Below are 55,738 nucleotides of genomic sequence, written 5' to 3' on the forward strand. Positions count from 1 at the left end.
TCGAGGACGTTCCGAAGAACCTGCGGAAGCTGAAGAAGTCCTATGACTTGGCCGGGGACGCTTTGGCGGCGTACTGGCCGGAGTTGGAGAAGGCGCAGGACGATTCGAAGCGGGCGCTGGAGAAGGGGCGGGAGGCGCGGCGGGATCTGTCGACGGCCAATACGCGTCTGGAGTCGGCGAACGACTGGGTGGACCGGGCGGGGAAGAAGGCCGAGGAGTTCGAGGACTCGGGCAAGAAGAAGGATGTTCCGCCGCCGGATGAGAAGGAGGTCCGGGCGGCCACCCGTAACCACACGCAGGCCCAGGAGTCCCAGCGCGACGCGCAGACGGCTGTCGACAACGCCCAGTCGGCGCTGGACGCGGCGAAGAAGATGGCCGCGGATGCCAAGAAGTTGCGTGAGGACGCGGCGACGAAGGCGGAGAAGAAGCTGGAAGAGGCCTCCGACGCGGGGACTGAGAACCGTAGTTGGTGGGAGGAGGCGGTCGACTGGGTCTCGGACAACTGGGACACCATTGTCGCGGTCTGCAAGGTCGTCGTCGCGATCGTCGGCATCATCGCCATGATCATCGGCGGCCCGATCCTGGCAGCCATTGTGGTCGTCGCTGCCCTGGTCGTTCTCGCCGATACGATCAACAAGTACCTCAAAGGCCAGGCCACGCTGCTGGATGTGGCTTTTGCCGCCTTGGACTGTATCCCCGGGATGAAAGGGATCACGTCTCTCGCAAAGCTGAACGAACTGCGGAAAGCAGGCGGGATGCTGAAAATTGGCTCACACGCACTTACGTCCCTTCGGTCAGGGATGGCCAACATGGCGTCCCTGGTGCGGGCCGGCGGCCGGGGAACCCGCACGATCCTGCAAACCGGCGGGGAGTTGCGTCGAGTGCGGGGCGACGCTGATTTCTTCAGCGATTGGGCAGATGAAGCCTACGATATGATTCGTGCGTCTGATGATGTGGACTCGGTTGCTGCGACTGCCGCCGAACACGGATTCTCGCGTACGGACATATCTCAAATCAAGAGTCACCTCTTCGAAGAGGAACACTTGCTGGATAGTTACGGAGAGGCTTACCGGGGTAGATTTGATGCCAACCCGCGAATAGCGGAAGCTTGGATGAGGCTTAGGGACGGAAACCCGCATTCCGCGGATATCGATCTGCTCCGTCATGAACTTCATGAATCGAACCACATGAGGAGTACCGGAAACCCAAGCTACCGGGAAGCCCACCAGGCGACTAACGACGCTGGACGCACATGGGATCCAGAAGCTGCCGCTCGCGATGGATTCGGCCGAAGGATCTGACAGGGAGCATTCGATGGCACTTTCGTTTCACGCATCACTGATCGGTAGCTCGCGGGGGGTGCATCTGTACCGCGTCGTTCTGGACGGGGGAAGGGTCTCACACCTAATCCTTCGGGAGGTCGGCCAGGAGATACTCTCGGCAAGCGCTTCTGGGGAGCCCAACGGGGGAATGAGGATGACCCTCCAGGATGGCAACGTGGAGTCCCCGGCCGAAGAAGAGGGGCGAGAGGAATTCGCGCTCGTCTCCACTCATATTCGGTCCCAATGGCTTAAGACGGGTACGCCTCCCACGGAGGTCAGGAAGTTCTTCGGCTGAGCTGTCGGCTTGAGGAAATGCAGCTCGCACCCCGCTTGTCGCCATCTCGCTGTGGCTGACGAGCAGTTTCGAGCCGCTAGCGGAGCATCGCCCGGATCGGTCAGGTGCCCCGTGCAGTCTGGCCCCGTTGCCAGCGGCGGCCACCTGCCCCAACGGCGTCACCTCCGGCAGCTGGAAACACGGCAAGTCCCGGCAAGGACTGCCCGTGATCCGTATCGCCTTCCGCAAGAGCGACTACGAGGCCTGTCCAGCGCTGCGGGAATGTGTCAGTTCTGCCACTGGGGTCCGCCGGGAGCTGACCGTCCGTCACCGTGAGGACCACGAAGCCGTCCGCCGGGAACGGACCAGGCAGCAGACCCACGAATGGAAAGAGCGCTACATGATCCGCGCGGGGATCGAGGGCACGGTCTCCCAGGCCGTCCACTCCCACGGCCTGCGCAGATCCCGCTACCGCGGCTTCCCCAAGACCAGCCTCCAGGCCAGCTCACCGGCGCCGCGATCAACCTCACCCGCATCGATGCCTGGCTCACCGACACTCCCCGAGCCCGCACCCGAACCAGCCGCCTCGAAGCACTTCGCCCCGCCTGAAGGCAGACGGGGCGAAGCAACAGGACCCCAATCAACCAACAACATCGCGCAATACAGGCGGGCCCATCCGTGTGATCTGTGCCGCCGCCGTCTCAGATAGTAGGAAGTCCGAGTAATTGTGCAGACAGCCACGCCCGGCTGTCCTAACTTTGTAGGAGCCGAACGTCTCGCTCGATCCAGCGATCGGCGGGTGAGGGCCGGTGCTCCTTCGCAGGTGATCCCTGTTGCGCCCTGGCTCCCCGCCTCTCCGGCCACCTCCCACGCACTCTCGGGGATCTTCTTCGCTCTGGTTATTGGAGACGTGCACCCATGAACGAGACCACCCGCAAGCTCCGCCACCGCGCAGCCCTCCCCCATGGCCTTAGGGGCATGGGCGTTACCCCCATCGCCGACAGCGTCGCCCGCAAGAACGCCGCCGCCGCCCTCCAGCGGGCGCTTGACCGGCGGGACAACGGCGGCGCCACCGGGCACTGACCCCGGCCGCGGCCGAGGTGTCAGCGTCCGCGTTACGACGTACCGCGGACGATCTCGAACGCGTCGATGCGCTCGCCGCTCTCCGCCAGCGCCGTGACCTTCAGCTTCGGTTGCGCCCCCGGCTCCGCCTCCACCGCGAGGAACGAGAACCCGGTGTAGCGGACTCGCGACCACTCCACCGTGTCCGGGTCCGGCAGGCGCGGCTTCGTCCAGTGGAAGGTCAGGATGTGGTCATGGTCGTGGACATGGCCCTCGTAGCTGTCCTTCACGCCCACACCGAAGCTGTAGAGCTCCTTGCCCGCGCCGCCCGCCGTCACGTAGACGATGCCGTCGCGCTTCGGGTCCGTCGTCGCGCCGATCGGCACGGGCTTGCCGACCTCGCCGCCCTTGATCGCGTCGGTGCGCTCGTAGACGTGGTTGTGGCCGTTGATCACCAGGTCGACCTGGTGCTTCTCGAAGAGACCGACCCAGGCGTCCCGCACGCCGCCGTCCGAGGCGTGCGTGCTCGTCGAGTACGCGCAGTGGTGGAAGAAGACCACGATGAAGTCGATCCCCGGGTCGGCCCGCAGCGCGCGCAGGCGCTTGTCGAGCCACGCCGTCTGCTTGCCGTTCGTGTAGCCCTGGTTCGCCGGGATCTCGTACGAGACGTCGTTGGCGTCGAGCGCGACCACGCCCACGTTCCCGTACGTGAAGGAGTAGACGCCCGGGGCCTGCGCGGCGTCCGGGCCGTTCTCCGGGAGGGACCAGCGGGCGGACTGGCCGCCGTAGCCGTTGGGGGAGTACCACGCCTCCATGTCGTGGTTGCCGGTGGTCACCATCCACGGCACGCTCGCCGCCACCGACTCCGTCTGCGCCAGGAACTGGTCCCACACACGGGCGTCGTAGGTGTCCGACTCCTCGCCGTGGCCGGAGGAGTCCGCGTAGCAGATGTCCCCCGCATGCAGGTGGAAGGACGGGTTCTGACCCAGGATCAACTGATCGTTGCCGAGCGCGTCGTAGCTCACGCCCTGATCGCCGAAGGCCGTGAAGACGAACTTCTCCGCGCCCGCCGGGGCCGTGCGGAAGGAGCCGATCGTGGACAGCCGGCTCGCCTCGGCCGGGTCGAAGCCGTCGTGCCCGACGCCGTAGTAGTACGTCGTCCCCGGGCGCAGGCCGTCCAGCGCGGCGTGCAGGTAGTACTGGTCCACGGCCGGGAGCTTCTTCGACAGCGAAGGCGTGTGCAGATCGCGCACCTCCGCCTCGACCTTCCGGCTGAGCTCCCAGGGCTTCAGCCCCACGCGCACGTACGGCCGCCTGACCGCGAACGGCACCTGCCAGGAGATCCGCATCTGGGTCTTCGGGTCGGCGCCGAAGGCCAGATGACGGCCGAAGGGGGCGACCAGCGAGCCGTCGACCTCGGCGGTCGCGGGGGCGGTGACCAGCGTGGGCGCGCCCGCGCTCGCGGTGCTCGCCGAGCCTGCCAGCACGCCGATGCCGCCGGCCGCGCCCGCCGTCGCGACTCCCCCGATCAGCGCGCTGCGGCGGGACACCTTGCGGTGCGACACCTTCGTGCGCAGGTACTCGTGCTGCTCCGGCATGCTCATCCGGCGCTGCAGGTGCTCCGGAATCCCGACGCGTGGGGTATCAGTCATGCCGAATAACTTGCCAGTAACTTCCAACTCCCCGCCATACAGCGGGTGAACTGGAGTCGACCGGAGCGTCACCTGTCCGGATGGCGGACATAACGTGTCGATCAATGGGACGAAGAGTAGGGTGCGACCATGTCTCGCAGCATCGATCTCGCAGTGATCCCCGGTGACGGCATCGGCCAGGAAGTCGTGGCCCAGGGCCTCAAGGTCCTCTCCGCCGTCCTCCCGCAGGATGTGAAGCTGGAGACCAGGAAGTACGACCTGGGCGCCCGGCGCTGGCACGCGACCGGCGAGACCCTTCCGGACGCGGAGCTGGAGTCCCTCAAGCAGCACGACGCCATCCTGCTGGGCGCGATCGGCGACCCGTCCGTGCCGTCCGGCGTGCTCGAGCGCGGGCTGCTGCTCAAACTCCGGTTCGCCTTCGACCACTTCATCAACCTGCGCCCGTCGAAGTTGTTCCCCAGCACGGCGACGCCGCTGGCCGGCCGCCCCGACATCGACTTCGTCGTCGTCCGCGAGGGCACCGAGGGCCCGTACGTGGGCAATGGCGGCTCGCTGCGCACCGGCACGACCGCCGAGGTGGCCACCGAGGTCAGCCTCAACACCGCGTACGGCGTGGAGCGGGTGGTCCGGGACGCGTACGAGCGGGCGAAGGCGCGGCCGCGCAAGAAGCTGACGCTCGTGCACAAGAACAACGTCCTCGTGCACGCGGGCCACCTCTGGAAGCGGATCTTCGACAAGGTCGGCGAGGAGTACCCCGAGGTCACCACCGACTATCTGCACGTGGACGCGGCGACGATCTTCTTCGTCACACAGCCCGAGCGGTTCGATGTGATCGTCACCGACAACCTCTTCGGCGACATCCTCACCGACCTCGCCGCGGCCGTCACCGGCGGCATCGGCCTCGCGGCCTCGGGCAACATCAACCCCACCCGCGCCTTCCCGTCGATGTTCGAGCCGGTCCACGGCTCCGCGCCGGACATCGCGGGCCAGGGCAAGGCCGACCCGACGGCGACGATCCTCTCCGTCGCGCTGCTGCTCGAGCACCTCGGGTACGCGGACGAGGCCGCCCGTATCGAGGCCGCAGTCGCCGCGGACCTCGCCGATCGGGACTCCGCGAAGCCGCGCACCACCGACGAGATCGGCGACGCGCTCGCCGCCCGAGTATCCGGCTGATCAGCCGGGAGCCCGCCGCTCACCGGCCCTCGTCCCTCTCCAGGGACGGGGGCCGCTGTGCGGTCTCGTACACGCGCCAGCCCACCCGGCCGGTCAGTGACCCATCTCGCACATACCTCGCGGCTGACGGCCCGGCCCGCTGACAACGGCGGTGCCGGGTGCCACCATCGACCCAGGGCCGCGCTGCCGAGCCCGCCGAGGCCCCTGTTTTCCCCTGCGGCACGATTCGCGATAATCGGACGAGGGCCGCACCTCGGGGGGAAGCTCGGACGTCCTAGCATCGCCGGAGGCGAATCGCTACGGCGGAGGCGACGCGAGCGGTCCGCCACGATCTCACGGTGAAGGACACGCAGACATGACGACCCCCTCGATCGAGCTCAAGCCATCCTCGCACCCGCTCTCCAGTGACGAGCGGGAAGCGATCCTGGCCAACCCCGGTTTCGGCCGCCACTTCACCGACAACATGGTGACGATCAAGTGGACGGAGGGGCGCGGCTGGCACGACGCCCAGCTCGTGCCGTACGCCCCGATCTCGATCGACCCGGCCAACATGACGCTGCACTACGCGCAGACGATCTTCGAGGGGCTCAAGGCGTACCGCCAGCCCGACGGCAGCGTCGCCACTTTCCGGCCCGAGGAGAACGCCAAGCGCTTCCAGACGTCGGCCCGCCGTCTCGCCATGCCCGAGCTGCCCGTCGAGACCTTCATCGCCGCCTGCGACGCGCTGGTCACGCAGGACAGGGCGTGGGTGCCGAGCGAGGGCGAGCAGTCGCTCTACCTGCGGCCGTTCCTGTTCGCCACCGAGGTCGGGCTCGGCGTCCGGCCCTCCAACGAGTACCTCTTCATGGTCATCGCCTCGCCCGCCGGCGCGTACTTCCCCGGCGGCGTGAAGCCGGTCTCCGTCTGGCTGTCCGAGGAGTATGTGCGGGCCGCGCCCGGCGGCACCGGAGCGGCGAAGGCGGGCGGCAACTACGCGGCCTCCCTGGTCGCCCAGGCCCAGGCCGCCGAGCACGGCTGCGACCAGGTGGTCTGGCTGGACGCGATCGAGCGCCGCTGGATCGAGGAAATGGGCGGCATGAACCTGTACTTCGTGTACGGGGAGGAGGACGGCAGGCAGCGGATCGTCACGCCTGAGCTGTCCGGCTCGCTGCTGCCCGGCATCACCCGCGCCTCGCTGCTGCAGATCGCCGCCGATCTGGGCTACGAGGTCTCCGAGGGCCGGATCTCGGTGGAGGAGTGGCGGGAGGGCAACGCGGACGGTTCGCTGACCGAGGTGTTCGCATGCGGTACGGCGGCCGTGATCACCCCGGTCGGCTCGGTGAAGTCGACCCGCGCGAACTGGACGGTGGGCGACGGGCAGCCGGGCGAGGTCACGATGAGGCTTCGCAAGGCGCTGCTGGACATCCAGATGGGCCTGGCTCCGGACACCCACGGCTGGATGCACCCCCTGGGCGGTTGACCGGGTCGTTGACGCTCCGCTGAGGAAAGCGGGTTGAAGGGCGCACCCGACGATCGTCGGGTGCGCCCTTCTGCGTACGTCACACCGTACGGACCGGATCGCGGAAGGGGCCGCCGAGCTGTCCGCTTCGAGCGCAGAGACCGGGCGGGGGTGCCCGCCGTCAGGGCGGTGTACGCGACACGGTCGGCGAGGCGCCCCGCCGGGCGATTGAGCAGGCGCCCGGGTGCTCGGCCCCGAGGACGTGCTGCCTGGTGTCGCGGACGTGGTCACCGAGGTGCATGTGGACACCGTCTGCCAGGGAAATGGCGCTGCACCGCGGAGCCGCCTGCGGCTACCTGGGCGTGCCGGGGTGCACCTGGCGCACGTGGCGTCCGGCCAGGAGGCGTAGAGGCGAAGGGAGTTCACCCTGTGGGCGTTCAAGCGGAGGAGGAGACGGAGTGACCGTCATCGATCCACGCGACTACGCCGCGGTGCACGGGCCGCGCCCGCGGTATGACCGCGGGAGCCACCGGGGGGAATGAGGAAGTGGTGTTCGGTCCCGCTCGCCCCCCCGCAAGCGCCGGCCCCCGTCGCCGCTGATTTCCGGCGCCGCGCCCACATCGTGAGACCTTGCCCCGCTCGCAGCCGTTCCGTGCAAGACTGCCCCCGTGCTCTCGTTCGCCATGATTATTGGCAGGGCGCGCCGGTCCGCAGTGACCGCCCCGTAGTACCAGCTTCGGAGCGGGCACCGTGTCCCAAGACCCGCGCGCAGACCTCTCGCACCCGCGAGGGGTTTTTTCGTTTCCCGGCCCACTCACGCCGGACGCGGAGCGCAGGGGGACCATTGAGGGACGGTGGAGCCGGATTCCCCCGGCGTTCGGCTTGGGGAACCCCAGGTAGACCGAGATCCAACAGGAGTCAGATCAGCATGACGGACGCAACCGGTCCCTCTTCCCCCGGGGACGACTTCCACGTCTTCGACACCACGCTGCGCGACGGCGCGCAGCGTGAGGGCATCAACCTCACCGTCGCGGACAAGCTGACCATCGCCCGGCACCTGGACGACTTCGGCGTCGGTTTCATCGAGGGCGGCTGGCCCGGCGCGAACCCCCGGGACACCGAGTTCTTCACCCGCGCCCAGGCAGAGATCGACTTCAAACACGCCCAGCTGGTCGCCTTCGGCTCGACGAGGCGGGCAGGCGTGGTGGCCGCCGACGACCCGCAGGTGCAGGCGCTGCTCGACTCCGGCGCCCCGGTGATCACGCTGGTCGCCAAGTCGCACGACCGCCATGTGGAGCTGGCCCTGCGGACCACGCTCGAGGAGAACCTCGCGATGGTGCGGGACACCGTCTCCTACCTCCGCTCCCAGGGCCGCCGCGTCTTCATCGACTGCGAGCACTTCTTCGACGGCTACCGGGCGAATCCGGGGTACGCCAAGGAGGTCGTGCGCACCGCATCCGAGGCCGGGGCGGACGTGGTGGTGCTGTGCGACACCAACGGCGGCATGCTGCCCGCCCAGGTCCAGGCCGTCGTCGGGACCGTACTGGCCGACACCGGCGCCCGGATCGGCATCCACGCCCAGGACGACACCGGCTGCGCCGTCGCCAACACGCTTGCGGCCGTCGACGCCGGCGCCACGCACGTCCAGTGCACGGCCAACGGCTACGGCGAGCGGGTGGGCAACGCCAACCTCTTCCCGGTCGTCGCCGCGCTCCAGCTGAAGTACGGGCGCCAGGTGCTGCCCGCGGGCGCGCTGGAGGAGATGACCCGGATCTCACACGCCATCGCCGAGGTCGTCAACCTGACCCCGTCCACGCACCAGCCGTACGTCGGGGTCTCCGCCTTCGCCCACAAGGCCGGTCTGCACGCCTCCGCCATCAAGGTCGACCCGGACCTGTACCAGCACATCGACCCCGAACTGGTCGGCAACACCATGCGGATGCTGGTCTCGGACATGGCCGGCCGCGCCTCCGTCGAGCTCAAGGGCAAGGAGCTCGGCATCGATCTGGGCGGGGACCGGGAGCTGGTCGGACGGGTCGTCGAGCGGGTCAAGGAGCGCGAGCTCGCGGGCTACACGTACGAGGCCGCCGACGCCTCCTTCGAACTTCTGCTCCGCGAGGAGGTCGAGGGCCGGGCCCGGCGCTACTTCCGGATCGAGTCCTGGCGGGGGATCGTCGAGACCCGCCCGGACGGCACGCACGCCAACGAGGCCACGGTGAAGCTGTGGGCGAAGGGCGAGCGGATCGTCGCCACCGCGGAGGGCAACGGCCCGGTGAACGCCCTCGACCGGGCGCTGCGGGTGGGGCTGGAGCGGATCTATCCGCAGCTGGCCAAGATGGAGCTGGTGGACTACAAGGTCCGCATCCTCGAGGGCACGCACGGCACGGAGTCCACCACCCGCGTGCTGGTCTCCACGAGCGACGGCGCCGGCGAGTGGTCGACGGTCGGTGTGGCGGCCAACGTCATCGCCGCGTCCTGGCAGGCGCTGGAGGACGCGTACACCTACGGGCTGCTCCGCGCGGGAGTCGAGCCGCAGGAGTAGGTCGTACGAGGAGGTCTCAAGGCCGCCACGCGGCCTTGGGACCTAAGGACTTCGGGCTGGCGGCCCGCGTTCACGCAGCCTGCGGCGCGGACTTGATCGCGGAGATGTCGAAGGCGAGCTTGACCTTGTCGCTGACCATGACGCCACCGGTCTCCAGGGCGGCGTTCCAGGTCAGGCCCCAGTCGGAGCGGAGGATCTCGGCGCGGCCCTCGAAGCCGACGCGCTCGTTGCCGTAGACGTCGGTGGCGGAGCCGTTGAACTCCAGGTCGATGGTGACCGGGCGGGTCACGTCCTTGATCGTCAGGTCGCCGGTGATCCGGTAGTCGTCGCCGCCCGCGTGCTCCGCGGCGGTCGAGCGGAAGGTCATCAGCGGGAACTTCTCGGCGTCGAAGAAGTCGCCGCTCCGCAGGTGGCCGTCGCGGTCCTCGATGCCGGTGTCGACGCTGGCGATGCGCACGTCGATGGAGGCGCCGGAGCGGGACGGGTCGCTGCCGTCGAGCCGGAGCGTGCCGTCGTAGTCGCCGAAGGCGCCACGGACGTTGGTGACCATGGCGTGGCGCACCGTGAAGCCGATGCTGCTGTGGGCCGGGTCGATGGTGTAGTCGCCGGTCAGGGCGGCGAGGGCGGACTCCGCGTCGCCTGCGGCTGGGGTGGCGGCGGGGGCGTCATCGCGCTTGCGGTTGAACAGAGCCATGAGATTCTCCAGGGGGCCGGTTCTTTAATCTTCAACGACAGGCCCACTTTAGGGGCATGTTGTTCAATATTCAACATCGAGCAAAGCCCGGATATTCCTTGGCCGCCGGAGGTGCGAACCGGACCCCCGGGGTCCGTGTTCCACACGCATGGCTGTACGGTCTCCATCACATGAACGCGGGGGACATGGCGGACCACATTTGTGGAGGGTCAACAGCGCCAAGCCGCTCCAGTAGTGGCGACTGGGTCTAAAGGTGGTGGTTCTGTCCAAGGGTTCCAGGAAAACCGCTGGGAGACTGTGAGAAGTCGACGGACCCTTTTCGGGGTCCCTTTTCGTAGGGTCAGTACATGACCCTTCTCGACGAGTCGCCCACCGAGGCGAGCGATGCCCGTGGGCGAGTGGCCGAGCTTCACGCGATCCGTGAGCAGGCCCGCCGCGGTCCCAGTGACCGGGCCACCGAGGCTCAGAAGGCCAAGGGCAAGCTGACCGTCCGCGAGCGTATCGACCTCCTCCTCGACGAGGGGTCGTTTCATGAGGTGGAGCCGCTGCGCCGGCACCGCGCGACCGGCTTCGGCCTCGAGGCCAAGAAGCCGTACACCGACGGTGTGGTCACCGGCTGGGGCACGGTCGAGGGCCGCACGGTCTTCGTCTACGCACACGACTTCCGGATCTTCGGCGGCGCGCTGGGCGAGGCCCACGCCACGAAGATCCACAAGATCATGGACATGGCCATCTCGGCCGGAGCCCCGCTGGTCTCCCTCAACGACGGCGCCGGGGCCCGTATCCAGGAAGGTGTCTCCGCGCTGGCCGGCTACGGTGGCATCTTCCAGCGCAACACCCGCGCCTCCGGCGTCATCCCGCAGATCAGCGTGATGCTCGGCCCGTGCGCGGGCGGCGCCGCCTACTCCCCGGCCCTGACCGACTTCGTCTTCATGGTCCGCGAGACCTCGCAGATGTTCATCACCGGGCCGGACGTGGTCAAGGCCGTCACCGGTGAGGAGATCAGCCAGAACGGGCTGGGCGGCGCCGATGTGCACGCCGAGACCTCCGGGGTGTGCCACTTCGCGTACGACGACGAGGAGACGTGCCTGGCCGAGGTGCGCTACCTGCTGGCGATGCTCCCGTCCAACAACCGGGAGAACCCCCCGGCGGTGTCCTCCGAGGACCCCGCCGACCGCCGTTCCGACGAGCTGCTGGACCTGGTCCCGGCCGACGGCAACCGCCCGTACGACATGCGCAAGGTCATCGAGGAGCTCGTCGACGACGGCGACTACCTCGAGGTCCACGAGCGCTGGGCCCGCAACATCATCTGCGCCCTGACCCGGCTCGACGGCCAGGTGGTGGGCATCATCGCCAACCAGCCGCAGACCCTCGCCGGCGTCCTGGACATCGAGGCGAGCGAGAAGGCCGCACGCTTTGTCCAGATGTGCGACGCCTTCAACATCCCCATCGTCACCCTGCTCGACGTCCCCGGCTTCCTGCCCGGCGTCGACCAGGAACACGGCGGCATCATCCGGCACGGCGCCAAGCTCCTCTACGCCTACTGCAACGCCACCGTCCCCCGCATCTCGCTGATCCTGCGCAAGGCCTACGGCGGCGCCTACATCGTCATGGACTCCCAGTCCATCGGCGCCGACCTGACCTACGCCTGGCCCACCAACGAGATCGCCGTGATGGGCGCAGAAGGCGCGGCCAACGTCATCTTCCGCAAGCAGATCGCCGAGGCCGACGACCCCGAAGCGATGCGGCAGAAAATGGTCAAGGAGTACAAGGCCGAGCTGATGCACCCCTACTACGCGGCCGAGCGCGGCCTGGTCGACGACGTCATCGACCCCACCGAGACCCGCGCCGTCCTCATCCACTCCCTGGCCATGCTGCGCACCAAGCACGCCGACCTGCCTGCCCGCAAGCACGGCAACCCCCCGCAGTAACGCGCCGACGAAAGGCACGAGACCCACCATGAGTTCCGAGAACTTCCTGCGCGTCGAGAAGGGTCACGCGGAGCCCGAGGAGCTGGCCGCGCTCACCGCGGTCCTGCTCGCCCGCGCCGCCGGCAGCGGCCACCACCGCGCCCCGGCCCGCCCGCACCGCTCGGCCGCCCGCTGGCGCCGGCTGGAGCGCCAGTCCGGCTTCCGCGCGCCGCACAGCTGGCAGCGCTGAGCCACCACCGGCGCGCCACGGCTCGGCGCTCCACGTTCGACGCGAAGGGCCACGTTCGACGCGAAGGGCCCCGCAACTCCGAGGAGTTGCGGGGCCCTTCGCAGGTTCGCGGGGGGTTACCGCAGCCGCGCCATCAGCGCGTGCTCGACGAGCGTGATCAGGGCGCTCTTGGCCTCGCTGCGGTGCCGGGCGTCCGTGGTGATGATCGGGGCGTCCGGGCCGATCTGCAGCGCCTCGCGGACCTCTTCCGGCGTGTACGGCTGGTGCCCGTCGAAGCCGTTGAGGGCGATGACGAAGGGCAGACCGCTGTTCTCGAAGTAGTCGACCGCGGGGAAGCAGTCGGCGAGACGGCGGGTGTCGACCAGCACGACCGCGCCGATGGCGCCGCGGACCAGGTCGTCCCACATGAACCAGAAGCGGTCCTGTCCCGGCGTACCGAAGAGGTACAGGATCAGGTCCTGGTCCAGGGTGATACGGCCGAAGTCCATCGCCACGGTCGTCGTGGTCTTGTCCGGCGCGTGTGTGAGGTCGTCGATGCCCGCGGAGGCGGAGGTCATCACGGCTTCGGTGCGCAGCGGGTTGATCTCCGAGACCGCGCCGACGAACGTGGTCTTGCCCACGCCGAAGCCGCCCGCCACCACGATCTTCGCGGAGGTGGTGGAGCGGGCTGCACCGCTAGAGCTTCCGAAGTCCACTGAGCACCCTTTCGAGCAGTGTCACGTCTGGCTGACCACCGGCGGCCGCGTCGCCGCCGGGCTGATGGATGGCTACGAGCCCGGCCTCGGCCAAGTCGGCGACGAGGATTCGGGCGACGCCGAGGGGGATGGTGAGCAGGGCGGAGATCTCGGCGACGGACTTGATCTCCCGGCAGAGGTGGCAGATGCGCTGGTGCTCCGGCAGCTGCCCCTGCAGCTGGTTGGGCGCCGCCGTCGTGTGCACCAGCGCCTCAATCGCGAGCTGGTAGCGCGGCCGGGTCCGGCCGCCCGTCATCGCGTACGGCCGGACCAGGGGATTCGAGCTGCCGCCCGCCGGGGACGGCTGCGCGGCGGGGCGCTGCGGCTGCACCGGCTGGATGCGCGGTACCGGCGGGTCGTACGGCTCGTAGTGCTCGGGCTGCTGGCGCTGGTGGCGACGCGGCGGCGGCGTCGGACGGCTCGGCGTGGAGGGGAAGTTGAAGCGGTTCGGCTGCTCACCACCCTGCGGATGAGGCTGCTGACCACCGCCATACGGGTAGCCGCTCGGGGGTGTTGCCACGTTTCTCCTCCTCCAACTGCCTGTCTGCCGGTCCCTGCTGAGGGTCCGCGCCACCGCACCTTATGGCGCGGTGGCGCGAAACGCACTGCCTATCTGCTAGTTGAGAAGGCTTCCTTGCAGTTCGGCGCGCAGATCCGGGGTCAGGACGCTGCCCGCGCGGTCGACAAGGAGCGCCATCTCGTAACCCACGAGACCGATGTCGCACTCGGGGTGGGCGAGAACGGCCAGCGAGGAACCGTCGGAGACGGACATGATGAAGAGGAAGCCGCGCTCCATCTCCACGACGGTCTGGTTGACCGAGCCGCCTTCGAAGATGCGGGAGGCGCCGGCCGTCAGCGAAGTCAGGCCGGAGGCCACGGCCGCAAGCTGGTCGGCGCGGTCGCGCGGGAACCCTTCGGACATCGCGAGAAGGAGTCCGTCGGCGGAGACCACCACGGTGTGGGACACACCTGGGGTGTTGTCCACGAAGTTGGTGATCAACCAGTTCAGGTTCTGCGCCGCCTGGCTCATCGGGCTCACACTAACGCTCCTGATCGTAGGTGCTGCCGCCGGGGCCGAAGCCCTGGCCGTTGGTGTTCGTCCCTGCGTTGCGTCCCTGCTGGACCCCTCGCCGCAGGTTGCTCAACCTGCCGCGGACGTCCTCGGGAGCGCGGGAGACCTGGGGGCCGCCCTGCGGGGTCTGCTCTGCGGTGCCCTCGACCAGGTTGGCCTTGGGCACTCGCCGGGGGAGTCCGGACGGAGTGACTCCGCCGGCCTTGGGGTCGCGGAGCTGCTCGGCACGCTTCCAGCGCTCGTCGTTCGCCGAGCGCCAGTCGACGCCGCCCTCCTGCCGCTGGTCCTGCGGGGCCTGCGGGGTCTGCTGGACCTGCGGGACCTGCCCGGTCCGCTCCGCCTCCTCGGGCTGCTGCCACGCCTTCTCACGGCGCGGCAGGCCGGCGCCGGTCAGGGAGTGGGTGCCGCTCGAGGTCGGACCCGGACGGTCGAAGGCTACCCGCTCAGGGGCTTCCGCGGGACCCGCCGGAGATTCCGATTCCGCTCCGTATTCCGGCTCGTAGCGGCTCTCGTACGAGGCGGGCGCATCCCAGTCGCTCTGCTGCGGCACGCCGTCGTACTGGGCGTACGCCCCGTGCCCGTTGGTCGAGGGCTCGCCGTAGGCCGTCTCCTGATAGCCGCTCTGCTGGTACCCGCCGTCCTCGTACCCGGATTCCGGATAGGCGGCTCGCGGGAACTCGGCGGTGTCGTAGCCGCCCTGAGCGTCCTGGTAGCCGCCCTGCTCGGTCTGGTCCTGGTACGTCTGGTCCTGGTACGTCTCGTCCTGGTAGTTCTGGCGCTCGGCGGCCGCGGTCTGCGCCTCGAGCTGCGCACGCCGCTCCTCGCGCATCAGCGAGCGGCCCACCGGGTCGAGGTCCCGGGCGTCGTCCGGCACCTCGTAGCGGCTGTCGTCGAAGCCCAGCTCGGCCGCGGTGCGCATGGGCGCCTGCGGCGGGTAGCCGTTGTACGACGGCTGCCCCTGCTCCGGCATGATCCGGGAGACCGTGAAGTCGTCCTGGGGGATCTCCTCGCCGCCACCGCCGTGGGTGATCGCCTCCGGGAGCATGACCAGCGACGTCGTACCGGCCTGCTCGCCCGAGGGGCGCAGCTGGACGCGGATGCCGTGCCGGTCGGCCAGCCGGCCGACCACGAAGAGGCCCATGCGGCGCGAGATCGCGGCGTCCACGGTCGGCGGGTTGGCCAGCTTGTGGTTGATGTCCGCGAAGTCCTCGGCGGTGAGGCCGATGCCCTTGTCGTGGATCTCGACCATGACCCGGCCATCGGGCAGCCGGGTCGCGGTGACCCGCACCTTCGTCTGTGGAGAGGAGAACGTGGTGGCGTTTTCCAGCAGCTCGGCGAGCAGGTGCACGAGGTCGGTCACGGCGGTGCCGTGGATCTCGGTCTCCGGGACGCCGGTGAGCTCGATCCGCTCGTACGCCTCCACCTCGGAGGTCGCGGCGCGCAGCACGTCGATGAGCGGGATGGGCTGGTTCCAGCGGCGTCCGGGCTCCTCGCCCGCGAGGATCAGGAGGTTCTCGCCGTTGCGGCGCATACGGGTCGCCAGGTGGTCCAGCTTGAACAGGCTCTCCAGCTGGTCCGGGTCGGCCTCGTTGTTCTCCAGCTCGGTGATCAGCGTCAGCTGGCCCTCGATGAGGCCCTGGTTACGGGTCGAGAGGTTGGTGAAGATCGCGTTGACGTTGCCCCGCAGCAGCGCCTGTTCGGCGGCGAGCCGCACTGCCTCGCGGTGCACCTGGTCGAAGGCGCGGGCGACTTCGCCGATCTCGTCCTGGCTGGTGATCGGGATCGCCTGGACGCGGGTGTCCACGCGGCCCGGGTCCGTACGGGACAGCTGGTCGACCAGCATCGGCAGCCGCTGCTCGGCCACGTCGAAGGCGGCGTTGCGCAGCTGCCGCATGCTGCGGCTCATCGAGCGGGCCATCAGCCCGGCGATCACGAAGGCGACGAGCAGGGCGATGATCACGATGGCGCCGTTGACGATGGCGTCCCGCCTGGCGTCGTCGGAGATCTGCGCGGCCTCGTTCACGGCCTTGTCGATGAGGTCCTGCTCGACCGCGCGGTAGGCGTCGAACTTGCCGGTCGCCGTGGCGAACCAGCTCTCCGTGGTGATGCCCTGCGTCTTGAGGTCCTTGGCGCCGGCGCCCCGGCCGATGGCTTTGACCATGTCCGCCATCTCCGGCGGCTTCACGAACGGCACGCCCGCGGCCTCGGCCTTCTGCTGGGCCTGCGCGACCTGCTTCTTGCCCTTCGCCTGCGCGGCCGCCATGGCCTTCTTGAGGGCGGTCTGGTCCGCTTCCGTGCCACCGGATATGTACTCGGCGAGGGCGATGTTCTCCAGGTACGCGTACGAGGTGAAGGCGGTGATCTGGGTGCTGCGGTCCTTGGCGCCGGGGCCGGGCTTGACCAGCAGGTGGGTGCCGATGGAGCGCTGAAGCGATTCGGCGCCCTTGGCCAGGGAGATCGCGTAGACCGTGCGGCCGTAGCTGGTGATGTTGCCGGTGCCGAGGCCGAGCTCGTTGGCGAACTCCAGCAGCGGGTGCTGGACGAGGGTGTAGCCCTCTTCGGTCTTCACGGCGTTCAGCACGGGGCTGTAGGCGCCCTGACGGAGCCGGGGGAGCTGGTCCTCGACGTCCCGGAAGGCCTTGAGCCGCCGCTGGAGGCCAGGCCGGTCCGGCATGTCCTCGACGGCTGCCTCGAACTCCTGCCGCGCGCTGTCGCTCGCGGCGTGTGCGTCGGCGACGATCTTGCTGTCCCGGTCTCCGCTGAGGAGCGGAACCGCGGTGCGGTCACGCTCGTCAATCAGAGCGTGGCCGTACGTTTCTGCGGCCCGGACGAGGCGGGCGGTGCGCTCGGCGTCCTGTGCTTCGCGCCAGGTCTCGATGGAGCTGTTGACCTGGAAGCCGCCGAAGACGAGGGCGACGAGCACGGGTATGAGCAGGATGGCGTTCAGCCTGGTGGGCACTCGCCAGTTGCGGGGGGACAGCCGGCTGCCGCTCGCGGGGGCGATGTCGGGCACGTCGGCGGGAGACGCCGCTGTGCGCGACGGCGGGCTGAAGTTGCCTCGCGACGTTTGTTGCGACGCGGGGCCGGGCTTGCTTCGCCTCACTCGACCAACAACCTCTCGGCGTCGGCACCCAAGGGTGTGCCGTTGACTTTCTTCGGCCGTGACTACTCGGCAGTTCAAGGAATTGCAGCACGTCAGGGGCGTGCATTCCAAACACTGGGAGGTGGCCGTTCCCGAGGAGATAAGGGTGAGATAAAAGGGGCATCAAGGGCGAGTTCCGACAAAAAGCAGGCTGATCGTGAGCACAGCGAAGCCGCCCGGATGCATCGGGTGTTGACCGCTGAACAATTCTCTGTCGAAACGTTATGAACACATCGGCGGGCCGTGTCAAAAGACAGGGCCCGCCGGTCGATCAACTTCCGCTCCCAGCCGCCTACTTGAGACGCGCCATGAGGGCGTGCTCGACGAGCGTGATCAGGGCGCTCTTGGCCTCGCTGCGGTGCCGGGCGTCGGTGGTGATGATCGGGGCGTCCGGGCCGATCTGCAGCGCCTCGCGGACCTCGTTCGGGCCGTACGGCTGGTGGCCGTCGAAGCCGTTGAGGGCGATGACGAAGGGCAGACCGCTGTTCTCGAAGTAGTCGACCGCGGGGAAGCAGTCGGCCAGCCGCCGCGTGTCCACGAGCACGACCGCGCCTATCGCGCCGCGCACCAGGTCGTCCCACATGAACCAGAAACGGTCCTGTCCCGGCGTCCCGAAGAGGTACAGGATCAAGTCCTGGTCCAGGGTGATACGGCCGAAGTCCATCGCCACGGTGGTGGTGGTCTTGTCCTGGACGTGGCTCAGATCGTCGATGCCCGCGGAGGCGGAGGTCATCACGGCTTCGGTACGCAGCGGGTTGATCTCCGAGACCGCGCCGACGAACGTGGTCTTGCCCACGCCGAAGCCGCCCGCCACCACGATCTTCGCGGAGGTGGTGGAGCGGGCCGCCCCGACGCTAGAGCTTGCGAAGTCCACTGAGCACCCTTTCGAGCAGTGTCACATCCGGCGTACCGCCGACCTCGTCTGCGCCGCCCGGCTGGTGGATCGCCACCATCCCGGCCTCCGCCAGGTCGGCGACGAGGATCCGCGCGACGCCCAGCGGGATCGCCAGCAGCGCGGAGACCTCGGCGACGGATTTGACCTCGCGGCACAGGTGGCAGATGCGCTGGTGCTCAGGGAGCAGCCCGCCCAGCTGGGCCGGATCGGCGGTGGTGCTGACCAGGGCCTCGATGGCGAGCTGGTAGCGCGGCCGGGTCCGGCCCCCGGTCATGGCGTACGGCCGCACCAGCGGCTGGTCGCCATCGTCCCCGTACGACGCGTCCTGGTAGGCGCCGTACGGGCCGGGCGAATGGGGCGGGGTCATGAGTCCTCCGGGCGGGACAACGGTCGTCGTCTGGCGTGGCCGGTGGGGGGAGATGCGATCGGCCGGACGATAGCGGTCGGTTGACTGTACGTCGGACGGTCGTAACGGTCAGTCGGTTCGGTCAGATCGGTCACGTGGGTCATGGCGTTCAGTTGAGAAGGCTTCCTTGCAGTTCGGCGCGCAGATCCGGGGTCAGGACGCTGCCCGCGCGGTCGACGAGGAGCGCCATCTCGTAACCCACGAGACCGATGTCGCAGTCCGGGTGGGCGAGAACGGCCAGGGAGGAGCCGTCCGAGATGGACATGATGAAGAGGAAGCCGCGCTCCATCTCCACGACGGTCTGGTTGACCGAGCCGCCTTCGAAGATGCGGGAGGCGCCGGCCGTCAGCGAGGTCAGGCCGGAGGCCACGGCCGCAAGCTGGTCGGCGCGGTCGCGCGGGAACCCTTCGGACATCGCGAGGAGCAGTCCGTCGGCGGAGACCACCACGGTGTGGGACACACCTGGGGTGTTGTCCACGAAGTTGGTGATCAACCAGTTCAGATTCTGCGCCGCCTGGCTCATCGGACTCAACTAGCGCTCCTGCTGGTAAGTGGGGCCGTAGCCCTGGTTGTTACTGCCGCGGCCGTCCGTGCCGGCCTGGCGGCCGCGCTGGATGCCCCGTCGGAGGTTGGTCAGCCGCCCGCGCACATCGTCGGGCGCGCGCGACACCTGGGGACCTGTGGGGTGGGTCTGCTGAGCCGCGGTGCCCGCGACGAGGTTCGCGCGCGGCACCCGGCGCGGCAGTCCCGATGTGGTGACCCCGCCGGAGGCGGGCTGGCGGACCCGCTCGGCCTGGCGGCCGAGCTCGTCGTTGGGCGACGAACGCCAGGAGAAGTCCGCGCCGTTCTGGCCACGGGCGGGCTCGCGCCGCGGCGGGGCGGGCGGCTGCGGCGGGGCGGGCGGCTGCGGGGGAATGGGGGACACGGGGCGCCCTGCGGACTGCGGCGGTACGGACCGGGTGTCAGGGCCGGACCGGGTGGTGTCCGTGCCCTGCGGCTCGCCGTGCCGTTCGCTGTCCCGGCCACCGCCGCGGAACCAGTCCGACTCCAGGGTGTCGAAGAGCGGCGTACGGTCGTCGCCCGGGCCGGTCGCGGGCGGCAGCGAGTCCAGCTCGGACGGCGGCAGCGCGTACTGCCCCGTGGTCTGCGACTGCTCCTGCGGGGAGTTGTAGTCCGGGCGCTCGAACTGCGCGGTCGACTCGACATCCTCGTGGCCGCGGGGAGTGTCGGCGGTGTCGCGGGGAGCCGTGGTCGGCCAGTCGTCGGCACCGGCCTCGCGGCGGGCGCCCCAACTGGTGCCCTGCTGACGGCTGCCCGGGCCGCCGGAACCGCCCGGCAGCTCGGGAGCGGGCTCGCGCGGCGGCAACTGCGGCCGGCCGTCCCGGCCGGAGCCGGAGGCCGGGCCACGGTTAGCGCCCTGACCGCTTCGACCGCTCTGACCGCCTTGGCCCGGACCACTCTGGCCGCCCGGGCCGCCCTGGCCGCTTGCCGCACCGGCCCGCGGCGGCAGTGCCACGGGACGTCCCGGCGGGCCGTCGGCGCGGCCCGGTCCGGACGGGGGCGACCCCGTACGGCCGCCCGAACCGGGGGCGTTGCCCGCGCCCGTACCGAAGCGGCCTCGGTCGCGGCCCGGTCCCGCGCCGCGGCCGGAGGGCGGGCCGCCGAAGGAGTCGGGGGCGTCGGAGCCGAAGTTCGCGGCCGGGCCCGCGGGGTCGCCGGAACCCGTGGTGGAGCCCGTACGGCCCGCGGGGCCCGTGGGGGCGAACCCCGAGCCCTCGCGCGCGTCGGAGGAGTCGTCGGAGCCGCCTGGGCGGCCGCCCGGGGCGAAGGCGCCGCCCGGTGCGCCGGAGTCGCCGCGGCTCGGGAGCGCGGCGCGCGCGCCGCCGCCCGACACCTGGCCGCGCGGAGTCATGCCTGCGAGGCGGCTGGTTCCGGGGGCGGGGGCGTTGCCGGAGGCGCCCGTGGGCGCTCCCGGCTTGCCGGCGGCCTTGGCGCCGCCCTGGGCGACGTCGACGGGCAGCATGACGAGCGCGGTCGTACCGCCGGAGTCCGAAGGGCGCAGCTGGATACGGATACCGTGCCGCAGGGACAGCCGGCCGACCACGAAGAGGCCCATGCGGCGGGAGACCGAGACGTCCACCGTCGGCGGGCTGGCGAGGCGCTCGTTGATCGCCGCGAGGTCCTCGGGCGAGAGGCCGATGCCGGTGTCGTGGATCTCGACCAGCACGCGCCCGTCGGGCAGCGCGTGTCCCGTCACCTTCACCTTGGTCTGCGGGGACGAGAACGACGTCGCGTTCTCCAGCAGCTCGGCGAGCAGGTGCACGAGGTCGTTGACGACCCGGCCCGCGACCTCGGTCGCCGGTACGGCGCTCAGCTCGATCCGCTCGTACTGCTCCACCTCGGAGGCCGCGGCGCGGAGCACGTCGACCAGCGGCACCGGGCGGGTCCACCGGCGGCCCGGCTCCTCGCCCGCGAGGACGAGGAGGTTCTCGCCGTTCCGCCGCATACGGGTCGCGAGGTGGTCGAGCTTGAACAGCGAGGACAGCTGGTCCGGGTCGGCCTCGCGGCTCTCCAGCTCGGAGATCAGCGACAGCTGGCGCTGGATGAGGCCCTGGCTGCGGCGCGAGAGGTTGGTGAACATCGCGTTGACGTTGCCCCGCAGCAGCGCCTGCTCGGCGGCGAGGCGGACCGCCTCGCGGTGCACGTCGTCGAACGCCGCGGCCACCTGGCCGATTTCGTCCCGGCTGTGCACACCGACCGACTCGACGGAGGTGTCCACGTCCTGCGGGTCGGACTCGGAGAGCTGCTTGACCAGCTCGGGCAGCCGCTTCTGTGAGACCTCCTGCGCGGTGTCCTGCAGCCGGCGCAGCGAGCGCACCATGGAGCGGGCCACGACGAACGCGCCGACCAGCGAGACGCCCAGGACGAGGAGGATCAGGACACCGTTGATGATGGCGACCTGCTGGGCCTCGGAGCGCAGCTCCCGGGCCTTCTCCTCCATCTCGGAGAGCAGCGTCTGCTCGATCCGGGACATCTCGTCGATCTTGGTGCTGTCCTGGTCGTACCAGTCCTTGTACGAGCGCTTCTCGCTGGAGATCTGGCCGTCGGTCTTCAGGACCCGGGCGGCGTAGGTGTCCGCCAGGATGATCTCGGAGTTGCCGCCGTCCTCCAGTGCCTGCAGCAGCTCCTGGGAGCTGGACTTGCCGTCGTAGACCTGGATGAACTGGGCGAGGGAGGACTCCTCGCTCTGCTGCGCCGATTGGCCGAAGAGCCGGTCGTTGGCCGACAGCTTGGGCTTGGGCTCGTGGGCCAGGCCCGCGGAGATGACCGCGCGCTGGATGGAGGCGAACTCCTTGGCGGAGGAGAACGCGGCGAGGGCGCGGGTGGAGCGGATCATCTCGCTGTTGCTGGTGGCCTGGGCCATGTCCTGGGACAGCGAGAGCAGCGAGTTGATGAGCTCGTTGTAGCTGGAGACGGTCTGCGCGACGTAGTCGGCGTCATCGTACGCGTTGGCGCGGATCGTCTTGATCTTCTCGAGCTGCTTGAGGATGTTGACCAGCGAGGAGTTGACGCCGACCAGTTCCTCGGAGTTGGAGGCCTCGATGTCCTGGGTGGCCTCGCGGAACGATTGCTTGGCCCGGTCGGTTTTGATCCGGGGGTAGCGGACGTCGTCGTTCTTGGCGTCGTTCTGGGCCAGCGGGCCGGCCGAGTGGTCGCGTTCCTCCTGGAGCGCGGACGCCAGTTCGGTCGCCTGTTTGGTCATCTCCGTCAGCAGCTTCATGTTCTCGAGCTGCTGGAGGTTGTCCATCGAGCTGTCGATGCGCAGCGCGCCCAGCGTCGTCGCAGCGACGACGGGCAGGGTCAGCAGGGCGACCAGGCGGGTGCTGATGTGCCAGTTGCGCAGGGCCATGCGCGAGCCGGGGCCCGGTAGCGGTTTGGGCTGCGGGCGGGCGTCGGATTCACCGCCGCCCTGCTGCGCGCCCGTGTGTACGGGGCTCGTGGAGCCCGTGTTCTCCGGCGTAGCGCCGGTGCCCTGGACACGCTGGGGTGAGGAGCCACGGTCGGTCCCACCGCGCGGCTCCGGGTCCGCCGCAGCGCTGCCATCCCTCTTGAAACGTCCCTGCACTAGCGTCGCAACCTCTGGACCAGGCGCCCCTCCGCGCGAGCGGCGGGACGGTGTCGAGTCATTGTGGGGAACAGTGGCCCCGGCGGTCCGTGGAATTCCAGCACAGTGCCGGATCTCCAACAAGGGCGGCGGGTGAGAGCGTGACACAGATGACGCTGAGTGCGGGGGGAATGACGGGACGTGGATAGCGAAGCCCGCGATAACGGACTTTTTTCCATGAGTCGCACACCACGGACGGGTGTCCCAGTAGCGGTGATCGGGAGCGGAACATTCGCTTCAGTGCGCATTGCCCGATTCGGGTGGCTGTAAAAGGCGACCGTTATGCGCGTTTTGCCGGTCTGCTGGTGAGCAAAATCACACGAAGATCAAGGCTTCTTCCGGCGAGCTGCTGGGAATGGCGCGTCTAGCCTGACGCTTTACACAGACAGGCAAAACGACAAGCGACCGACGCGAGGCACACACCGGTGAAGACGACGATGCTGTTCCGCAACATAGCCAACCCGCGACGCACCACTCTGGCGCACCTCGAGGATGCCGAAGAGCTGCAGGCCGTGGGCGCCGAGGCGCCGGAGCACAGCGTCGAGCTGCCGGCGCAGACGGCCAACCCGCGCCGCACGGTCCTGATGGACGCCCCCGAGAGCTGACGCGGCCCCGGCGAGAGCCGAGGCGCACCCGGCCGGCGAGCGACCGGCCGGGCCTCGCCCCCGCGATAGCCTGGAGTGTCAGTCTCCAGCAGTGATCAGAGGGGCAGCGGCTACCCGTGCGCATCGCCAGGTTCTCCATCGACGGCAACGTCGCCTTCGGCGTGGTGGAGGGTGACCCCTCCTCCAAGGAGGGGCCCGTACTCGACATCATCAAGGGCCACCCCTTCGCCGAGTTCGAGCGCTCGGGGCAGAAGATCCCGCTCAGCAAGGTCCGGCTGCTGCCGCCCGTGCTGCCCAACAAGGTCGTCGCGATCGGCCGCAACTACGCCGAGCACGCCGGCGAGCTGGGCAACGAGGTCCCTGACGTACCCGTCGCCTTCTTCAAACCGTCCACCACGGTGATCGGCCCGGGCGACCCCATCGCGTACCCCTCGTTCTCCAGCGAGCTGCACCACGAGGCCGAGCTGGCCGTGGTCATCGGCCGGATGTGCCGCGAGGTCCCGCGCGACCGGGTCCAGGACGTCATCCTCGGCTACACCTGCGCCAACGACGTCACCGCACGGGACGTCCAGAAGCGCGAGTCGCAGTGGGCCAGGGCCAAGGGCTTCGACACCTCCTGCCCGCTCGGCCCCTGGGTGGAGACCGAACTCGACCCCAGCGACCTCGGCATCATGTGCACGGTCAACGGCGAACAGCGCCAGCTGGGGCGTACGAGCGACATGGTGCGCTCGATCGCGGACCTGATCGTGCACATCACCGAGGCGATGACGCTGCTCCCCGGCGACGTCGTCCTCACGGGCACCCCGGCAGGGGTCGGCCCGATCAACGTCGGCGACGAGGTCGCCGTCACCATCGAAGGCATCGGCACTCTCACCAACAAGGTGATCAAGCGTGGCTAGCGCACCGGCAGCATCCCCCGCGTCTTCCGTACGCGTACGTTTCTGTCCCTCGCCGACCGGCAACCCCCACGTGGGCCTGGTCCGCACCGCCCTCTTCAACTGGGCGTTCGCCCGCCACCACGGCGGCACCCTGGTCTTCCGCATCGAGGACACCGACGCGGCCCGCGACTCCGAGGAGTCGTACGAGGCGCTGCTGGACGCGATGCGCTGGCTGGGCTTCGACTGGGACGAGGGCCCCGAGGTCGGCGGCCCGCACGCGCCGTACCGCCAGTCGCAGCGCATGGAGGTCTACGCCGACGTCGCCCGCCGGCTCCAGGAGCGCGGTTTCGCCTACCCGTGCTACTGCACCACCCAGGAGCTGGACGAGCGCCGCGAGGCCGCCCGCGCCGCAGGCAAGCCCTCCGGCTACGACGGCAAGTGCCGTGATCTGCGGCCCGAGCAGATCGAGGAGTACGAGCGCGAGGGCCGTACGCCGATCATCCGCTTCCGGATGCCCGACGAGCCGATCACCTTCACCGACCTGGTGCGCGGCGAGCTGACCTTCACCCCGGAGAACGTCTCCGACTACGGGATCGTCCGGGCCAACGGCGCCCCGCTCTACACGCTGGTCAACCCGGTCGACGACGCGCTGATGGAGATCACGCACGTGCTGCGCGGCGAGGACCTGCTGTCCTCCACCCCGCGTCAGATCGCGCTGTACGCGGCGCTCGCCGAGATCGGGGTGGGCAACGGCACCACCCCGCAGTTCGGGCACCTGCCGTACGTCATGGGCGACGGCAACAAGAAGCTCTCCAAGCGCGACCCGCAGTCCTCGCTCAACCTCTACCGCGAGCGCGGCTTCCTGCCCGAGGGCTTGCTCAACTACCTTTCGCTGCTGGGCTGGTCGCTCACCGAGGACCGCGACATCTTCTCGATGGACGAGATGGTCGCCGCCTTCGACATCAAGGACGTCAACGCCAACCCGGCGCGTTTCGACATCAAGAAGGCCGAGGCGATCAACGCGGTGCACCTGCGGGAGCTGGCGCCCGACGAGTTCGTCCGCCGCCTGGTGCCGTACCTCTTCGACGAGGAGCCGACCGCCGAGCAGCTGGAGCTGCTGGCCGAGGCGGCGCCGCTGACCCAGGAGCGCATGGTCGTCTTGAGCGAGGTCAGGGGCATGCTCGGCTTCCTGTTCGTGAAGCCTGAGGACTTCCGGGTGGACGAGACCGACGCGGCGAAGGTGCTGAACCAGGACGCGGCGCCCGTCCTGGACGCGTCCGTCAAGGCCCTGGAGTCCCTGGGGGAATACACCGCAGAGCCGATCCAGGCCGTGCTGCGCGAGGCCCTGGTGGACGGTCTGGGCCTCAAGCCCAAGCACGCCTTCACGCCGCTGCGGGTCGCCGTCACCGGCCGCCGCGTCTCCCCGCCGCTCTTCGAGTCGATGGAGCTGCTGGGGCGCGAGGAGACGCTGCGCCGGCTGCGCGCGGCGCTGGACGCGATCACGGCGTAAGGCCGCTTGCGGTCAAAGGGGGTGGCAGCGGGAAGGCTGCCACCCCTTCGGCATATTGCTCTGCTGCTCCTTCGGCAGGCGGTGCCGTGCCCGCAGTTTTACGTCTCCCCACTCGCGCGAGAGCTCCCCGAAGACGCCCGCCCGTCGTCCGCCGCGGCCGCCACGGCATCGGCGAAATCCGGTGTCCGGCTCAGAAAGCGCGCGCGTCCCCGGCCGCCTCGTAGACCGTCCAGCTCGTCAGCTCGCCGGTCACCGTCAGAGCCGTTCCAGCCGGTCGGCGGTGACCGGGCATGGCCCGGTCACGGCCAGACAGTGTGATCCGTGCCTCGCGGACCGTGTCGCCGCTGCCCGCCGACCCACGCAGCAGTGGTCGGCCTGGCGGCGGCCGTCGCGGGGCGATACCCGTTTTGGAGCGCCGTCCGCGATCAGGTAATGTTCTTCCTGCGCCGCCGGGCGGGCCGCGAGGCCGGGCCGGGGCGCAACCCGAACAAAACCCCCACAGGGGGTTGCGTTTTGGTGGGGTATGGTGTAATTGGCAGCACGACTGATTCTGGTTCAGTTAGTCTAGGTTCGAGTCCTGGTACCCCAGCAAGAGTTCCGGTCACGAAGCTCTTGATCACGAAGTGCCAAGCCCCCGTTGTGTAGCGGCCTAGCACGCTGCCCTCTCAAGGCAGTAGCGCCGGTTCGAATCCGGTCGGGGGTACAGATCCTTCCTTCCGCCACCATCCGGGTCGCTCCCGGAGGCGGCGATGAGTAAAGGATCGCCAGGGCCCCCGTTGTGTAGCGGCCTAGCACGCCGCCCTCTCAAGGCGGTAGCGCCGGTTCGAATCCGGTCGGGGGTACGCGGAGCGAAGCCTCCCGCAGTACGGCTGCGGGAGGCTTTCGTATGTCCCCGGCGTGTATGGGGCATCGGCGGCCCGGCTGATTCAGGCTCAGTTGGTCCGGGCTCGAAGTGAACGCCTTCCTCGCGGGAGGCTTTTCGCGTGTCAGGGCGCGAACCGCCGCGCCGACTCCTCCGCGTGCGCCATCCGCCGCAGGCTCAGCAGCACCGGCTCGTACAGCACCGTCAGCGCCACCGCCGCCTCCACCTGCTCGGCGGGCCCCTCGTACTCCTCCACCAGGTCCAGGTCGTGGACGGCGACTCCGGCCGCGGCGCGCGCGTAGTTCGCCAGGTGTGCGGGGTCGCAGGGGTAACCGAGGCGCTCCAGGGCGGCGACCGAGGCGACCAGCGTGCCGTGGGCGGGGGAGGGCTGCCCGCCGCTCTCGTCATGGCGCCAGCCGAGCTCCCGCAGCACCTCGGCCACGGTCGCGCGCGCCGTCTCCGTCGCGGGGTCCTCCGCGTCCGGCTCCGGCCCGTGCGGCAGAGCCCACGTCGCCGCGCCGAGCCGCATGTGCTGGTCCAGCGACTCGTCGTCGACCGCGGCGAGCACCTCGCGGGCCGTGGCCACCGGCATCCGGCCGACCTGGATCAGCGCTCGTACGAGACGGAGCCGGCGCAGGTGCTCCTCGCCGTACTCGGCCTGGGTGGCGGTGATCCGGCGGCCCGGCGGCAGCAGGCGCTCACGCAGGTAGTACTTGATCGTCGCCGTCGGGGCCCCGCTCCGCTCGCTCAGCTCCGCCAGCCGCATCGCCCTTGCACCTTTCCTTGGGGAGTGGCACTATCCAAGCATGGATAGCGCCGCTATCCAAAGCCGGAGTGACCAGGAGTGACAAGGGGAGAGATCATGAGCGACAAGCCGATTCCAGGACGCCGGACCGCGGCCGCGGACGGGGACATCACCGTTTTCCACATCGGTATGCGTATCAACCGCCTTCGCGCCGTGCGCAGTTGGTGGCCCGTCTTCACCGCGATGCCGCGGATGCTGAAGGAGCTGTCGGACAAGGACAGCGGGATGCTGGGATTCCGCATCCTGCTGGGCGGCCCGCGTGTGCTGTACCTGGTGCAGTACTGGGACTCGCACGAGAAGCTGATCGCGTACGCCGCGGACCCGGGCAAGGAACACCGGCCGGCGTGGGCCGCGTTCAACCGCCGCATGCGGGAGGGCAAGGGACACGTCGGCTTCTGGCACGAGACGTACGTCGTCCCGGCCGGCTCGTACGAGTCCGTCTACGTCAACATGCCGGAGTTCGGACTGGGCGCGGCCACCGGCACGGAGCCGGTGGGCAGGCGCGGAGAACGCGCCGCGGAGCGGCTGAAGCTGAACTCGGCCGCCTGAGCTGAAGCTGAACTCGGCCGCCCGAAGCCGGACGCCGGCCCGGAGCTGCGACTCAGCCGCTGCGCCGCAGGGCCTCGCTCAGCCGCGCGGCCGCGTCCACGACCGCCTGGGCGTGCATCCGGCCCGGGTGGCGGGTCAGCCGCTCGATCGGTCCGGAGACCGAGACGGCGGCGACCACGCGGTTGGACGGGCCGCGCACCGGCGCGGAGACCGAGGCCACGCCCGGCTCCCGCTCGCCGATGGACTGAGCCCAGCCACGGCGCCGTACGCCCGAGAGCGCGGTCGCCGTGAAGCGCGCGCCCTGGAGGCCGCGGTGCAGCCGCTCCGGCTCCTCCCAGGCCATGAGGATCTGCGCCGCCGAGCCGGCCTTCATGGGCAGCGTGGAGCCGACCGGCACGGTGTCCCGCAGTCCGGACAGCCGCTCGGCCGCGGCCACGCAGATCCGCATGTCGCCCTGGCGCCGGTAGAGCTGGGCGCTCTCCCCGGTCATGTCCCGCAGGTGCGTGAGCACGGGCCCTGCCGTGGCCAGCAGCCGGTCCTCGCCGGCGGCCGCGGCCAGCTCGGCGAGGCGCGGTCCCAGGATGAAACGCCCCTGCATGTCACGCGCCACCAGGCGGTGGTGCTCCAGGGCCACCGCGAGCCGGTGCGCCGTGGGGCGGGCGAGACCGGTCGCGGCGACGAGCCCGGCCAGGGTGGCCGGACCTGATTCGAGGGCGCTGAGAACCAGCGCTGCCTTGTCGAGAACGCCGACACCGCTAGAGTTGTCCATGCAACGATACTCACGTCTCACTCTGTGAAACGCAAGTTCAATTTTCTGCGGAACACGTCACTCTTGAGTGGCGGGTCGCAGACCACGCCCCGCAGGCGCCGCCCGGAATACGGATACGGGGTCGGGCCGGGGCCCAGGGAATCGAGCAGGGCCGGCGCAGCAGCCGGCCGGAGGGAAAGCGATGGGACGGACACTCGCGGAGAAGGTCTGGGACGACCACGTCGTCCGGCGCGCCGAAGGCGAGCCCGATCTCCTCTTCATCGATCTGCACCTGCTGCACGAGGTGACCAGCCCGCAGGCGTTCGACGGGCTCCGCAAGAGCGGCCGCCAGGTCCGGCGCACCGATCTCACCATCGCCACCGAGGACCACAACACCCCCACCCTTGACATCGACAAGCCGATCGCCGACCCGGTCTCGCGTACGCAGCTGGAGACGCTGCGCAAGAACTGTGCCGAGTTCGGCGTGCGGCTGCACCCGCTGGGCGACGTCGAGCAGGGCGTCGTCCACGTCGTGGGACCGCAGCTGGGACTGACCCAGCCCGGCACGACCGTGGTCTGCGGCGACAGCCACACCTCCACCCACGGCGCGTTCGGCGCGCTGGCCTTCGGTATCGGCACCAGTCAGGTCGAGCACGTGCTGGCCACCCAGACGCTGCCGATGGCCCCCTTCAGGACCATGGCGATCACAGTCGAGGGCGAGCTGCCCGAAGATGTCACCGCCAAGGACCTGATCCTGGCGATCATCGCGCGCATCGGCACCGGTGGCGGCCAGGGCTACGTCATCGAGTACCGCGGCTCGGCCATCGAGCAGCTGTCGATGGAAGCCCGGATGACCATCTGCAACATGTCGATCGAGGCGGGCGCCCGGGCGGGCATGATCGCCCCGGATGAGACCACCTTCGCGTACCTGAAGGACCGGCCGCACGCCCCCAAGGGCGCCGACTGGGACGCCGCGGTCGACTACTGGCGGACCCTGCGCACCGACGACGACGCCGTCTTCGACCACGAGGTCGTCGTCGACGCCGCCGAGCTCGCGCCGTTCGTCACCTGGGGCACCAACCCGGGCCAGGGTGCGCCGCTGTCGGCCGCCGTGCCCGACCCGGCCTCGTACGAGGACGCTTCGGAGCGCTTCGCCGCGGAAAAGGCCCTGGAATACATGGGGTTGACGGCGGGTCAGCCGCTGCGCGAGATCTCCGTCGACACCGTCTTCGTAGGCTCGTGCACCAACGGCCGGATCGAGGACCTGCGCTCGGCCGCGTCGGTGATCGAGGGCCGCCAGGTCGCCGACGGCGTCCGGATGTTGATCGTTCCCGGCTCCGTACGTGTCGCGCTGCAGGCCGTCGAGGAGGGCCTGGACAAGGTCTTCACCGCTGCGGGCGCCGAGTGGCGACACGCGGGCTGCTCGATGTGCCTGGGTATGAACCCGGATCAGCTGAAGCCGGGCGAGCGCTCCGCCTCCACCTCCAACCGCAACTTCGAGGGACGGCAGGGCAAGGGCGGCCGCACCCATCTCGTCTCCCCGCAGGTGGCCGCCGCCACAGCCGTCCTGGGGCACCTCGCCTCCCCGGCCGACCTGTCCGACGTCGACGCACGCACGCCCGCGGGGGTCTGAGAATCATGGAAGCCTTCACCACGCACACCGGCCGTGCCGTCCCGCTGCGTCGCAGCAACGTCGACACGGACCAGATCATCCCGGCCCACTGGCTGAAGAAGGTCACCCGCGACGGCTTCGAGGACGGTCTCTTCGAGGCCTGGCGCAAGGATTCCGAGTTCGTGCTGAACCGCCCGGAGCGGCAGGGCGCGACCGTGCTCGTCGCGGGGCCCGACTTCGGCACCGGATCCTCCCGCGAGCACGCGGTCTGGGCGCTGCAGAACTACGGCTTCAAAGCCGTGATCTCGTCTCGCTTCGCCGACATCTTCCGCGGCAACTCGCTCAAGAACGGCCTGCTCACGGTCGTGCTGCCGCAGGAGACGGTGGACAGGCTGTGGGAGCTGAGCGAGGCCGACCCGACCGCGGAGATCACCGTCGACCTGGTCGCGCGGCAGGTCCGAGCCGAGGGCGTCAGCGCCGAGTTCGAGCTCGACGAGAACGCCCGCTGGCGGCTCCTCGAGGGTCTCGACGACATCAGTCTCACTCTCACGAACGAAGCCGACATCGCGGCGTACGAGGCCGGCCGCCCGTCCTTCAAACCGCGCACGCTAGAGGTCTGATCAGCACGGATTCCGCACTGCGCCCCCTGCCGCACGGCAGGGGGCGCAGTGGCGTGTGAGGCTGGCGTTGAAACCCCGCCAAGCGACAACTCGCCCCAGGTGGCACAATCGGTGCATGGACCGCGAAAGCCAACTCGAGCTTCACCGGCTCGTCGCGGTCCGGCTCAAGGAGGCGCACACCAGGGTGCGCTCCCTGCAAGTCCCGGAGGACGTGCGTATGGCGCTGTCCCGGAAGCTGCTGATCATCACGTCCGCGGCCAAGCGCGATCTCGCCGGTGCGGCAAGGCGTCTGGACCGCTTCATGAAGGACATCGACGAAGGCCGCTTTCCCGAAGGGGGCTGAGGCCCTACCGAGCCGGCGCGACGGTCGAGTCGGTTGCGGCACAAGGGTGATTAGCCCGTTTCGTGTTTGATTTGCGGTATATATCTGCCTAACGTGCGAAAAGGCTTGAACAGTTTCGTTCCGGCAATGTCTCCGAAGGGGAAGACGTGAACAAGGCGCAGCTCGTAGAAGCGATTGCCGACAAGATGGGCGGCAGGCAGAACGCCGCCGAGGCTGTCGACGCGGTACTGGACGCGATCGTGCGTGCAGTTGTCTCCGGGGAACGGGTCTCGGTCACCGGCTTCGGCTCGTTCGAGAAGGTGGACCGCCCCGCCCGGTACGCCCGGAACCCGCAGACCGGCGAGCGCGTCCGGGTCAAGAAGACCTCGGTGCCCCGCTTCCGCGCGGGTCAGGGCTTCAAGGACCTGGTCAGTGGCTCCAAGAAACTGCCGCGGGGCGGCGAGGTCGCCGTCAAGAAGGCGCCCAAGGGCAGCCTCCAGGTCGCGGCGGCCAAGAAGGCCGTCACCAAGAAGGCGGCCGCGAAGAAGGTCACGGGGAAGAAGGCCGCACCGGGCAAGAAGGCCGCGGCCAAGAAGGCCCCCGCGAAGAAGGCCCCCGCGAAGAAGGTGACCGCGAAGAAGGCCCCGGCGAAGAAGACCACCGCGAAGAAGACGACGGCCAAGAAGGCCGCGGCGAAGAAGACCACCGCGAAGAAGGCCCCGGCCAGGAAGGCCGCGGCCAAGAAGGCTCCGGCGCGCAAGACCAGCGCCCGCAAGACCACCGCGAAGAGGGCGGCAGCAAGGTAGTAACTCCTTAAGCGCCGGGCCGGACTCCCCTCGGGGAGCCCGGCCCGCGGTGTGTCCGGGGGCTTACGGGGACCCGGTGCGTGTACGAGGACCCGGCGCGCGTGCGGGAACCGGGCAGGCCGACCGTTTCAGAGGGCCTGCAGCTTCAGAGGGTCTCCAGTTTCAGAGGGTCTGCAGTGTCACCAGGGCGATCCGGCGGCCCGCGCCCTCGCCCTCCACCTCGATCCGCACCCGCTGACCGGGCCGCAGCAGCCGCAGCCCGCCCGCGTCGAACGCCGCCGCGTCGAAGGCCAGCGGAGTCCCGTCGTCGAGCAGCACGCTGCCGCTCCGGGTCTCGGAGTCGTACGTGAACGCGGTCGCCTGCATGCGCTTCAGCCTAGTCCGTGATCAGCAGCCCGGCCGCAGCGGCCGCCGTCCTCGGGCCCACGCCCAGTGCCAGCGCCGCGAGCAAGTCCTCGCGGGTGTCCACGTCGCGCCGTACGGACTCCACTCCGTCCAGCAGGATCTCGCGCGCCCCGGAGGCCCTGTGCCGGTCTCGCGAGGGCCCTCCGAACGCCGGGGCCAGGTCCACCCCGCGCGCTGCCGCCAGAAATGTCGTGCCGATCCCCGCCGCATCGGCCAGAAACGTCCGCGGAAATGCCCCTGCCGCCGCCAGAACGCGGGCCAGCTCGGCAGGGCGCAGTGCCGGCAGGTCGGCGTTGAGCGCCGCCACCCGCGACTCCGGGCGCTCACCCCGCACCCACCGCGCTCCGTGCGCGAGCGCCGCGTTCAGCCCCGCTCCCGGGGCGTCCGGCAGGGTACGGGCGCCGAGCGCGGACAGTTCGGCACGCGCGAGCGGATCGTCGGTGACCACCACCACATCCCGTACGTCCGCACAGCCGAGCGCGGCGGCCACCGTGTCCTGGGCGAACGCGAGCGCGAGGCCGGGGCGCAGGCCGGCCCCCGCCGCCTCCGCGAGCCTGCTCTTGGCCAAGGACAGCGGCTTGAGGGGCACCACAAGGGACCATCCGCCGCCCGCCGCGGCCTCTCCGACTCTTCGCATCGCCCTCATTCTCGCCTGCCACGGAATACGCCCTCGCAGCCGCCCGGGAGCAGCGGGGTTACGGTGTTCTCGACAGACCGGGACCCTGGGGCGACACTTGTGCGGCTGTCCGTCCGCAGCTCAGCAGGTCCCACGAGGAGGGTGTCCGAGTGTCCCGCCGCAGAATCGGCTTCTGGTACCGCCTGGCCGCGGTCATCGCAAAACCGCCGCTGGTGGTGCTGTTCAAGCGGGACTGGCATGGAATGGAGCACATTCCGGCCGACGGTGGATTCATCACGGCGGTCAATCACAACTCGTATCTCGACCCGCTGTCGTATGCGCACTTCCAGTACAACAGCGGACGCGTCCCGCGATTCCTCGCAAAGGCCGGACTCTTCAAGGCGCCGTTCGTCGGCGCGATGCTCCGCGGAACCGGCCAGATCCCCGTCTACCGCGAGTCCACCGACGCCATAGACGCCTTCCGGGCCGCCGTCGACGCGATCGAGCGCGGCGAGTGCGTGGCCTTCTACCCCGAGGGCACCCTCACCCGCGACCCCGACCACTGGCCGATGCTGGGCAAGACCGGCGCTGCCCGCGTCGCGCTGCTCACCAAGGTGCCCGTCATCCCCGTCGCGCAGTGGGGCGCCAACCACGTCATGCCGCCGTACGCCAGGGAGAAGAAGCTGCGCCTCTTCCCGCGCAAGACGCTGCGCGTGAAGGCCGGTCCGCCGGTGGACCTCTCGGCCTACTACGGGCTCGAGCCGACCGCCGAGGTGCTGCGCGCCGCCACCGACAAGATCATGGCGGCGATCACGGAACTCCTCGCCGATCTGCGCGACGAGCCCGCGCCCGCCGAGCCGTACGACCACCGTCGCGCCCGCGCGGAACAGCGCAGGAAGGCGCGGCAGCAGGCGGCGGAGAAGCAGGCCGCGAAGGAGAAGGCGGCGAAGGAGCAGGGGGAGAGCAAGTGACGCGCTGCGCCGTCTTCGGCACCGGATCCTGGGGCACGGCCTTCGCGATGGTGCTCGCCGACGCGGGCTGCGAGGTGACCCTGTGGGGCCGCCGCGCCGAGCTGGCCGAGGCCATCAACACCGGCCGTACGAACCCCGACTACCTCCCCGGGACCGAGCTGCCCGCCTCCGTGACCGCCACCACCGACCCCGCGGAGGCCGCCCGCGGTGCCGAGTTCACGGTCCTCGCCGTGCCCTCCCAGACGCTGCGCGGCAACCTCGCCCGGTGGGCGCCGCTGCTGCCCGCGGACACCGTGCTCGTCAGTCTCATGAAGGGCGTCGAACTCGGCACCGCCAAGCGCATGAGCGAGGTCGTCGAGGAGGTGGTCGCCAAGGCCTCCGCTGCGGGCCCCCCCGACGAAGTCAGGAGGAGGGTCGCCGTGCTCACCGGGCCCAATCTCGCCCGGGAGATCGCCGCCCGGCAGCCCGCCGCGGCCGTCGTCGCCTGCATCGACGAAGCGGTGGCCCAGCGCCTCCAGACCGCCTGCCACACCCCGTACTTCCGCCCGTACACCAACACCGACGTGGTCGGCTGCGAGCTGGGCGGCGCGGTCAAGAACGTCATCGCGCTGGCGGTCGGCATCGCCGACGGCATGGGGCTCGGCGACAACGCCAAGGCCTCCCTCATCACCCGCGGACTGGCCGAGACCACCCGGCTCGGTCTCGCGATGGGCGCGGTCGCGCACACCTTCGCCGGCCTCGCGGGCATGGGCGACCTCGTCGCCACCTGCTCATCCCCCCTGTCCCGCAACCACACCTTCGGCACCAATCTCGGCCGGGGCATGACGCTGGAGGAGACCATCGCGGTCACCAGCCAGACCGCGGAGGGCGTCAAGTCCTGCGAGTCCGTGCTCGATCTGGCCCGGCGGCACGGCGTCGACATGCCTATCACGGAGACCGTCGTCGGCATCGTCCACGAGGGAAAGCAGCCGCTCGTCGCGCTGAAGGAGCTGATGTCGCGCAGCGCCAAGGCCGAGCGGCACTGACGTGGCCCGAACTGTTCGGTAGGGTCGTCGCGATATGAGCAGCGAGCACTCCTCCCAGAGCCCCAAGCCGCGCGTGGCCGTCGTCTTCGGCGGACGCAGCTCGGAACACGCCATCTCCGTGGTTACCGCGGGCGCCGTCCTGCGTGCCATCGACCGCACGCGGTACGACGTGCTGCCGATCGGCATCACGCCCGACGGCCGCTGGGCGCTGACCGCCGACGCCCCCGAGCGGATGGCGATCGCCGACCGGAAGCTGCCCAGCGTCGAGCAGCTCGCCGAGTCGTCCGAGGGCGCCGTGCTGCTGCCGGTCGACCCGGCCAGCCGCGAGGTCGTCTATACCGAGCCGGGCTCGGTGCCCAAGGTGCTCGGCGAGGTCGACGTCGTCTTCCCCGTGCTGCACGGCCCTTACGGCGAGGACGGCACCATCCAGGGCCTGCTGGAGCTCTCCGGGGTGCCGTACGTCGGCTCGGGCGTCCTCGCCTCGGCCGTCGGCATGGACAAGGAGTACATGAAGCGGGTGTTCATCTCCTACGGGCTGCCCGTCGGCCCGTACGAGGTGATCAGGCCCCGCGAGTGGGAGTGCGATCCGGCCGCCGCCCGCAAGAAGATCGTGGACTTCGCCGGCGACCACGGCTGGCCGGTCTTCGTCAAGCCCTCGCGCGCGGGCTCCTCCATGGGCATCACCAAGGTCGACGGACTCGAGGGCCTGGACGAGGCCATCGAGGAGGCCAGGCGCCACGACCCCAAGATCCTCGTGGAGTCGCTGCTGCGCGGCCGGGAGATCGAGTGCGGAGTGCTGGAGTTCGAGGACGGGCCGCGCGCGAGTGTCCCCGCCGAGATCCCCGCGGTGTCGGCCCACGACTTCTACGACTTCGAGGCCAAGTACATCGACTCCGCTGCGGGAATCGTGCCCGCGCCGCTCACCGAAGAGGAGACCGCGCGCGTCCAGGACCTGGCCGTACGGGCCTTCGACGCCGCCTCCTGCGAGGGCCTGGTCCGCGCGGACTTCTTCCTGCTGGAGAACGGGGAGTTCGTGATCAACGAGATCAACACGATGCCGGGCTTCACGCCGATCTCGATGTACCCGCGGATGTGGCAGGAGAGCGGCGTGAGCTACCCGGAGCTGGTGGACCGGCTGATTCAGGCCGCGCTGCGCCGCCCCACCGGGCTGCGCTGAGCGCGGCTCCCCACAAGCCGTACGGGTGGCTCCCCACAAGCCGTACAGGCCCCGGGCTCCCCGGTCCGGGGCTCACAGCTCCGTCGGCACGGTCTTCTTCACGGCATCCGCGAATTCGGTCAGGGCGCCGGTCTCGGGGGCGTACTTCCCCGGGACCGTCACCTCGACGAACGCCTTGCGCCCCGTGGTGGTGAACCGGAAGCCGTCCTCCTGCTTCTCCAGCAGCCACAGGACGCCGTTGACCTCCACCCCCTCCGCCGTGGGGTTGTAATGTGCACCCCCAGGCGTCAGCAGCTCGGGCCGCGGCACCCCGCAGCGCAGCTGCACCGCGGGGTCGCCCCAGTCCGCGGCGAAGTCGGAATCGGGCCCGTCCTCGCTCCGGTCGAGCCCGTCAACGGTCCTGGGCAGCCGCTGATGCAGCGCCCGGCAGACCTCGGCGACCTGCGCCGACGGCGTGGGAACCGGGCGGGCGCCGTCGTCGTCGGTGAAGGAACAGCCCACGATGCCGGACACGCCGAGTGCGGTCAGGAGCACGGCGGCGGGCAGGCGGAACAGCCGGCGAGGAGAATCACTCACCGGCCGAGCATAGACGGGGGCTACAGATGAACGACCGGGCAGGTCAGGGTGCGCGTGATGCCGTCCACTTGCTGAACCTTCGCGACCACCATGCGACCGAGCTCGTCGACCGTGTCGGCTTGCGCGCGCACGATCACGTCGTAAGGTCCGGTCACGTCCTCGGCCTGGATCACCCCCGGGATCTTGGCAATCGTCTCGGCGACGGTCGACGCCTTGCCGACCTCGGTCTGGATCAGGATGTACGCCTGTACCACGGAACCTCCAGGGCGGCCACGAGGATCATGTGGAGAGAAGGGACGCCACGGTATCGCGTCGCCGAGCGGCACGGGGAGACCCGCGCGGCCCACGGCGTGCTCCGCGCGGCGGACAGGAACGACTTGTTGACGGTACCGACACCATTGTGGGCACGCGAGCGCAATACCACTGGGGCAGAAGGGGCACACCGATGAAGGGCACCGTGGGCGAGCTGGGGGAGTTCGGGCTCATCAGGGAGCTGACCTCACGGCTCACCACCACCCCCGCCGTACGGCTCGGACCGGGGGACGACGCCGCGGTCGTCGCCGCGCCGGACCGGCGGGTCGTGGCCAGTACGGATGTACTGCTGGAGGGTCGGCACTTCCGCCGCGACTGGTCCACGGCGTACGACGTCGGGCGCAAGGCCGCCGCGCAGAACCTCGCCGACATCGCGGCCATGGGCGCCGTACCGACCGCCCTGCTGCTCGGCCTGGTCGTCCCCGCAGACCTGCCCGTGACCTGGACGACCGAGCTGATGGACGGCATCCGCGACGAATGCCAGGTGGCGGGCGCGGCGGTGGTCGGCGGCGACGTCGTACGCGGCGACACCATCACCGTCGCCATCACCGCGCTCGGCGACCTGCGCAACCAGGAGCCGGTGACGCGGGCCGGGGCCCAGCCGGGAGACGTGGTCGCGGTCACCGGGTGGCTGGGCTGGTCGGCGGCGGGGCACGCGGTGCTCTCCCGCGGCTTCCGCTCCCCGCGCGCGTTCGTCGAGGCGCACCGGCGTCCGGAGCCGCCGTACCACGCGGGTCCCGCGGCCGCAGGGCTCGGTGCCACCGCGATGACGGATGTCAGCGACGGACTCGTCGCCGACCTCGGGCACATCGCCGAGGCGAGCAAGGTGCGGATCAACCTGCGCTCCTCGGCGATCGACATCCCCACGCAGATGTCGGACATCGGGCAGGCGGTCGGCGTCGATCCGCTGACCTGGGTGCTGGGCGGGGGAGAAGACCACGCGATCGTGGCGACCTTCCCGCAGGACGTGAAGCTGCCGGCCCGCTGGCGGGTCATCGGCGACGTGCTCAACCCCTCGGCGCTGCCGCAGGTGACGGTGGACGGGGCGCCCTGGGACAAGGCGGGCTGGGACCATTTCGGGGACATCGAGGACGCCCGCTAGACCACCGCTGGACCCACTAGATTCGCCGGTATGCAGAACCATCCACGGGTGCCGCCCCGCGTGCTGACCGTCGCCGGATCCGACTCCGGCGGCGGGGCGGGCATTCAGGCCGACCTCAAGACGATGCTGGCGCTCGGCGTGCACGGCATGAGCGTGCTCACGGCGGTCACGGCCCAGAACTCGCAGGGCGTGCAGGGCGCGTGGGAACTGCCCGCCGATGCCGTACGAGCGCAGTTCCGCAGCGTCGTCGACGACATCGGCGCAGAGGCCGTGAAGACCGGCATGCTCGCCACGGCGGAGCTGGTGGACACGGTCGCGGAGTTGCTGGCGGGCGTCCAAGCGCCGGTCGTCGTCGACCCGGTGAGCGTCTCCAAGCACGGCGATCCGCTGCTCGCCGCCTCGGCGCTCGACTCGGTCCGCACGAAACTGCTGCCGCGCGCGACGGTCGCCACCCCGAACACGGACGAGGTGGCGCAACTCACCGGTGTGCGGGTGTCGGCGGAGGAGGATCTGCGCAGGGCGGCGGAAGCGGTGCTCGAATTCGGCCCGCGCTGGGCCCTGATCAAGGGCGGGCACCTGGACGGCGACGCCGTGGATCTGCTGACGGACGGCGCGGAGGAGCACTGGCTCAGGGCCGGCCGGCTCGACAACCGGCACACGCACGGCACCGGCTGCACGCTCGCGAGCGCGATCGCGGCGCAGCTGGCGAAGGGGCAGTCGGTGCCGGAGGCGGTGACCGCGGCGAAGGAGTACGTGACGGGCGCGATAGCGGCGGGTTTCCCGCTGGGAAGGGGCATCGGCCCCGTGGACCACGGCTGGGTTGTGGGCAGCCGTTCCGCAGGGCGGAACGGGTGGGCACAACCCGACCACCGGCCCGCACCCGAACGCGAAACGTGAACCGGAACGACCCCAACGCAAAAAGCCGGCCCACCGCGAGGTGGACCGGCTCAGGCAACCGGCGAGGGCTGCGCTACGACGGAAACGTCAGCGCGAGACCTTGCCCGCCTTGATGCACGAGGTGCAGACGTTGAGCCGCTTCGGCGTCCGCCCGACCACAGCGCGCACCGTCTGGATGTTGGGGTTCCAACGACGGCGAGTACGGCGGTGCGAGTGCGAAATGTTGTTGCCGAAGCCCGGCCCCTTGCCGCAGACGTCGCAGTTGGCAGCCACGGGTCACTCCAAAGACTTCAGATGCACTTACAGTGAAATCCGGCGTCGCCGAGATCAGTCGCTGACCGGCAGTGCCAGGTGGGAAATGCCCGATTCTCATCGGGCAACCGGAGCAGCATACAACGACCGCTTCCGTACAACGAAACTACCATGGTCGGCCGGGCCCCCGCCCCTGGCAGGCCCCGGCCCCGCGGCTACCCTGCGGAGCAATTCCCTCCGCCCCGGTCCGAGGAGGACGCAGGTGCCGCACACCCTCGACGCCACCACGGTACGTACGTGGTGCGGGCTGGCCCTCGAGGCTCTGGGCCAGGCCCGTGAGGGAATCGACGCGATCAACGTCTATCCGGTCGCGGACGGGGACACGGGCACGAATCTCTATCTCACGCTCGAGTCGGCGGCGCAGGCCGTCGACGCGGTCTTCGCGGCCCATGCGGCGGTGGCCGACGAGGAAGGCCCCGCGCTCCCCGACGCCGTACGCGCCATGGCCCACGGCGCGCTGATCGGTGCGCGCGGCAACTCCGGCACGATCCTCGCGCAACTGCTGCGCGGCATGGCGGAGGTGCTGGCCGCGGCCGCGTCCGAGGGCGGCGCCCCCTCGGCTCGGTCCGCCGCATCCGCTCCGTCCGCCGCTCCGTCCACCGCTCGGTCCGCTTCGTCCGCCGCGGACGCGGAACTGCTGCGTCGGGCGCTGCGCCGGGCCGCAGAGTCCGCCTACGAGGCCGTCGCGCACCCGGTCGAGGGCACGGTCCTCACGGTGGCGGGCGCCGCGGCCGACGCGGGCGAGCGCGCGGTGGGCGGTGCGGCGGACGTGGCGCGCGCTGCGTACGAGGGGGCGTGTGCCGCCCTTGACGCGACTCCCGCGCAGCTCGACGTCCTGGCCACTGCCGGAGTGGTCGACGCGGGCGGCTGCGGCCTCGTCACCGTTCTGGGCTCCCTGGTCGAGGCCGTGACGGGCGAAACGGCCATGGGCCCCATCGGAGCGGTCCCGGCCCCGTACGGGGGAACCGCCTCCCGCCATCCCACGGCGGCGGCCAGTCGGCTGCCTGCCGGGGCCGGAAGCGCCGCGGCGTCATCGAGAGGCGGGGACACGGCAGCTGCCCCGGCGGGCGACCGCCACGCCACAGCCGCGGCCCCGGCCCCGAGGCGTGCCGAAGCTGCTGCCCCGGGGTGTGCCGAGGCCGCGGGCCGGGGGCGCGCCGACGCCGCCTCAGGGAGCGCCGGCGCCGCGGCCGGGCTGCCGGGCCCGACGGGGTCGACAGTCCGCGGGGCAGTCGGCGCCGCTGCCCGCGAGCCGGGCACCCGGCGGGACGCCGCGTCCGCCCGGTCCCCCGTGTCCGGTCTCGCGGACGGAGGCTCGGCGGAGGAGTCCACTTCTGCCGTCGCAGCGCCCGCCCTCCTCGACGGCGAAGAGGTCACCGATTCCCCCGGCAAGGCGCCCGACGCTGCCTTCGGCGTCCCCGGTGGGGGTTCCGCCGGAGCGGAGGCCGCATCTTCCGAGGGTTGCTCGGCCGCCGCGTCCAGCGGGGCGGGCGACGCCCGCCGGCCCGTCGTCCATGACACCGACGCCGCCTCCGGTCGTCCGGGCGAGGGAACGGGCCTGTGGCCCGCGGCGCCCGAGGAGCAGGGCCCGGCGGGCTCGGCCTGCGCGCCGCCCGCCGTGGGTGCGGACGCCGCCACCTCCGTTCCTCAGGGCCGCCCGGACGAGGCACCCGGCGCCGTCTCCGGCCACCCCGGCGAGGGGGCCAGCCCGGGGCCCGCCTACGAGGTGATCTACCTGCTGGAGGCGTCCGACGACGCCGTCGCCGTACTGCGGGAGCGGCTCGACGCGCTCGGGGACTCGCTCGTCGTCGTCGGCGGTGACGGACTGTGGAACGTGCATGTGCACGTGGACGACGCGGGTGCGGCCGTCGAGGCCGGAGTCGACGCCGGGCGTCCGTACCGGATCCGGATCACCCACTTCGGCGCGGTCGCCGTGGCCCCGGAGAGCGCACCGGGCCCACCGGGCCCACCGGGAGCCTCCGGCGCCCCGCGCGAGGAGCACGAGCGCGTGCAGCGCGCCGTCGTGGCCGTCGTACCCGGCGAAGGGCTCGCCGGGCTGTGCCGGGAGGCCGGCGCGACCGTGGTCACCGCGCGCCCCGGGGAGCCGCCCGCCAGCGGAGAGCTCGTGGAGGCCATCCGCCGGGCCCACGCGCGCGAGGTCGTGCTGCTGCCCAACGACCCGGCCCTGCGGCACACCGCCGGCGCGGCCGTCGAGCAGGCGCGCGCCGAGGGCGTACGGGTCGCGCTCATCCCGACACGCGCCGGCGTCCAGGGCATCGCCGCGCTCGCCGTGCACGAGCCGGACCGCCGCTTCGACGAGGACGTCGTCGCCATGACCTCCGCGGCCGGCGCCACCCGGTACGCCGAACTCGCCGTCGCCGAGCGGCAGTCGTGGACCACGGCCGGAGTCTGCGAGGCCGGGGACGTCCTCGGCCTGATCGACGGGGACGTCGCCGTGATCGGCGCCGACCTGTTCGGAACCGCCACGACCGTGCTCGACCGGATGCTCGCCGCGGGAGGCGAGCTGGTCACGCTGGTGCTCGGCTCGGGGATCCCCGACGACCTCGGTGAGCGGCTCGAGGCGCACGTACGGGATGCTCATCTCGCCGTCGACACCGTGGTCTACCGGGGCGGCCAGCCGTCCGTACCGCTGCTCATGGGCGTGGAGTGAGGCGGCGGCCGAGCCGCGCGGGCACGGCTCGGCCGTCGTAGGGGCTCGTTCTGTCACACCGATGGTGTGCAATGGACAGCGTGCCCGCGCTGGATGAATCCCTGAAGAAGACGGTCGGCGGCAACACCGCGAAGGTGATGGCCGACCAGCTCGGCCTGCACACGGTGGGCGACCTCCTCCACCACTACCCGCGGCGGTATGCCGAGCGCGGCGAGCTGACCCGGCTCGCCGACCTCCCCCTCGACGAGCACGTGACGGTCGTCGCGCAGGTCGCCAAGGCGGCGAAGAGGACCTTCAACCGCGGCAAGGGCGTCCGGCTCGAGGTCGTGGTCACCGACGGCAGCGGCTCGCTCACGCTGGTCTTCTTCGGCCGCGCCGCGCACCACCACGAGCGGGAGCTGCTGCCGGGCCGGCGCGGCATGTTCGCGGGCAAGGTCTCCGTCTTCAACCGCGTCCGCCAGCTCGCCCACCCCGACTACGAGCTGCTGGACCGCGCCGGGGGCGCCGACGCGGCCGAGGCGGTGGACGCGTTCGCGGGCCGGCTGCTGCCGCTCTACCCCGCCTGCAAGCAGCTCCCGTCCTGGAAGATCGCCAAGTCGGTGGGCGCGCTCCTGGACACCTTCGAGGCCGACGGCTGGCGGGACCTCGCCGACCCGCTGCCCGCCGGGCTGCGGGAGAGCCGGGGCCTCGCGGCCCTCCCCGAGGCGTTCCGCAAGGTTCACCGACCGCGCACCAAGGCCGATATCGCCGAGGCCCGTGACCGCCTCAAGTGGGACGAGGCGTTCGTGCTCCAGGTCGCCCTGGCCCGCCGCCGGTTCGCGGACGGGCAGCTGCCCGCCGTACCGCGCCTGCCGCGCGAGGGCGGGCTGCTCGACGCCTTCGACGGCAAGCTGCCATTCACCCTCACCGAGGGCCAGCGGAAGGTCTCGCAGGAGATCTTCGGCGACCTCGCCACCGAACACCCCATGCACCGGCTCCTCCAGGGCGAGGTGGGCTCCGGCAAGACCATGGTCGCCCTGCGCGCGATGCTCGGCGTCGTGGACGCGGGCGGGCAGGCCGCGATGCTCGCGCCGACCGAAGTGCTCGCCCAGCAGCACCACCGCTCCATCGTCGAGATGATGGGCGAGCTGGCCGAGGGAGGCATGCTGGGCGGAGCGGAACAGGCCACCAAGGTGGTGCTGCTGACCGGTTCGATGGGCGTCGCGGCCCGCCGTCAGGCGCTGCTCGACCTGGTCACCGGCGAGGCCGGAATCGTCATCGGTACGCATGCGCTGATCGAGGACAAGGTCCAGTTCCACGACCTGGGTCTGGTCGTGGTCGACGAGCAGCACCGCTTCGGTGTGGAGCAGCGGGACGCGCTGCGCTCCAAGGGCAAGCAGCCCCCGCACCTGCTGGTGATGACCGCGACCCCGATCCCGCGCACCGTCGCGATGACCGTCTTCGGCGACTTGGAGACCTCCGTCCTGGACGAGCTGCCGGCCGGGCGGTCGCCGATCGCCAGCCATGTCGTACCGGCCCAGGACAAGCCGCACTTCCTCACGCGCGCGTGGGAGCGGGTGCGCGAGGAGGTCGAGGGCGGGCACCAGGCGTACGTGGTGTGCCCGCGTATCGGCGACGAGGAGGACGACAAGGCGGCGAAGGGGCGGAAGTCGCCTGAGGACGAAGCGGAACGGCGGCCGCCGCTGGCCGTGCTGGAGGTCGCGGAGCAGCTGACGAAGGGGCCACTCGGCGGCCTGCGGGTGGAGATCCTGCACGGCAGGATGCAGCCCGACGCCAAGGACGACGTGATGCGTCGGTTCGCCGCGGGGGAGGTGGACGTCCTCGTCGCGACCACGGTCATCGAGGTGGGGGTGAACGTGCCGAATGCCACGGTGATGGTGATCATGGACGCGGACCGGTTCGGCGTCTCGCAGCTGCACCAGCTGCGCGGCAGGGTCGGCCGCGGCACGGCCCCCGGACTGTGCCTGCTGGTCAGCGACATGCCCGAGGCGAGCCCGGCGCGGGCGCGGCTGGCCGCCGTGGCCGCCACCCTCGACGGCTTCGAGCTGTCCCGGATCGACCTGGAGCAGCGGCGCGAGGGGGACGTGCTGGGACAGGCGCAGTCGGGCGTCCGCTCCTCCCTGCGGATGCTCGCCGTCATCGAGGACGAGGAGGTGATCGCGGCGGCCCGCGAGGAGGCCGTGGCGATCGTCTCCGCGGACCCCGAGCTGACCGGACTCCCGGAACTGCGCACGGCATTGGACGCCCTGCTGGACGCCGAGCGCGAACAGTTCCTGGACAAGGGCTGACGCCCGCGGCGAAGCGACGGGAGCGGCATGCCCCCCCCGCGACAGCGGCATGCGCCCCGCGCGACGGCGGCATGCGCCCCAACCCCCCTTGGCCGCTGGGCCGGTTGTCAGACCCCCTTGGGAGAATGGAGCGAGTCCGAACCGATCCGACCGGTGATCGGCTGACCGTGGACCACAGGGGGCTCAACTCATGGCATTCCGGCATCTCAACGAACTGCCGCTCGGCGACAAGATCTTCCGGATCGAGCTGGCGAGCGACGACGACTCCACCGTCACCATCACCCTGACCGGCTGGCACGAGGACGCCCCGGAGATCCTGCTCGCCTCCGGCGCGCTCACCGTGCCGCTCACCGAGGTCCCGCCCCTCCGCATCGCGCTCAACCGCGCCCTGCGCGCCCTCGCCCTCGTCGCCGACGTCGCCGAGCCGATCCCCGACCGGGACGTCCTGCGCGAGCTGTTCCCCGGCCATGGCGCGCCCTGGGTGCCCCGGCACGAGGAGGACCTCACCCGCCGTTTCCACGACGGCGAGACGATCGCCCGGATAGCCGCCCGCTTCGGCCGTACTCCCGACTCGGTGCGTACGAAGCTCCGCGAGCTCGGCCACGACCCGCGCCGCCCCGAGTACTGCCCGCCCGACGGCTGCCTGTCCTGGTCGCGGTACGCCTCGCCCGCGCTCGTCGGCGGGGCCGAGGATCCGGCACAGGACTGACGGAGACGGCCGGAGGCGTCCGGCCGCGGCCCGACGCCATATCGTGGAGGGGCAGCGGCCGTGCGGGGCCGCCGCCCCGCCCACGAAGAAGGACCGGACACCCCATGACCCGCGTGATCGCCGGAGCCGCCGGCGGACGCCGCCTGGCCGTACCGCCGGGCACCGGCACCCGTCCCACCTCCGACCGGGCGCGCGAGGGCCTGTTCTCCACCTGGGAGTCGCTGCTCGGCACCCTGCACGGCACCCGGGTCCTGGACCTGTACGGCGGCTCCGGCGCTGTCGGCCTGGAGGCGCTCTCCCGCGGCGCCGCGCATGTGCTGCTGGTCGAGGCCGACACCCGGGCCGCCCGGGTCATACGGGAGAACGTCCGCGTGATCGGCCTGCCGGGCGCCGAGGTCCGTGCCGGCAAGGCCGAGCAGTTCCTCTCGGGACCGGCCCCCGAGGTCCCGTACGACGTGGTGTTCCTCGACCCCCCGTACGCGGTCACCGACGACGATCTCCGCGAGATCCTCCTCACACTCCGCACGGAAGGGTGGCTCGCGGGTGATGCACTCGCCACCGTGGAGCGCAGCACCAGAGGCGGGGAATTCCGGTGGCCGGCCGGATTCGAGGGCCTGCGGGCCCGTCGCTACGGCGAGGGCACGCTTTGGTACGGTCGCGCCGCCTCGACGCGCACCACAGCACCACCCACCCGCGTGTCATGACCGGACCGGAGAGCGAGGAACCACTGTTGCGCCGCGCCGTCTGTCCGGGGTCCTTCGACCCCGTCACCAATGGACACCTCGACATCATCGGCCGCGCCTCGAAGCTGTACGACGAGGTGTACGTAGCCGTGATGATCAACAAGTCGAAGCAGGGCCTGTTCACCGTCGAGGAGCGGATAGATCTCCTCCGCCAGGTCACCGCCGAGTACGGCAATGTCAAGGTCGAGGCCTTCCACGGCCTCCTGGTCGACTTCTGCAAGCAGCGCGACATCCCGGCCATCGTCAAGGGCCTGCGCGCCGTCAGCGACTTCGACTACGAGCTGCAGATGGCCCAGATGAACAACGGCCTCTCCGGCGTCGAGACCCTCTTCGTCCCCACCAACCCCACCTACAGCTTCCTCTCCTCCAGCCTGGTCAAGGAGGTCGCGGCCTGGGGCGGCGACGTCTCCCACCTCGTCCCGCCGCTGGTCCTGGAGGCGCTGAGAAAGCGGTTCGGCGAGCGCGACGCGTGACCGCGGGCGCCACCCCGCCCGGCACCGTCGATCTGACAGTCAGTCAGCAGGTGTCGGCAAGGTGCCCCGAAGTCGTACAGTCGTCACGACCCGACCCATCCCGGTAGAGAGTGGCGAGCGCCAAGGTGGACGTGCAGAAGAAGCTCGACGAGATCGTCGGGACCGTCGGCAGCGCCCGGTCCATGCCCATGTCGGCCTCGTGCGTGGTCAACCGCGCCGAGCTGCTCGCCATGCTCGAAGAGGTCCGCGCCGCCCTCCCCGGCTCCCTCGCCCAGGCACAGGAGCTGCTCGGCGGCCGCGACCGGATGGTCGAGGAGGCCCGCGCCGAGGCGGAGCGGATCATCCAGTCCGCGCACGCCGAGCGCGGCTCGCTGGTCTCCGGCACCGAAGTGGCCCGCAGATCCCAGGAGGAGGCCGACCGCATCCTCGCCGAGGCCCGCCGCGAGGCCGAGGAGATCCGCGCCGAGGCCGACGACTACGTCGACAGCAAGCTCGCCAACTTCGAAGTGGTCCTCACCAAGACCCTCGGCTCCGTCGACCGCGGCCGCGAGAAACTGCTCGGCCGCGGCCCCGGACTGGACGAGCACGGTTACGCGGACGAGGACGCGCCCGAGTACAGCCCCGACCCCGCCACCCTCCGCGAGCGCGCCGACGCGTACGTGGACACCAAGCTCGGCGCCTTCGAGGCCGTACTGGCCAAGACCCTGGAGGCGGTCGGCCGCGGGCGGCAGAAGCTGCACGGCCGGCGCGCCACGGACGAGCTGGGCGCGCACCTGGCCGCCCAGGACGGCATGGCGCACTCCCCGCAGACGAGCGACGCCGAGTACCTGGCCGGTCTGGCCGCCTCCCAGGAGCAGCCGCATCAGCCCCAGCAACCCCAAACCCAGCCGCAGGCGCAGCCCGAGCTCCAGCCCCAGCAGGACTACTACGCCCCCGCCGCGGCCTACCAGCAGGACCCGTACGGCTACCAGCAGCAGACCTACGCGCAGCAGGACGCCTACGGCTACCAGCAGCAGGACACGTACGCGTACCAGCAGCCGTACGACCCGAACGCGGCCTACGGCCACCAGCAGCAACAGCAGCACCAACAGCAGCACCAACAGCAGCACCAACAGCAGCACCAGCCCCCCGCGGCGGCGCTGGACGAGACGAGCCTGTTCGACACCAGCATGATCGACCTCGACCAGCTGCGGCAGTACGAGCAGGGCCGCTGATCGCTCACGGCAGGCGCGGATTGGGTCTCGGGCGGCCCGTCCAGTATCCTGTTTCTTCGGTCGCGCGTACGTCCGTGATCTCTGCTGCCCACAACACCGCGAGGTGTGCGGCAGCCAGTACCGCAGCGTAGAAAGCAGGAAGCCCTGAACGCCCGCCTCGACCACCGCAACCCCCTCGTGTTCGACACACACGAGCTGGGTCGGCGGCCTGGTGTGCTCCAGCGGCTGGCCCGCTCCGTCGACGCTCCCGCGGACCTCGGCATCGAGGTCATCGGGGTGCCCGGCGACGCGACCGTGGAGCTCGACCTCCGCCTGGAGTCGGTCATGGAAGGGGTGCTCGTCACGGGCACCGCCCGTGCACCGCTGACAGGGGAGTGCGTAAGGTGTCTGGAGCCGCTGGAGCGAGTGCTCGAAGCGGATTTCCAGGAGATGTTCTCCTACCCCGACGCCGATGACCGGAGCCGCGAAGCGGAGTCCGGCGACGACGCCGAGGACGAGGACTTGCTCTTCCTCGAGGACGGCATGTTCGACCTCGAGCCCGTGCTGCGCGACGCGGTGGTGCTCGCACTGCCGCTGCAGCCGGTGTGCCGGGAGGACTGCCCCGGACTGTGCCCCGAGTGCGGGGCGCGGCTCGCGGACGACCCGGACCACCACCACGACGCCGTCGACACCCGTTGGGCGGCACTGCAGGGACTCGCCGATTCACTCACGGGCGGCGAGAAGGACGACATGAGCGGCGCCGAAGCGGGCGCCGACGAGAAGCAGGAGAAGTAGCCGTGGCCGTTCCCAAGCGGAAGATGTCGCGCAGCAACACGCGTCACCGCCGGTCGCAGTGGAAGGCTGCGGTCCCCACCCTGGTGGCGTGCGAGCGCTGCCACGAGCCGAAGCAGCAGCACATCGCGTGCCCAAGCTGCGGCACCTACAACAAGCGTCAGGTCCTCGAGGTCTGATCGGCAGGGATACGGCTCCATGTCAGACGCCAACAAGCCGAAAAAGGCTCAGGCGGACACGGCCTCGTCCCACACGCTCTTGGAAGGGCGGCTCGGGTACCAGCTCGAGTCCGCCCTTCTGGTGCGTGCGCTGACCCACCGGTCCTACGCGTACGAGAACGGCGGGCTGCCCACCAACGAGCGCCTGGAGTTCCTCGGGGACTCCGTGCTCGGCCTGGTGGTCACCGACACGCTGTACCGCGTCCACCCCGACCTGCCCGAAGGCCAGCTGGCCAAGCTGCGGGCCGCGGTGGTCAACTCGCGCGCGCTGGCGGACGTCGGCCGCGGCCTCGACCTGGGCTCCTTCATCCGGCTCGGCCGGGGCGAAGAGGGCACCGGGGGCCGGGACAAGGCATCGATCCTGGCCGACACCCTCGAAGCGGTGATCGGCGCGGTCTACCTGGACAAAGGTCTCGACGCGGCCGCTGAGCTGGTGCACCGGCTCTTCGACCCCCTGATCGAGCGGTCCTCGAACCTCGGTGCGGGCCTGGACTGGAAGACCAGCCTCCAGGAGCTGACCGCGACGGAGGGGCTTGGGGTTCCCGAATACCTGGTCACCGAGACCGGGCCCGACCACGAGAAGACCTTCACGGCTGCTGCCCGCGTCGGTGGTGTCGCGTACGGCACCGGCACCGGCCGCAGCAAGAAGGAAGCCGAGCAGCAGGCGGCGGAGACCGCGTGGCGCGCGATCCGTGAGGCCGCGGATGCGGCTGCCGCGAAGGCGGAAGGCACCTCCGGCAACGGCACGCCCCCCGCCGCTCGCGACGCCGCGAAGGCGGATGGAAAGCCCGGCAACGGGACGCCTTCCGCCCCACGCGACGCCGCGGAAGGCGCCCGCCCCGCGGGCGCCGACCGCTCGGCTCACTAGCCACCCCCAGCGGATCAGTCACCAGCAGCGGGCTTCTCCCCTCAACCCATCCCTCCCCCACTCCAGGGGGCTACGCCCCCTGGACCCCCTAGGTCCGGGGGCTCCGAGTTGGGCGAAGGGGAGACCCGGGTCCCACAAGCAGGCGCCGCCTCCCGGCTCCCCGTATTCGGGCGGCAGCTCCGGTATCGGGTGGGGCTGTGTCCCTGTCCCCCGGGGTTCGGGGTGGAGCCCGGCTCGTCCTCTTGTCCCGGGGGCCCTGGCCCTGGGGTTCGGGGCGGAGGCGCGTCTCCGGGATGGGGACGGTCCTCCGGCTGTTGTGGGGACTCTCGCCCCCTGGACGGAGCTGTGCGGTGGCCTTCGTGTCTGGGGGTGGAGCCCAGTTCCGGGGTTGAGGCCGGCCCACGGCTCTGCCGGTGGAGCCTCATCCTGTGAGCAGGGCCCCTCGGGGCCTGGGGCGGAGCCCCAGCCCTCCCTTCCTGCCCACCCACCTGCCCAAAAGGGGGCGGGCGGGTGGGAAAATACCGGCGCGGAGCGCCGAGCAGCGGCCCCGCGGCCCGGCCGCGGAACGACGGGGGCGCACCCCCGTCGTATCAGCAACCCCCTCCGGAGGAGACCCCGTGCCAGAGCTGCCCGAAGTCGAGGTGGTCCGCCGCGGCCTGGACCGCTGGGTCTCCGGCCGCACCATCGCCGCCGTCCAAGTCCGGCACCCCCGCGCGATACGCCGCCACCTTGCCGGGGCGGCCGACTTCGCCGACCGGCTCGCCGGCGCCACCTTCGGACCGGCCCAGCGCCGCGGCAAGTACCTGTGGCTGCCCGTCGAGGGCACCGGCACCTCCGTACTCGGCCACCTCGGCATGAGCGGCCAACTGCTCCTCCAGCCCGAGACCGCCCCTGACGAGTCCCACCTCCGCATCCGCATCCGCTTCGCGGACGACGCACGGACCGAGCTCCGCTTCGTCGACCAGCGCACCTTCGGCGGCCTCTCGCTGCACCCCCAGGCGCCGGGGCAGGCCGACGGCCTCCCGGACGCCATCGCGCACATCGCGCGCGACCCGCTGGACCCCGCATTCGACGAGCCCGCCTTCCACGCCGCGCTGCGCCGCCGCCGTACGACGATCAAGCGCGCGCTGCTCGACCAGTCCCTCGTCAGCGGGGTCGGCAACATCTACGCCGACGAGGCCCTGTGGCGGTCGAAGCTGCACTACGACCGGCCGACGGCCACTATGACCCGGCCGCGGAGCGCCGAACTCCTGGGCCACGTACGGGATGTGCTGAACGCCGCCCTCGCCGTCGGCGGCACCAGCTTCGACAGCCTCTACGTCAACGTGAACGGCGAATCCGGCTACTTCGACCGCTCCCTGGACGCGTACGGCCGCGAGGACGAGCCGTGCCGCCGCTGCGGCACCCCGATCCGGCGCCGCCCCTGGATGAACCGGTCCAGCTACTACTGCCCCCGCTGCCAGCGCCGTCCGGCACGCAGAACCCTCGCGCCCCGCTGAGCGCGTCCCAGGCAGCTCCACACAGATCCCGGGCCGACCCCAGCCCGGCGCGGGTGAGCCACCCAAGGTCACTAATTGCCTATATTCAATGAGGTTTGTCCAACTTCGGTTCAGGGACTCCTCAAGATTCCTCATCGGCGTATGCGGAGGCGATGGTGACGGACGCGCCCACGGCGGTCGGCCTGGATAAGCCCAGTACAGCGCTCGGCGCCGCCCCGCCGGCCGCGCGTACGGAGAGCCCGGCGCGTACGGAGAGCCCTGCCCCCGCCGCCCCCGGCAGCCGCCTCCGCTGGTACCGGCCGCACACCTGGCCGCGCGAATGGCTCGTCCTCGCCGCGTACTGGGGCGCCTCCCGGCTGCTGATGCTCGCGCTGCTCCGCCAGGGCCACGACGACATCGCGCGCGAGGTCCACGTGCTCTACCACCGGTGGGATGCGCAGCTCAGGGGCGGCTCCTTCCCCGTCGGCGACGTCAGCTGGCAGTACCCGCCCGGCGCCGCCCTCGTCATGGTCGCGCCGGGCCTGGTGCCCGCCGTCAGCTATCTGCAGGGCTTCGTGCTGCTCATGCTGGCCTCCGACGCCGCGGTGCTGCTCGCGCTGACCGCGGCCGTGCACCGCCGCCGCGGGCGCAGCCTGGCGGGCGCATGGCTGTGGGCGGTCGGCCTGCCGCTGCTGCTGAGCCTGCCCCTCGCCCGCTACGACGTGCTGGTCACCGGCCTCACCGTCATCGCGCTGCTCGCGCTCCCCGCCGGCCCCCGGCTCGGCGGGATGCTCGCCGGGCTCGCCGCGGTGATCAAGGTTTGGCCGGTGCTGACCCTGCTGGGCACCCCGCGCGGCCGTACGACCCGCGACTCCTGGCTCGCGCTCGCCGCATCCGCGGGGCTTCTGCTCCTGCTGCTCGGGACCGCTTTCCGGGGCGCGTTCGACTTCCTCTTCGCACAGCAGGAGCGGGGCGTTGAGATCGAGTCGCTGGGCGGTACGGCGCTGCATGCAGCGCGGCTGTTCGGCTGGCCGGGACAGGTGCGGCACCAGTACGGCTCGTTCGAGTTCATCGGCCCGTACGTCTCCTCGGTGGCGCTGGCCTCGCTGCTGCTCACCGCCGCGGCCTTCGCGTGGCTGGTGCTGTGGCGGCTGCGGGCCCGCCGCTGGACCGAGGCCACGCCGTACGACGCGGCGCTCGCGGCCGTACTGCTCTTCACGGCGACCAGCCGGGTGATCAGCCCGCAGTACCTGATCTGGCTGTTCGGTCTCGCCGCCGTGTGCCTCACGGTGGGACGGACCACGCAGCGGCCGGCCGCTGTGCTGCTGCTCCTGGTGGCCGCGGTGACCACCGTCGACTATCCGCTGTTCTTCGGTGCGGTGGTGGGCAGTTCCTGGCAGGGCGTCGCGGTGGTGGTGCTGCGGAACGCCCTGCTGCTCGCGGCGACGCTGCTCTCCTGCGCCCGGCTGTGGCGGGCGACCGTACCGCGCCGCCCGCGCTCCACGGGCCGCGTGTCATAGCGCCGCCGACCCGGAAGCCGCCGGTCCAGAGGCCCAGAAGGCCGCCGGCGCACAAGCTCGGAAGGCCGGCGGCTCAGAAGCCGAAGTCCTGCGTCCACCAAGGGCCGCCGTCGCCGAACACCGCACCGACGCCCAGCTTCTTGTAATCGCAGTTGAGGATGTTGGCGCGGTGTCCCGGGCTCTCCATCCAGGCGTCCATCACGGCCTGCGGGTCATGCTGGCCGCGCGCGATGTTCTCGCCGCCCAGGCCGATGATGCCGAGGACGCCCGCCCGGTCCCACGGGTTCTCGCCGTCCGGGTCGGTGTGGTCGAAGAAGCCGCGATCCGCCATGTCCTCGCTGAAGGCCCCGGCCAGATCGGCGAGTTCCGGATCCGCGGCCACCGGGCGGCAGCCCGCCTGCTTCCGCTCCTTGTTGACCAGGCTCAGCACCTGGGCCTCGGCGGCCTTCTCGGTGCTCGGCACCTCGGGTGCGGGGGGCGTCGGCTTCTTCGGCGGGGGCGTGGCCGTACGGGACGGGCGCGGCGCCTTGCTGCGGTCCGCGGGCTTGGACGGCCGCTGCGACGGGGGCGCGGAGGGCTTCTCCGGGCTGCGGGTCTGGGAGGGGATCGCGGTGGGGGAGTGCGAGGCGGCCGAGCCGCGGTCCGACGGTGTCGAGCCGCGGCCCGCCGGGGTGGAGGACGGGGTGCCCTGCGGCTCGAGGTCCGGCAGGTCACCGGTCCGTACCCGGCTGCCCGGGTCGCTGCCACTGCCGACCGTGTACTCGCTGCCCCCGGGCACCAGCCCGGAGGCCATGGCGACTGCGCCCATCGCCATGGCGGCGGACGCGCCGAGGAGACCGGTCCGCACGGGAGCATAGCCGCGGCGCGCACCCCGGTGCCGGCCCGCGCCGGTCCTGGGCAGGGGAGTGGGGGCAGTGCGTCGGTGGCGGCCCATAGCTGCCTTCCTCCACATGCGTGGGAGCCAACACCTTCACTCGTCCGAGTGAGATTTCGTTGTGGCGTGACTGTACGGCATGACGCATGGGGTTGGAGTGCTCACTGAGCAATTGGCCGGTTAGCGTGCAGACATGAACGTAGATGTCCGGCTAACGGCGTGGGTCCGTGGCTGCGTCCAGGGCGTCGGTTTCCGCTGGTTCACCCGTGCGGAGGCCCTGGAGATCGGCGGACTCTCCGGCTTCGCATCGAACCTCTACGACGGCCGGGTGCAGGTCGTCGCCGAGGGACCGCGGGAGCGATGCGAGAAGTTGCTGGACTGGCTGCGCACCGGTGACACGCCCGGGGAGGTCAGCGGTGTGACGGATATCTGGGACATCCCGCGGGGCGGATACGACGGCTTCGAGATCCGCTGATCGGGCCCCGCCCCGCCCCTCCCGTAAGGCCTCCGCAACGGTTCCGAAGTGCTCCTGTCATGTGCGTGTGGCAGCCATGACCTGGTGGTTGCCAAGAACGCGCCGCCATGGAAGGCTGCGGCCGTAAGGATGATCTCCACGCCCCCGCGGGCCCCCCGGAGAGAGCCGCGCCGCGCACGCTGCCGCCGCGTGTCCCCGGGCCGCCCGGCTCTACGGCGTGTGATCGTGTTGACCGTCAAACCTTTTGGTGAGACGCTGGAATCCCCGCGCACCCTACCTGTTTGACATTGAGAACGACGGTGATGGCAGACACCGCGGGTGCGATATTCCCTCACGACCCACACCGCTTCGGTCGGTCACTCATTGTGGAGGACCATCCATCATGGCAAAGGCGCTTCTCGGTTACGTCGGCGGCTCCGACCCGCGACTCCTCGCCGAGATGCGACGGCTGCAGCAGCGCGTCCAGGACCTCGAATCCGAGCTCGTACGGATTCAGGCCGAGAACGACGCGCTCACGGCTGCCGCGCACCACGGCGACTCGCTGCTCGAAAGCATCGATATCGACGTACCCAAGGCGGAGCCTGCGCTCACCTGACCAAGCCATCACGATCGGCCGGTCGGGCTGCAACGTCAGCCGCTTGAGAATCTGCAAGGGACGCCTCGGCGTCCCTTCTTCCTTGTCCAGCTCGTCCAGCGGTCCTCCGTGGGCGCCTCCCTTACCGACTGATGTGCCCTGCGTTTCCTCACATGAAACTCGGTGAAACCCGAAGGCGAAGGTAGAGTCCGACGGCGTGCACCTCAAGAGCCTGACCCTGCGCGGGTTCAAATCCTTCGCGTCGGCCACGACACTGCGCTTCGAGCCCGGCATCACGTGCGTCGTGGGCCCCAACGGCTCCGGCAAGTCGAACGTCGTGGACGCGCTGTCCTGGGTCATGGGCGAACAGGGTGCCAAGTCGCTGCGCGGCGGCAAGATGGAGGACGTGATCTTCGCCGGGACCACCGGCCGGCCGCCGCTCGGGCGCGCCGAGGTCTCCCTCACGATCGACAACTCCGACGGTGCGCTGCCCATCGACTATGCCGAAGTGACCATTACGCGGATCATGTTCCGCAACGGCGGCAGCGAATACCAGCTCAACGGTGACACCTGTCGGCTGCTGGACATCCAGGAGCTGCTCTCCGACTCCGGCATCGGCCGCGAGATGCACGTCATCGTCGGCCAGGGCCAGCTCGACTCCGTACTGCACGCCGACCCGATGGGCCGCCGGGCCTTCATCGAAGAGGCGGCCGGCGTCCTCAAGCACCGCAAGCGCAAGGAGAAGGCGCTGCGGAAACTCGACGCGATGCAGGCCAACCTCGCGCGCGTGCAGGACCTCACCGACGAGTTGCGGCGGCAGCTCAAGCCGCTCGGGCGGCAGGCCGCGGTGGCGCGGCGGGCCGCCGTCATCCAGGCCGACCTGCGCGACGCCCGGCTGCGGCTGCTGGCCGACGACCTGGTCACCCAGCGGGAGGCGCTGCGCGCCGAGGTCGCGGACGAGGCCGCGCTCAAGGAGCGCAAGGACGCCGCGGAGGCAGAGCTGCGCGCGGCGCTGCAGCGCGAGGCGGCGCTCGAGGACGAGGTGCGGAGGCTGACGCCGCGGCTGCAGCAGGCGCAGCAGACCTGGTACGAGCTGTCCCAGCTCGCCGAGCGGGTGCGCGGCACGATCAGCCTCGCGGACGCGCGCGTGAAGAGCGCGACCGCAGCGCCCCCGGACGAACGGCGTGGACGCGACCCGGAGGACATGGAGCGCGAGGCGGCCAGGATCCGCGAGCAGGAGGCGGAGCTGGAGGCCGCGCTGGAGGCGGCGACCCGGGCCCTGGACGACACGGTGGCGCACCGGGCCGAACTGGAGCGCGAGTTGGCCCTGGAGGAGCGGCGCCTGAAGGACGCCGCCCGCGCCATCGCCGACCGGCGCGAGGGCCTGGCCCGGCTGCATGGACAGGTCAACGCGGCCCGTA

52 protein-coding genes, 3 tRNA genes and 1 pseudogene (1 of these 56 cut by a window edge) are annotated in these 55,738 nt (G+C 70.7%); 38 read left to right on the plus strand and 18 right to left on the minus strand.

The window, feature by feature from the left end; all coding sequences use genetic code 11:
* The 3 genes and pseudogenes from ACTWQC_RS24190 to ACTWQC_RS24200 all read left to right on the plus strand — a co-directional run.
* Positions 1-1,301 (plus strand): annotated as a pseudogene (locus ACTWQC_RS24190) (hypothetical protein); the annotation flags it as partial.
* Positions 1,302-1,744: 443 nt separating this feature from the next.
* Positions 1,745-2,305: a transposase gene (locus ACTWQC_RS24195; protein ID WP_443317897.1), complete on the plus strand. Its 561-nt coding sequence runs from the start codon at positions 1,745-1,747 to the stop codon at positions 2,303-2,305.
* A gap of 209 nt (positions 2,306-2,514) precedes the next feature.
* The gene (locus ACTWQC_RS24200; protein ID WP_443317898.1) at positions 2,515-2,679 is read left to right on the plus strand and encodes a hypothetical protein; all 165 of its coding nucleotides are present in this window, start codon (positions 2,515-2,517) and stop codon (positions 2,677-2,679) included.
* Between the two features lie 32 nt (positions 2,680-2,711).
* Here the strand turns inward: ACTWQC_RS24200 and ACTWQC_RS24205 are convergent, their stop codons facing one another.
* Positions 2,712-4,310, minus strand: coding sequence for a purple acid phosphatase family protein (locus tag ACTWQC_RS24205; protein ID WP_443317899.1), 1,599 nt, complete (start codon positions 4,308-4,310; stop codon positions 2,712-2,714).
* Between the two features lie 129 nt (positions 4,311-4,439).
* Between ACTWQC_RS24205 and ACTWQC_RS24210 the strand changes: the two genes are divergently transcribed.
* The 3 genes from ACTWQC_RS24210 to cimA all read left to right on the plus strand — a co-directional run bounded on the left by ACTWQC_RS24210 (position 4,440) and on the right by cimA (position 9,463).
* Positions 4,440-5,483, plus strand: a complete 1,044-nt coding sequence (locus ACTWQC_RS24210; protein ID WP_443317900.1) for a 3-isopropylmalate dehydrogenase — start codon at positions 4,440-4,442, stop codon at positions 5,481-5,483.
* A gap of 355 nt (positions 5,484-5,838) precedes the next feature.
* Complete coding sequence (locus ACTWQC_RS24215; protein WP_443317901.1) at positions 5,839-6,942, plus strand: branched-chain amino acid aminotransferase; 1,104 nt, start codon at positions 5,839-5,841, stop codon at positions 6,940-6,942.
* Between the two features lie 907 nt (positions 6,943-7,849).
* Positions 7,850-9,463 carry a citramalate synthase gene (gene cimA, locus ACTWQC_RS24220; RefSeq protein ID WP_443317902.1) on the plus strand — a complete coding sequence of 538 codons (1,614 nt, stop codon included), beginning with the start codon at positions 7,850-7,852 and terminating at the stop codon, positions 9,461-9,463.
* Between the two features lie 70 nt (positions 9,464-9,533).
* On the opposite strand, the gene ACTWQC_RS24225 is transcribed toward cimA, so the two are convergent.
* Positions 9,534-10,157, minus strand: a complete 624-nt coding sequence (locus tag ACTWQC_RS24225; RefSeq protein WP_443317903.1) for a YceI family protein — start codon at positions 10,155-10,157, stop codon at positions 9,534-9,536.
* 347 nt (positions 10,158-10,504) lie between these two features.
* Here ACTWQC_RS24225 and ACTWQC_RS24230 point away from each other — a divergent pair, with 347 nt between their 5' ends.
* Both ACTWQC_RS24230 and ACTWQC_RS24235 read left to right on the plus strand, forming a co-directional pair.
* Positions 10,505-12,088, plus strand: a complete 1,584-nt coding sequence (locus ACTWQC_RS24230) for an acyl-CoA carboxylase subunit beta (RefSeq protein WP_443317904.1) — start codon at positions 10,505-10,507, stop codon at positions 12,086-12,088.
* Positions 12,089-12,116: 28 nt separating this feature from the next.
* Complete coding sequence (locus ACTWQC_RS24235; protein WP_443317905.1) at positions 12,117-12,317, plus strand: acyl-CoA carboxylase epsilon subunit; 201 nt, start codon at positions 12,117-12,119, stop codon at positions 12,315-12,317.
* 116 nt (positions 12,318-12,433) lie between these two features.
* Here ACTWQC_RS24235 and ACTWQC_RS24240 read toward each other — a convergent pair whose 3' ends face one another.
* The 8 genes from ACTWQC_RS24240 to ACTWQC_RS24275 all read right to left on the minus strand — a co-directional run bounded on the left by ACTWQC_RS24240 (position 12,434) and on the right by ACTWQC_RS24275 (position 22,692).
* Positions 12,434-13,012, minus strand: a complete 579-nt coding sequence (locus ACTWQC_RS24240) for a GTP-binding protein (RefSeq protein ID WP_360846600.1) — start codon at positions 13,010-13,012, stop codon at positions 12,434-12,436.
* Positions 12,993-13,571 carry a DUF742 domain-containing protein gene (locus ACTWQC_RS24245; protein WP_443317906.1) on the minus strand — a complete coding sequence of 193 codons (579 nt, stop codon included), beginning with the start codon at positions 13,569-13,571 and terminating at the stop codon, positions 12,993-12,995. Before ACTWQC_RS24245 ends, ACTWQC_RS24240 begins: the two co-directional genes overlap by 20 nt.
* A 96-nt stretch (positions 13,572-13,667) precedes the next feature.
* Entirely contained in the window at positions 13,668-14,081 is a 414-nt protein-coding gene (locus tag ACTWQC_RS24250; RefSeq protein ID WP_098749732.1) for a roadblock/LC7 domain-containing protein, read from the minus strand.
* A gap of 10 nt (positions 14,082-14,091) precedes the next feature.
* Positions 14,092-17,226 (minus strand): nitrate- and nitrite sensing domain-containing protein, encoded by a 3,135-nt coding sequence (locus tag ACTWQC_RS24255; RefSeq protein WP_443317907.1) that lies wholly within the window; start codon positions 17,224-17,226, stop codon positions 14,092-14,094.
* A gap of 331 nt (positions 17,227-17,557) precedes the next feature.
* Positions 17,558-18,139, minus strand: coding sequence for a GTP-binding protein (locus ACTWQC_RS24260; protein ID WP_443317908.1), 582 nt, complete (start codon positions 18,137-18,139; stop codon positions 17,558-17,560).
* On the minus strand, positions 18,120-18,527 hold the full coding sequence (locus tag ACTWQC_RS24265) for a DUF742 domain-containing protein (protein WP_443317909.1): 408 nt from the start codon (positions 18,525-18,527) through the stop codon (positions 18,120-18,122). Before ACTWQC_RS24265 ends, ACTWQC_RS24260 begins: the two co-directional genes overlap by 20 nt.
* Positions 18,528-18,675: 148 nt before the next feature.
* Complete coding sequence (locus ACTWQC_RS24270) at positions 18,676-19,089, minus strand: roadblock/LC7 domain-containing protein (protein ID WP_443317977.1); 414 nt, start codon at positions 19,087-19,089, stop codon at positions 18,676-18,678.
* A 9-nt stretch (positions 19,090-19,098) separates the two neighbouring features.
* Positions 19,099-22,692, minus strand: coding sequence for a nitrate- and nitrite sensing domain-containing protein (locus ACTWQC_RS24275; RefSeq protein WP_443317910.1), 3,594 nt, complete (start codon positions 22,690-22,692; stop codon positions 19,099-19,101).
* A 464-nt stretch (positions 22,693-23,156) separates the two neighbouring features.
* Between ACTWQC_RS24275 and ACTWQC_RS24280 the strand changes: the two genes are divergently transcribed.
* From ACTWQC_RS24280 to ACTWQC_RS24305, 6 genes are all read left to right on the plus strand, one after another.
* A complete protein-coding gene (locus tag ACTWQC_RS24280; protein ID WP_443317911.1) occupies positions 23,157-23,336 on the plus strand; it encodes a hypothetical protein in 180 nt (59 codons plus the stop codon).
* Positions 23,337-23,452: 116 nt separating this feature from the next.
* Positions 23,453-24,235, plus strand: coding sequence for a fumarylacetoacetate hydrolase family protein (locus ACTWQC_RS24285; RefSeq protein WP_443317912.1), 783 nt, complete (start codon positions 23,453-23,455; stop codon positions 24,233-24,235).
* On the plus strand, positions 24,228-25,724 hold the full coding sequence (gene gltX, locus ACTWQC_RS24290; RefSeq protein WP_443317913.1) for a glutamate--tRNA ligase: 1,497 nt from the start codon (positions 24,228-24,230) through the stop codon (positions 25,722-25,724). The genes ACTWQC_RS24285 and gltX overlap by 8 nt, the downstream gene beginning before the upstream one ends.
* Positions 25,725-26,241: 517 nt before the next feature.
* A tRNA-Gln gene (locus tag ACTWQC_RS24295) sits at positions 26,242-26,313 on the plus strand.
* Between the two features lie 41 nt (positions 26,314-26,354).
* Positions 26,355-26,427 (plus strand) — tRNA-Glu (locus ACTWQC_RS24300).
* A gap of 66 nt (positions 26,428-26,493) precedes the next feature.
* Positions 26,494-26,566: transfer RNA gene (locus ACTWQC_RS24305), tRNA-Glu, on the plus strand.
* A 144-nt stretch (positions 26,567-26,710) separates the two neighbouring features.
* Here the strand turns inward: ACTWQC_RS24305 and ACTWQC_RS24310 are convergent.
* Positions 26,711-27,352, minus strand: a complete 642-nt coding sequence (locus ACTWQC_RS24310; protein WP_443317914.1) for a MerR family transcriptional regulator — start codon at positions 27,350-27,352, stop codon at positions 26,711-26,713.
* A gap of 96 nt (positions 27,353-27,448) precedes the next feature.
* Here ACTWQC_RS24310 and ACTWQC_RS24315 point away from each other — a divergent pair, with 96 nt between their 5' ends.
* Positions 27,449-27,940: a DUF4188 domain-containing protein gene (locus tag ACTWQC_RS24315; protein WP_443317915.1), complete on the plus strand. Its 492-nt coding sequence runs from the start codon at positions 27,449-27,451 to the stop codon at positions 27,938-27,940.
* A 52-nt stretch (positions 27,941-27,992) separates the two neighbouring features.
* Here ACTWQC_RS24315 and ndgR read toward each other — a convergent pair whose 3' ends face one another.
* On the minus strand, positions 27,993-28,709 hold the full coding sequence (ndgR, locus tag ACTWQC_RS24320; protein ID WP_443317916.1) for an IclR family transcriptional regulator NdgR: 717 nt from the start codon (positions 28,707-28,709) through the stop codon (positions 27,993-27,995).
* Positions 28,710-28,890: 181 nt separating this feature from the next.
* Here ndgR and leuC point away from each other — a divergent pair, with 181 nt between their 5' ends.
* The 4 genes from leuC (at position 28,891) to ACTWQC_RS24340 (ending at position 32,048) form a co-directional block, all read left to right on the plus strand.
* On the plus strand, positions 28,891-30,321 hold the full coding sequence (leuC, locus tag ACTWQC_RS24325; protein ID WP_443317917.1) for a 3-isopropylmalate dehydratase large subunit: 1,431 nt from the start codon (positions 28,891-28,893) through the stop codon (positions 30,319-30,321).
* A 5-nt stretch (positions 30,322-30,326) separates the two neighbouring features.
* Positions 30,327-30,920 (plus strand): 3-isopropylmalate dehydratase small subunit, encoded by a 594-nt coding sequence (gene leuD, locus ACTWQC_RS24330; protein ID WP_443317918.1) that lies wholly within the window; start codon positions 30,327-30,329, stop codon positions 30,918-30,920.
* A gap of 115 nt (positions 30,921-31,035) precedes the next feature.
* Positions 31,036-31,263: a hypothetical protein gene (locus ACTWQC_RS24335; RefSeq protein ID WP_443317919.1), complete on the plus strand. Its 228-nt coding sequence runs from the start codon at positions 31,036-31,038 to the stop codon at positions 31,261-31,263.
* A 146-nt stretch (positions 31,264-31,409) separates the two neighbouring features.
* The gene (locus ACTWQC_RS24340) at positions 31,410-32,048 is read left to right on the plus strand and encodes an HU family DNA-binding protein (RefSeq protein WP_443317920.1); all 639 of its coding nucleotides are present in this window, start codon (positions 31,410-31,412) and stop codon (positions 32,046-32,048) included.
* A gap of 162 nt (positions 32,049-32,210) precedes the next feature.
* Here the strand turns inward: ACTWQC_RS24340 and ACTWQC_RS24345 are convergent, their stop codons facing one another.
* Both ACTWQC_RS24345 and cofC read right to left on the minus strand, forming a co-directional pair.
* Positions 32,211-32,414, minus strand: coding sequence for a hypothetical protein (locus tag ACTWQC_RS24345; RefSeq protein ID WP_443317921.1), 204 nt, complete (start codon positions 32,412-32,414; stop codon positions 32,211-32,213).
* Positions 32,415-32,424: 10 nt separating this feature from the next.
* Positions 32,425-33,090 carry a 2-phospho-L-lactate guanylyltransferase gene (gene cofC, locus ACTWQC_RS24350; protein ID WP_443317922.1) on the minus strand — a complete coding sequence of 222 codons (666 nt, stop codon included), beginning with the start codon at positions 33,088-33,090 and terminating at the stop codon, positions 32,425-32,427.
* Between the two features lie 149 nt (positions 33,091-33,239).
* Here cofC and ACTWQC_RS24355 point away from each other — a divergent pair, with 149 nt between their 5' ends.
* Genes ACTWQC_RS24355 through ACTWQC_RS24365 form a run of 3 tightly spaced genes read left to right on the plus strand, consistent with a single transcriptional unit; the run spans position 33,240 to position 36,242 of the window.
* Complete coding sequence (locus tag ACTWQC_RS24355) at positions 33,240-34,040, plus strand: lysophospholipid acyltransferase family protein (protein ID WP_443317923.1); 801 nt, start codon at positions 33,240-33,242, stop codon at positions 34,038-34,040.
* On the plus strand, positions 34,037-35,065 hold the full coding sequence (locus tag ACTWQC_RS24360) for an NAD(P)H-dependent glycerol-3-phosphate dehydrogenase (protein ID WP_443317924.1): 1,029 nt from the start codon (positions 34,037-34,039) through the stop codon (positions 35,063-35,065). The genes ACTWQC_RS24355 and ACTWQC_RS24360 overlap by 4 nt, the downstream gene beginning before the upstream one ends.
* Before the next feature lie 34 nt (positions 35,066-35,099).
* Complete coding sequence (locus ACTWQC_RS24365; RefSeq protein WP_443317925.1) at positions 35,100-36,242, plus strand: D-alanine--D-alanine ligase family protein; 1,143 nt, start codon at positions 35,100-35,102, stop codon at positions 36,240-36,242.
* A 72-nt stretch (positions 36,243-36,314) separates the two neighbouring features.
* On the opposite strand, the gene ACTWQC_RS24370 is transcribed toward ACTWQC_RS24365, so the two are convergent.
* Both ACTWQC_RS24370 and ACTWQC_RS24375 read right to left on the minus strand, forming a co-directional pair.
* A complete protein-coding gene (locus ACTWQC_RS24370; RefSeq protein WP_443317926.1) occupies positions 36,315-36,818 on the minus strand; it encodes a DUF3515 domain-containing protein in 504 nt (167 codons plus the stop codon).
* A gap of 20 nt (positions 36,819-36,838) precedes the next feature.
* Positions 36,839-37,072 carry an Lrp/AsnC family transcriptional regulator gene (locus ACTWQC_RS24375; protein WP_064070330.1) on the minus strand — a complete coding sequence of 78 codons (234 nt, stop codon included), beginning with the start codon at positions 37,070-37,072 and terminating at the stop codon, positions 36,839-36,841.
* 191 nt (positions 37,073-37,263) lie between these two features.
* Between ACTWQC_RS24375 and ACTWQC_RS24380 the strand changes: the two genes are divergently transcribed.
* Both ACTWQC_RS24380 and thiD read left to right on the plus strand, forming a co-directional pair.
* Positions 37,264-38,232 (plus strand): thiamine-phosphate kinase, encoded by a 969-nt coding sequence (locus ACTWQC_RS24380; RefSeq protein WP_443317927.1) that lies wholly within the window; start codon positions 37,264-37,266, stop codon positions 38,230-38,232.
* A 30-nt stretch (positions 38,233-38,262) separates the two neighbouring features.
* Positions 38,263-39,129 carry a bifunctional hydroxymethylpyrimidine kinase/phosphomethylpyrimidine kinase gene (gene thiD / locus ACTWQC_RS24385; RefSeq protein ID WP_443317928.1) on the plus strand — a complete coding sequence of 289 codons (867 nt, stop codon included), beginning with the start codon at positions 38,263-38,265 and terminating at the stop codon, positions 39,127-39,129.
* Positions 39,130-39,216: 87 nt separating this feature from the next.
* Here thiD and rpmB read toward each other — a convergent pair whose 3' ends face one another.
* Positions 39,217-39,402: a 50S ribosomal protein L28 gene (gene rpmB / locus ACTWQC_RS24390; RefSeq protein WP_009714771.1), complete on the minus strand. Its 186-nt coding sequence runs from the start codon at positions 39,400-39,402 to the stop codon at positions 39,217-39,219.
* A 241-nt stretch (positions 39,403-39,643) separates the two neighbouring features.
* Between rpmB and ACTWQC_RS24395 the strand changes: the two genes are divergently transcribed.
* The 11 genes from ACTWQC_RS24395 (at position 39,644) to ACTWQC_RS24445 (ending at position 52,394) form a co-directional block, all read left to right on the plus strand.
* The gene (locus tag ACTWQC_RS24395) at positions 39,644-42,112 is read left to right on the plus strand and encodes a DAK2 domain-containing protein (protein ID WP_443317929.1); all 2,469 of its coding nucleotides are present in this window, start codon (positions 39,644-39,646) and stop codon (positions 42,110-42,112) included.
* A gap of 71 nt (positions 42,113-42,183) precedes the next feature.
* A complete protein-coding gene (recG, locus tag ACTWQC_RS24400; protein WP_443317930.1) occupies positions 42,184-44,400 on the plus strand; it encodes an ATP-dependent DNA helicase RecG in 2,217 nt (738 codons plus the stop codon).
* Between the two features lie 190 nt (positions 44,401-44,590).
* A complete protein-coding gene (locus ACTWQC_RS24405; RefSeq protein ID WP_443317931.1) occupies positions 44,591-45,109 on the plus strand; it encodes a hypothetical protein in 519 nt (172 codons plus the stop codon).
* A gap of 104 nt (positions 45,110-45,213) precedes the next feature.
* Positions 45,214-45,813: a 16S rRNA (guanine(966)-N(2))-methyltransferase RsmD gene (rsmD, locus tag ACTWQC_RS24410; protein WP_443317932.1), complete on the plus strand. Its 600-nt coding sequence runs from the start codon at positions 45,214-45,216 to the stop codon at positions 45,811-45,813.
* Positions 45,810-46,325 (plus strand): pantetheine-phosphate adenylyltransferase, encoded by a 516-nt coding sequence (coaD, locus tag ACTWQC_RS24415; RefSeq protein ID WP_443317933.1) that lies wholly within the window; start codon positions 45,810-45,812, stop codon positions 46,323-46,325. The genes rsmD and coaD overlap by 4 nt, the downstream gene beginning before the upstream one ends.
* 125 nt (positions 46,326-46,450) lie before the next feature.
* A complete protein-coding gene (locus ACTWQC_RS24420; RefSeq protein WP_443317978.1) occupies positions 46,451-47,539 on the plus strand; it encodes an ATP synthase F0 subunit B in 1,089 nt (362 codons plus the stop codon).
* A gap of 144 nt (positions 47,540-47,683) precedes the next feature.
* Positions 47,684-48,313 (plus strand): YceD family protein, encoded by a 630-nt coding sequence (locus ACTWQC_RS24425; protein ID WP_443317979.1) that lies wholly within the window; start codon positions 47,684-47,686, stop codon positions 48,311-48,313.
* 2 nt (positions 48,314-48,315) lie between these two features.
* The gene (gene rpmF / locus ACTWQC_RS24430; protein WP_003951102.1) at positions 48,316-48,489 is read left to right on the plus strand and encodes a 50S ribosomal protein L32; all 174 of its coding nucleotides are present in this window, start codon (positions 48,316-48,318) and stop codon (positions 48,487-48,489) included.
* 19 nt (positions 48,490-48,508) lie between these two features.
* Complete coding sequence (gene rnc, locus ACTWQC_RS24435) at positions 48,509-49,396, plus strand: ribonuclease III (RefSeq protein WP_443317934.1); 888 nt, start codon at positions 48,509-48,511, stop codon at positions 49,394-49,396.
* Positions 49,397-50,013: 617 nt separating this feature from the next.
* Positions 50,014-50,895 carry a bifunctional DNA-formamidopyrimidine glycosylase/DNA-(apurinic or apyrimidinic site) lyase gene (gene mutM, locus ACTWQC_RS24440; RefSeq protein ID WP_443317935.1) on the plus strand — a complete coding sequence of 294 codons (882 nt, stop codon included), beginning with the start codon at positions 50,014-50,016 and terminating at the stop codon, positions 50,893-50,895.
* 152 nt (positions 50,896-51,047) lie between these two features.
* Positions 51,048-52,394, plus strand: coding sequence for a glycosyltransferase family 87 protein (locus tag ACTWQC_RS24445; RefSeq protein WP_443317936.1), 1,347 nt, complete (start codon positions 51,048-51,050; stop codon positions 52,392-52,394).
* A gap of 73 nt (positions 52,395-52,467) precedes the next feature.
* On the opposite strand, the gene ACTWQC_RS24450 is transcribed toward ACTWQC_RS24445, so the two are convergent.
* Positions 52,468-53,328, minus strand: coding sequence for a CAP domain-containing protein (locus ACTWQC_RS24450; protein WP_443317937.1), 861 nt, complete (start codon positions 53,326-53,328; stop codon positions 52,468-52,470).
* A 133-nt stretch (positions 53,329-53,461) separates the two neighbouring features.
* On the opposite strand from ACTWQC_RS24450, the gene ACTWQC_RS24455 reads away from it, so the two are divergent.
* The 3 genes from ACTWQC_RS24455 to ACTWQC_RS24465 all read left to right on the plus strand — a co-directional run.
* Entirely contained in the window at positions 53,462-53,743 is a 282-nt protein-coding gene (locus ACTWQC_RS24455) for an acylphosphatase (protein ID WP_443317938.1), read from the plus strand.
* 382 nt (positions 53,744-54,125) lie between these two features.
* Positions 54,126-54,338: a hypothetical protein gene (locus tag ACTWQC_RS24460; protein ID WP_443317939.1), complete on the plus strand. Its 213-nt coding sequence runs from the start codon at positions 54,126-54,128 to the stop codon at positions 54,336-54,338.
* A gap of 196 nt (positions 54,339-54,534) precedes the next feature.
* A protein-coding gene (locus ACTWQC_RS24465; RefSeq protein WP_443317940.1) for an AAA family ATPase crosses the window boundary here: on the plus strand, positions 54,535-55,738 show its beginning. 2,762 nt of this gene lie beyond the right edge of the window; 1,204 of the gene's 3,966 nt are visible here — the first part of the coding sequence; the start codon lies at positions 54,535-54,537; the stop codon falls past the right edge of the window.

Origin of the sequence: Streptomyces sp. 8N616, from assembly GCF_052246385.1 — a bacterium.
Classification (GTDB): Bacteria; Actinomycetota; Actinomycetes; order Streptomycetales; family Streptomycetaceae; genus Streptomyces.

What these genes read in the sequence shown, in the direction of transcription:
- ACTWQC_RS24200 (WP_443317898.1), top strand. Translation starts at nt 2,515, where the DNA reads ATGAACGAGACCACCCGCAAGCTCCGCCACCGCGCAGCCCTCCCCCAT.
- ACTWQC_RS24205 (WP_443317899.1), bottom strand. Translation starts at nt 4,310, where the DNA reads ATGACTGATACCCCACGCGTCGGGATTCCGGAGCACCTGCAGCGCCGG.
- ACTWQC_RS24210 (WP_443317900.1), top strand. Translation starts at nt 4,440, where the DNA reads ATGTCTCGCAGCATCGATCTCGCAGTGATCCCCGGTGACGGCATCGGC.
- ACTWQC_RS24215 (WP_443317901.1), top strand. Translation starts at nt 5,839, where the DNA reads ATGACGACCCCCTCGATCGAGCTCAAGCCATCCTCGCACCCGCTCTCC.
- cimA (WP_443317902.1), top strand. Translation starts at nt 7,850, where the DNA reads ATGACGGACGCAACCGGTCCCTCTTCCCCCGGGGACGACTTCCACGTC.
- ACTWQC_RS24225 (WP_443317903.1), bottom strand. Translation starts at nt 10,157, where the DNA reads ATGGCTCTGTTCAACCGCAAGCGCGATGACGCCCCCGCCGCCACCCCA.
- ACTWQC_RS24230 (WP_443317904.1), top strand. Translation starts at nt 10,505, where the DNA reads ATGACCCTTCTCGACGAGTCGCCCACCGAGGCGAGCGATGCCCGTGGG.
- ACTWQC_RS24235 (WP_443317905.1), top strand. Translation starts at nt 12,117, where the DNA reads ATGAGTTCCGAGAACTTCCTGCGCGTCGAGAAGGGTCACGCGGAGCCC.
- ACTWQC_RS24250 (WP_098749732.1), bottom strand. Translation starts at nt 14,081, where the DNA reads ATGAGCCAGGCGGCGCAGAACCTGAACTGGTTGATCACCAACTTCGTG.
- ACTWQC_RS24265 (WP_443317909.1), bottom strand. Translation starts at nt 18,527, where the DNA reads ATGACCCCGCCCCATTCGCCCGGCCCGTACGGCGCCTACCAGGACGCG.
- ACTWQC_RS24270 (WP_443317977.1), bottom strand. Translation starts at nt 19,089, where the DNA reads ATGAGCCAGGCGGCGCAGAATCTGAACTGGTTGATCACCAACTTCGTG.
- ACTWQC_RS24310 (WP_443317914.1), bottom strand. Translation starts at nt 27,352, where the DNA reads ATGCGGCTGGCGGAGCTGAGCGAGCGGAGCGGGGCCCCGACGGCGACG.
- ACTWQC_RS24315 (WP_443317915.1), top strand. Translation starts at nt 27,449, where the DNA reads ATGAGCGACAAGCCGATTCCAGGACGCCGGACCGCGGCCGCGGACGGG.
- ndgR (WP_443317916.1), bottom strand. Translation starts at nt 28,709, where the DNA reads ATGGACAACTCTAGCGGTGTCGGCGTTCTCGACAAGGCAGCGCTGGTT.
- leuC (WP_443317917.1), top strand. Translation starts at nt 28,891, where the DNA reads ATGGGACGGACACTCGCGGAGAAGGTCTGGGACGACCACGTCGTCCGG.
- leuD (WP_443317918.1), top strand. Translation starts at nt 30,327, where the DNA reads ATGGAAGCCTTCACCACGCACACCGGCCGTGCCGTCCCGCTGCGTCGC.
- ACTWQC_RS24335 (WP_443317919.1), top strand. Translation starts at nt 31,036, where the DNA reads ATGGACCGCGAAAGCCAACTCGAGCTTCACCGGCTCGTCGCGGTCCGG.
- ACTWQC_RS24345 (WP_443317921.1), bottom strand. Translation starts at nt 32,414, where the DNA reads ATGCAGGCGACCGCGTTCACGTACGACTCCGAGACCCGGAGCGGCAGC.
- cofC (WP_443317922.1), bottom strand. Translation starts at nt 33,090, where the DNA reads ATGCGAAGAGTCGGAGAGGCCGCGGCGGGCGGCGGATGGTCCCTTGTG.
- ACTWQC_RS24365 (WP_443317925.1), top strand. Translation starts at nt 35,100, where the DNA reads ATGAGCAGCGAGCACTCCTCCCAGAGCCCCAAGCCGCGCGTGGCCGTC.
- ACTWQC_RS24380 (WP_443317927.1), top strand. Translation starts at nt 37,264, where the DNA reads ATGAAGGGCACCGTGGGCGAGCTGGGGGAGTTCGGGCTCATCAGGGAG.
- thiD (WP_443317928.1), top strand. Translation starts at nt 38,263, where the DNA reads ATGCAGAACCATCCACGGGTGCCGCCCCGCGTGCTGACCGTCGCCGGA.
- recG (WP_443317930.1), top strand. Translation starts at nt 42,184, where the DNA reads ATGGACAGCGTGCCCGCGCTGGATGAATCCCTGAAGAAGACGGTCGGC.
- ACTWQC_RS24405 (WP_443317931.1), top strand. Translation starts at nt 44,591, where the DNA reads ATGGCATTCCGGCATCTCAACGAACTGCCGCTCGGCGACAAGATCTTC.
- rsmD (WP_443317932.1), top strand. Translation starts at nt 45,214, where the DNA reads ATGACCCGCGTGATCGCCGGAGCCGCCGGCGGACGCCGCCTGGCCGTA.
- coaD (WP_443317933.1), top strand. Translation starts at nt 45,810, where the DNA reads ATGACCGGACCGGAGAGCGAGGAACCACTGTTGCGCCGCGCCGTCTGT.
- rnc (WP_443317934.1), top strand. Translation starts at nt 48,509, where the DNA reads ATGTCAGACGCCAACAAGCCGAAAAAGGCTCAGGCGGACACGGCCTCG.
- ACTWQC_RS24445 (WP_443317936.1), top strand. Translation starts at nt 51,048, where the DNA reads ATGGTGACGGACGCGCCCACGGCGGTCGGCCTGGATAAGCCCAGTACA.
- ACTWQC_RS24450 (WP_443317937.1), bottom strand. Translation starts at nt 53,328, where the DNA reads ATGGGCCGCCACCGACGCACTGCCCCCACTCCCCTGCCCAGGACCGGC.
- ACTWQC_RS24455 (WP_443317938.1), top strand. Translation starts at nt 53,462, where the DNA reads ATGAACGTAGATGTCCGGCTAACGGCGTGGGTCCGTGGCTGCGTCCAG.
- ACTWQC_RS24460 (WP_443317939.1), top strand. Translation starts at nt 54,126, where the DNA reads ATGGCAAAGGCGCTTCTCGGTTACGTCGGCGGCTCCGACCCGCGACTC.